Origin of the sequence: Achromobacter sp. ACM05 (assembly GCF_019218915.1) — a bacterium.
Classification (GTDB): Bacteria; Pseudomonadota; Gammaproteobacteria; order Burkholderiales; family Burkholderiaceae_B; genus Achromobacter; species Achromobacter animicus.
This window is the reverse complement of record NZ_JAHUWQ010000001.1, coordinates 2,168,889-2,224,817: the sequence shown is the minus strand read 5'-3', so window position 1 is coordinate 2,224,817 and position 55,929 is coordinate 2,168,889. Positions and strand designations below refer to the sequence as shown.

The 55,929-nt window shown below is 67.0% G+C and carries 54 protein-coding genes and 1 pseudogene (2 of these 55 running past the window's edge); 25 read left to right on the top strand and 30 right to left on the bottom strand.

From position 1 onward, the window contains the following. Positions 1 to 664, bottom strand: the 5' portion of a protein-coding gene (gene fba, locus KW836_RS10135; protein WP_056326713.1) for a class II fructose-bisphosphate aldolase. It extends 401 nt beyond the left edge of the window; 664 of the gene's 1,065 nt are visible here — the first part of the coding sequence; it begins with the start codon at positions 662 to 664; its stop codon lies off the left edge, out of view. Between the two features lie 216 nt (positions 665 to 880). Continuing rightward, positions 881 to 1,780 carry an SMP-30/gluconolactonase/LRE family protein gene (locus KW836_RS10130; protein ID WP_175125871.1) on the bottom strand — a complete coding sequence of 300 codons (900 nt, stop codon included), beginning with the start codon at positions 1,778 to 1,780 and terminating at the stop codon, positions 881 to 883. Positions 1,781 to 2,051: 271 nt separating this feature from the next. On the opposite strand from KW836_RS10130, the gene KW836_RS10125 reads away from it, so the two are divergent. Both KW836_RS10125 and KW836_RS10120 read left to right on the top strand, forming a co-directional pair. Beyond that, positions 2,052 to 3,365 carry a dicarboxylate/amino acid:cation symporter gene (locus KW836_RS10125; protein ID WP_218343144.1) on the top strand — a complete coding sequence of 438 codons (1,314 nt, stop codon included), beginning with the start codon at positions 2,052 to 2,054 and terminating at the stop codon, positions 3,363 to 3,365. A 137-nt stretch (positions 3,366 to 3,502) separates the two neighbouring features. Next, positions 3,503 to 3,889, top strand: a complete 387-nt coding sequence (locus KW836_RS10120; protein ID WP_218343143.1) for a hypothetical protein — start codon at positions 3,503 to 3,505, stop codon at positions 3,887 to 3,889. Positions 3,890 to 3,931: 42 nt separating this feature from the next. Here the strand turns inward: KW836_RS10120 and KW836_RS10115 are convergent, their stop codons facing one another. Further along, positions 3,932 to 4,366: a hypothetical protein gene (locus tag KW836_RS10115; RefSeq protein ID WP_175125868.1), complete on the bottom strand. Its 435-nt coding sequence runs from the start codon at positions 4,364 to 4,366 to the stop codon at positions 3,932 to 3,934. Between the two features lie 186 nt (positions 4,367 to 4,552). Then, the gene (locus tag KW836_RS10110; RefSeq protein WP_218343142.1) at positions 4,553 to 5,521 is read right to left on the bottom strand and encodes a LysR family transcriptional regulator; all 969 of its coding nucleotides are present in this window, start codon (positions 5,519 to 5,521) and stop codon (positions 4,553 to 4,555) included. A gap of 111 nt (positions 5,522 to 5,632) precedes the next feature. On the opposite strand from KW836_RS10110, the gene KW836_RS10105 reads away from it, so the two are divergent. From KW836_RS10105 to KW836_RS10075, 7 genes are all read left to right on the top strand, one after another. After that, on the top strand, positions 5,633 to 7,468 hold the full coding sequence (locus KW836_RS10105; protein ID WP_218343141.1) for a gamma-glutamyltransferase family protein: 1,836 nt from the start codon (positions 5,633 to 5,635) through the stop codon (positions 7,466 to 7,468). Between the two features lie 57 nt (positions 7,469 to 7,525). Further along, entirely contained in the window at positions 7,526 to 8,500 is a 975-nt protein-coding gene (locus tag KW836_RS10100; protein ID WP_218343140.1) for a tripartite tricarboxylate transporter substrate binding protein, read from the top strand. Next, positions 8,497 to 9,003: a GAF domain-containing protein gene (locus tag KW836_RS10095; protein ID WP_218343139.1), complete on the top strand. Its 507-nt coding sequence runs from the start codon at positions 8,497 to 8,499 to the stop codon at positions 9,001 to 9,003. Before KW836_RS10100 ends, KW836_RS10095 begins: the two co-directional genes overlap by 4 nt. A 341-nt stretch (positions 9,004 to 9,344) precedes the next feature. Further along, complete coding sequence (locus tag KW836_RS10090) at positions 9,345 to 9,797, top strand: GFA family protein (protein WP_218343138.1); 453 nt, start codon at positions 9,345 to 9,347, stop codon at positions 9,795 to 9,797. Between the two features lie 36 nt (positions 9,798 to 9,833). Next, the gene (locus KW836_RS10085) at positions 9,834 to 10,373 is read left to right on the top strand and encodes an SRPBCC family protein (RefSeq protein WP_218343137.1); all 540 of its coding nucleotides are present in this window, start codon (positions 9,834 to 9,836) and stop codon (positions 10,371 to 10,373) included. Positions 10,374 to 10,907: 534 nt separating this feature from the next. Continuing rightward, entirely contained in the window at positions 10,908 to 11,171 is a 264-nt protein-coding gene (infA, locus tag KW836_RS10080; protein WP_056570934.1) for a translation initiation factor IF-1, read from the top strand. Positions 11,172 to 11,330: 159 nt separating this feature from the next. Next, on the top strand, positions 11,331 to 11,618 hold the full coding sequence (locus tag KW836_RS10075; protein WP_175125861.1) for a hypothetical protein: 288 nt from the start codon (positions 11,331 to 11,333) through the stop codon (positions 11,616 to 11,618). A 77-nt stretch (positions 11,619 to 11,695) separates the two neighbouring features. On the opposite strand, the gene KW836_RS10070 is transcribed toward KW836_RS10075, so the two are convergent. The 3 genes from KW836_RS10070 to mog all read right to left on the bottom strand — a co-directional run bounded on the left by KW836_RS10070 (position 11,696) and on the right by mog (position 13,676). Further along, entirely contained in the window at positions 11,696 to 12,562 is an 867-nt protein-coding gene (locus tag KW836_RS10070) for a peptidoglycan DD-metalloendopeptidase family protein (protein WP_218343136.1), read from the bottom strand. A gap of 5 nt (positions 12,563 to 12,567) precedes the next feature. Beyond that, entirely contained in the window at positions 12,568 to 12,906 is a 339-nt protein-coding gene (locus KW836_RS10065; RefSeq protein ID WP_175125859.1) for a hypothetical protein, read from the bottom strand. Between the two features lie 137 nt (positions 12,907 to 13,043). Then, positions 13,044 to 13,676 (bottom strand): molybdopterin adenylyltransferase, encoded by a 633-nt coding sequence (mog, locus tag KW836_RS10060; protein WP_218343135.1) that lies wholly within the window; start codon positions 13,674 to 13,676, stop codon positions 13,044 to 13,046. 390 nt (positions 13,677 to 14,066) lie between these two features. Here mog and KW836_RS10055 point away from each other — a divergent pair, with 390 nt between their 5' ends. The 4 genes from KW836_RS10055 (at position 14,067) to KW836_RS10045 (ending at position 17,637) form a co-directional block, all read left to right on the top strand. Then, complete coding sequence (locus KW836_RS10055) at positions 14,067 to 15,191, top strand: D-alanyl-lipoteichoic acid biosynthesis protein DltD (RefSeq protein ID WP_218343134.1); 1,125 nt, start codon at positions 14,067 to 14,069, stop codon at positions 15,189 to 15,191. Continuing rightward, on the top strand, positions 15,188 to 15,313 hold the full coding sequence (locus KW836_RS27840) for a hypothetical protein (protein ID WP_255595213.1): 126 nt from the start codon (positions 15,188 to 15,190) through the stop codon (positions 15,311 to 15,313). The genes KW836_RS10055 and KW836_RS27840 overlap by 4 nt, the downstream gene beginning before the upstream one ends. A gap of 83 nt (positions 15,314 to 15,396) precedes the next feature. Continuing rightward, complete coding sequence (locus KW836_RS10050) at positions 15,397 to 16,872, top strand: inorganic phosphate transporter (protein ID WP_175125856.1); 1,476 nt, start codon at positions 15,397 to 15,399, stop codon at positions 16,870 to 16,872. Between the two features lie 108 nt (positions 16,873 to 16,980). After that, the gene (locus tag KW836_RS10045) at positions 16,981 to 17,637 is read left to right on the top strand and encodes a DsbA family protein (protein WP_175186246.1); all 657 of its coding nucleotides are present in this window, start codon (positions 16,981 to 16,983) and stop codon (positions 17,635 to 17,637) included. 9 nt (positions 17,638 to 17,646) lie between these two features. Here the strand turns inward: KW836_RS10045 and KW836_RS10040 are convergent, their stop codons facing one another. From KW836_RS10040 to KW836_RS10020, 5 genes are all read right to left on the bottom strand, one after another. Further along, the gene (locus KW836_RS10040) at positions 17,647 to 18,258 is read right to left on the bottom strand and encodes a glutathione S-transferase family protein (protein ID WP_175138198.1); all 612 of its coding nucleotides are present in this window, start codon (positions 18,256 to 18,258) and stop codon (positions 17,647 to 17,649) included. A 44-nt stretch (positions 18,259 to 18,302) separates the two neighbouring features. Beyond that, positions 18,303 to 18,650 carry an AzlD domain-containing protein gene (locus KW836_RS10035; RefSeq protein WP_218343133.1) on the bottom strand — a complete coding sequence of 116 codons (348 nt, stop codon included), beginning with the start codon at positions 18,648 to 18,650 and terminating at the stop codon, positions 18,303 to 18,305. Continuing rightward, positions 18,647 to 19,369 (bottom strand): AzlC family ABC transporter permease, encoded by a 723-nt coding sequence (locus KW836_RS10030; protein ID WP_370632998.1) that lies wholly within the window; start codon positions 19,367 to 19,369, stop codon positions 18,647 to 18,649. Before KW836_RS10030 ends, KW836_RS10035 begins: the two co-directional genes overlap by 4 nt. 173 nt (positions 19,370 to 19,542) lie before the next feature. After that, entirely contained in the window at positions 19,543 to 19,857 is a 315-nt protein-coding gene (locus KW836_RS10025) for a chaperone modulator CbpM (RefSeq protein ID WP_175124564.1), read from the bottom strand. 2 nt (positions 19,858 to 19,859) lie between these two features. Next, entirely contained in the window at positions 19,860 to 20,801 is a 942-nt protein-coding gene (locus KW836_RS10020) for a DnaJ C-terminal domain-containing protein (protein WP_218343317.1), read from the bottom strand. 204 nt (positions 20,802 to 21,005) lie between these two features. Between KW836_RS10020 and KW836_RS10015 the strand changes: the two genes are divergently transcribed. The 7 genes from KW836_RS10015 (at position 21,006) to fabI (ending at position 28,286) form a co-directional block, all read left to right on the top strand. Beyond that, positions 21,006 to 21,335 (top strand): DHCW motif cupin fold protein, encoded by a 330-nt coding sequence (locus tag KW836_RS10015; RefSeq protein ID WP_175124563.1) that lies wholly within the window; start codon positions 21,006 to 21,008, stop codon positions 21,333 to 21,335. 131 nt (positions 21,336 to 21,466) lie between these two features. Next, the gene (gene yfcF / locus KW836_RS10010; protein ID WP_218343132.1) at positions 21,467 to 22,099 is read left to right on the top strand and encodes a glutathione transferase; all 633 of its coding nucleotides are present in this window, start codon (positions 21,467 to 21,469) and stop codon (positions 22,097 to 22,099) included. 25 nt (positions 22,100 to 22,124) lie between these two features. After that, on the top strand, positions 22,125 to 22,532 hold the full coding sequence (locus KW836_RS10005) for a VOC family protein (protein ID WP_218343131.1): 408 nt from the start codon (positions 22,125 to 22,127) through the stop codon (positions 22,530 to 22,532). 153 nt (positions 22,533 to 22,685) lie between these two features. Beyond that, entirely contained in the window at positions 22,686 to 25,313 is a 2,628-nt protein-coding gene (locus KW836_RS10000) for a DUF3141 domain-containing protein (RefSeq protein WP_218343130.1), read from the top strand. 5 nt (positions 25,314 to 25,318) lie between these two features. Next, the gene (locus KW836_RS09995) at positions 25,319 to 26,263 is read left to right on the top strand and encodes a phosphate acetyltransferase (RefSeq protein ID WP_218343129.1); all 945 of its coding nucleotides are present in this window, start codon (positions 25,319 to 25,321) and stop codon (positions 26,261 to 26,263) included. A gap of 68 nt (positions 26,264 to 26,331) precedes the next feature. Beyond that, positions 26,332 to 27,516, top strand: coding sequence for an acetate/propionate family kinase (locus KW836_RS09990; RefSeq protein ID WP_175124559.1), 1,185 nt, complete (start codon positions 26,332 to 26,334; stop codon positions 27,514 to 27,516). After that, a complete protein-coding gene (gene fabI, locus KW836_RS09985; protein WP_175138193.1) occupies positions 27,513 to 28,286 on the top strand; it encodes an enoyl-ACP reductase FabI in 774 nt (257 codons plus the stop codon). Before KW836_RS09990 ends, fabI begins: the two co-directional genes overlap by 4 nt. 51 nt (positions 28,287 to 28,337) lie before the next feature. Here fabI and KW836_RS09980 read toward each other — a convergent pair whose 3' ends face one another. The 4 genes from KW836_RS09980 to tkt form a co-directional block, all read right to left on the bottom strand. Next, entirely contained in the window at positions 28,338 to 30,026 is a 1,689-nt protein-coding gene (locus KW836_RS09980; protein ID WP_218343128.1) for a SulP family inorganic anion transporter, read from the bottom strand. 189 nt (positions 30,027 to 30,215) lie between these two features. Next, a complete protein-coding gene (locus KW836_RS09975; protein WP_175138191.1) occupies positions 30,216 to 31,412 on the bottom strand; it encodes a phosphoglycerate kinase in 1,197 nt (398 codons plus the stop codon). A gap of 93 nt (positions 31,413 to 31,505) precedes the next feature. Next, positions 31,506 to 32,516 carry a type I glyceraldehyde-3-phosphate dehydrogenase gene (gene gap, locus KW836_RS09970; RefSeq protein ID WP_056570971.1) on the bottom strand — a complete coding sequence of 337 codons (1,011 nt, stop codon included), beginning with the start codon at positions 32,514 to 32,516 and terminating at the stop codon, positions 31,506 to 31,508. A 15-nt stretch (positions 32,517 to 32,531) separates the two neighbouring features. Continuing rightward, positions 32,532 to 34,568 (bottom strand): transketolase, encoded by a 2,037-nt coding sequence (gene tkt, locus KW836_RS09965; protein ID WP_218343127.1) that lies wholly within the window; start codon positions 34,566 to 34,568, stop codon positions 32,532 to 32,534. Positions 34,569 to 34,775: 207 nt separating this feature from the next. Here tkt and KW836_RS09960 point away from each other — a divergent pair, with 207 nt between their 5' ends. Then, positions 34,776 to 35,507, top strand: coding sequence for a 16S rRNA (uracil(1498)-N(3))-methyltransferase (locus KW836_RS09960; protein WP_218343126.1), 732 nt, complete (start codon positions 34,776 to 34,778; stop codon positions 35,505 to 35,507). Position 35,508: 1 nt separating this feature from the next. On the opposite strand, the gene KW836_RS09955 is transcribed toward KW836_RS09960, so the two are convergent. The 4 genes from KW836_RS09955 to KW836_RS09940 form a co-directional block, all read right to left on the bottom strand. Continuing rightward, positions 35,509 to 35,976, bottom strand: a complete 468-nt coding sequence (locus KW836_RS09955) for a barstar family protein (RefSeq protein ID WP_056570977.1) — start codon at positions 35,974 to 35,976, stop codon at positions 35,509 to 35,511. Continuing rightward, positions 35,973 to 37,202 carry a patatin-like phospholipase family protein gene (locus KW836_RS09950; RefSeq protein ID WP_255595211.1) on the bottom strand — a complete coding sequence of 410 codons (1,230 nt, stop codon included), beginning with the start codon at positions 37,200 to 37,202 and terminating at the stop codon, positions 35,973 to 35,975. The genes KW836_RS09955 and KW836_RS09950 overlap by 4 nt, the downstream gene beginning before the upstream one ends. Continuing rightward, complete coding sequence (locus KW836_RS09945; protein ID WP_218343125.1) at positions 37,183 to 39,471, bottom strand: NADP-dependent malic enzyme; 2,289 nt, start codon at positions 39,469 to 39,471, stop codon at positions 37,183 to 37,185. Before KW836_RS09945 ends, KW836_RS09950 begins: the two co-directional genes overlap by 20 nt. 132 nt (positions 39,472 to 39,603) lie before the next feature. Further along, positions 39,604 to 40,515: an FAD-binding protein gene (locus KW836_RS09940; RefSeq protein WP_218343124.1), complete on the bottom strand. Its 912-nt coding sequence runs from the start codon at positions 40,513 to 40,515 to the stop codon at positions 39,604 to 39,606. Positions 40,516 to 40,558: 43 nt separating this feature from the next. On the opposite strand from KW836_RS09940, the gene KW836_RS09935 reads away from it, so the two are divergent. Further along, positions 40,559 to 41,719, top strand: coding sequence for a pyridoxal phosphate-dependent aminotransferase (locus KW836_RS09935; protein WP_218343123.1), 1,161 nt, complete (start codon positions 40,559 to 40,561; stop codon positions 41,717 to 41,719). A 74-nt stretch (positions 41,720 to 41,793) separates the two neighbouring features. Here KW836_RS09935 and KW836_RS09930 read toward each other — a convergent pair whose 3' ends face one another. After that, positions 41,794 to 42,612 carry a lytic transglycosylase domain-containing protein gene (locus KW836_RS09930; protein ID WP_175124550.1) on the bottom strand — a complete coding sequence of 273 codons (819 nt, stop codon included), beginning with the start codon at positions 42,610 to 42,612 and terminating at the stop codon, positions 41,794 to 41,796. 81 nt (positions 42,613 to 42,693) lie between these two features. Here KW836_RS09930 and ubiD point away from each other — a divergent pair, with 81 nt between their 5' ends. Beyond that, complete coding sequence (ubiD, locus tag KW836_RS09925; RefSeq protein WP_175124549.1) at positions 42,694 to 44,238, top strand: 4-hydroxy-3-polyprenylbenzoate decarboxylase; 1,545 nt, start codon at positions 42,694 to 42,696, stop codon at positions 44,236 to 44,238. A 116-nt stretch (positions 44,239 to 44,354) separates the two neighbouring features. On the opposite strand, the gene KW836_RS09920 is transcribed toward ubiD, so the two are convergent. The 9 genes and pseudogenes from KW836_RS09920 to KW836_RS09880 all read right to left on the bottom strand — a co-directional run bounded on the left by KW836_RS09920 (position 44,355) and on the right by KW836_RS09880 (position 53,429). Then, positions 44,355 to 44,717 carry a hypothetical protein gene (locus tag KW836_RS09920; RefSeq protein ID WP_175124548.1) on the bottom strand — a complete coding sequence of 121 codons (363 nt, stop codon included), beginning with the start codon at positions 44,715 to 44,717 and terminating at the stop codon, positions 44,355 to 44,357. A gap of 3 nt (positions 44,718 to 44,720) precedes the next feature. Next, positions 44,721 to 45,137 (bottom strand): phage holin family protein, encoded by a 417-nt coding sequence (locus KW836_RS09915; protein ID WP_175124547.1) that lies wholly within the window; start codon positions 45,135 to 45,137, stop codon positions 44,721 to 44,723. A gap of 68 nt (positions 45,138 to 45,205) precedes the next feature. Next, complete coding sequence (locus KW836_RS09910; RefSeq protein ID WP_105240220.1) at positions 45,206 to 45,523, bottom strand: YqjD family protein; 318 nt, start codon at positions 45,521 to 45,523, stop codon at positions 45,206 to 45,208. Positions 45,524 to 45,607: 84 nt separating this feature from the next. Beyond that, complete coding sequence (locus KW836_RS09905; protein ID WP_370633016.1) at positions 45,608 to 46,333, bottom strand: hypothetical protein; 726 nt, start codon at positions 46,331 to 46,333, stop codon at positions 45,608 to 45,610. Between the two features lie 106 nt (positions 46,334 to 46,439). Beyond that, the gene (locus tag KW836_RS09900; protein WP_218343122.1) at positions 46,440 to 49,160 is read right to left on the bottom strand and encodes a nitrate reductase; all 2,721 of its coding nucleotides are present in this window, start codon (positions 49,158 to 49,160) and stop codon (positions 46,440 to 46,442) included. 18 nt (positions 49,161 to 49,178) lie between these two features. Beyond that, positions 49,179 to 50,381, bottom strand: a pseudogene (locus tag KW836_RS09895) (NAD(P)/FAD-dependent oxidoreductase); the annotation flags it as partial. A 10-nt stretch (positions 50,382 to 50,391) separates the two neighbouring features. Beyond that, positions 50,392 to 51,270, bottom strand: a complete 879-nt coding sequence (locus KW836_RS09890; protein ID WP_218343120.1) for an ABC transporter ATP-binding protein — start codon at positions 51,268 to 51,270, stop codon at positions 50,392 to 50,394. A 4-nt stretch (positions 51,271 to 51,274) separates the two neighbouring features. Continuing rightward, positions 51,275 to 52,105 (bottom strand): nitrate ABC transporter permease, encoded by an 831-nt coding sequence (gene ntrB, locus KW836_RS09885; protein WP_218343119.1) that lies wholly within the window; start codon positions 52,103 to 52,105, stop codon positions 51,275 to 51,277. 25 nt (positions 52,106 to 52,130) lie between these two features. After that, a complete protein-coding gene (locus KW836_RS09880; protein ID WP_218343118.1) occupies positions 52,131 to 53,429 on the bottom strand; it encodes a CmpA/NrtA family ABC transporter substrate-binding protein in 1,299 nt (432 codons plus the stop codon). Between the two features lie 418 nt (positions 53,430 to 53,847). On the opposite strand from KW836_RS09880, the gene KW836_RS09875 reads away from it, so the two are divergent. Then, positions 53,848 to 54,429: an ANTAR domain-containing response regulator gene (locus KW836_RS09875; protein WP_175124541.1), complete on the top strand. Its 582-nt coding sequence runs from the start codon at positions 53,848 to 53,850 to the stop codon at positions 54,427 to 54,429. A gap of 115 nt (positions 54,430 to 54,544) precedes the next feature. Then, a protein-coding gene (gene cysG, locus KW836_RS09870) for a siroheme synthase CysG (RefSeq protein WP_218343117.1) crosses the window boundary here: on the top strand, positions 54,545 to 55,929 show its 5' portion. 25 nt of this gene lie beyond the right edge of the window; 1,385 of the gene's 1,410 nt are visible here — the first part of the coding sequence; it begins with the start codon at positions 54,545 to 54,547; its stop codon lies beyond the right edge, outside the window.

The following is a 55,929-nucleotide window of genomic DNA, read 5'->3' as shown; positions in this document are numbered from 1 at the left end:
CGTGGATTTCCTTGATGCGGGAGATCGACAGGATGTCGCCGGTGGGCTTGCGCGTGAACTTGTAGGCGCCGTGGCTGGTGCCGATGGCGATTGCCAGGGCGTCCAGTTGCGTGCGGCGCACGAAGTCTGCGGCTTGTTCCGGGTCGGTCAGCAGCTGATCCATGGTCAGCTTGCCGTCGGCGCCGTGGCCGTCTTCCTTGTCGCCTTCCATGGTTTCCAGGGAACCCAGGCAGCCGAGTTCGCCTTCGACGGTCACGCCCAGCTTGTGCGCGATGTCCACGACCTTCTTGGTGACTTCGACGTTGTAGTCGTAGTCGGCGATGGTCTTGCCGTCTTCTTTCAGCGAGCCGTCCATCATGACGCTGGAGAAGCCCAGGTCGATGGCGCCCTGGCAGATCTTGGGCGATTGGCCGTGATCCTGGTGCATGACCACGGGGATGTGCGGGTAGGACTCAACGGCGGCCTGGATCAGATACTTCAGGAAGCCTTCGCCCGCGTATTTGCGCGCGCCGGCCGAGGCCTGCATGATCACCGGGCTGTCGGTCTCCGCCGCGGCTTCCATGATGGCCTGGACCTGTTCCAGGTTGTTGACGTTGAAAGCCGGAATGCCGTAGCCGTGCTCGGCGGCGTGGTCGAGCAACTGGCGCATGGAGACTAGGGCCATGAGTGGTCCTCCTTAGGTACTGTCTATTGAGAGATGGTTGAAGCCTTGCTGAATGGCGTGATTTTACGGGGGAATCGAAGAAAGGTCTTGCAACGGCCGGTATCCTATCCATTCAGGTGAAACCGGACGCCCTAGCCCGGCTGATATCCGCCTTGCGGCCCAGCCCATGCGGCCCACGGCCGCGGCGCCCTTGCCCTGCTTTCCCCCGCTTGTGGCCTAGGGCCTGCCCGCGTGCGGCACATCCACCCGGGTCATCAGGATGCGGGCCTGCGGCTTGGCGCGCCGGTTGGCTTCCACGAAATCCGGCGCGGCCGCCATGAAAAGCGTTTTGCCGTCCGGTCCGCCCAGCGCGGCCGCGAAGATGCCGAATTCGCCGGTGTCGATCTGCTCGAGAATCCGTCCACCACGTTCCACGCGCACGATGCGCTTGCCGATGGCGTCGCCCACCCACAACGCGCCCTCTTCGTCCAGCGCGCCCCCGTCCGGCGCAATCTTGGACGCCGCGATCACGGCGGTCAGGTCGTCGGTTTCAGGCAGCTCGCCGAAATTGGCCCAGTCGCGGCGCGGCCCCAGCACGCCGTTGGGCTCGATGTCGAACTCGGAAATGCGGTTGGCGAAGGTCTCGTTGACGATCAGGGTCTTGCCGTCGGGCGTGATGAACGAGCCGTTGGGAAAGCACAGGCCGTCCGCCACCACCTGCGCCACACCGTCCGGATCCACGCGCACCAGCGTCGTCGTGCGCACGGGTTCGCCCGCCATGATGTCGAATCCGAAATTGCCCACGTAGGCGCGGCCCTGCGCGTCCACCACCATGTCATTGATATGGCCGCCGGTCAGCGCGGACAGGTCGGCATGCACCGACAGCGTGCCGTCCGCCTCGCGCCGCAGCACCTTGCGGTCTTTCATGGACGAGATCAGCAGGCGGCCGTCGGGCAGCCAACCCAGCCCCGACGGTTGCTGCGGGACCAGACAGACGCGGTCCACCGCCCCCTGGAGCGTCACGGTAATGACCTGCCCCGTATAGAAGTCCGAGGCCCACAGGCGGTTTTCGTGCCAGCGCAGCCCTTCCAGATAGGTGTAGCCGGAAGCCAGTACGGACAATTCGCGATTCGGCATTGCTTTGTCTCCTTTGTCGCCCCGCGCGGGGCTGGTTCCCAGGTGGCGCCCGGCCTTCCTGACGAGGCCGGAAGGGGCATTCTGGCACGGCTGATCTGTCCCCGAACCGACAACTCGCTGTCAGGTTCACGGCGTTAACATCGCGCCCCAAGGGTTAACCCGAGCAGCACCTGGACCCTGGCATGTCCGTCACCGGACCGTCTGCCCCGCCTCATGCCGGCGGGCCTGGCCCTCTGGGCCAAGCGGCGGCTCCCCGTTATCCCGTTTTCAAATGAACACTAAGAAGCTGACGCGTTATATCGGCATCGCCATGGTGCTGGGCATCGTGGTGGGCTATGTCTGCAACAAGTTCGCGCAGACCCCGGAAGAGGCGAAGCAGATCGCCTCGTACTTCAGCCTGATCACCGACATCTTCCTGCGCATGATCAAGATGATCATCGCGCCGCTCGTGTTCGCCACCCTGGTGACCGGCCTGGCCAGCATGAGCGACGCCAGCGCGGTGGGCCGCATCGGCATGCGCGCCATGATCTGGTTTATCGCCGCCTCGGCGATTTCCCTGCTGCTGGGCCTGGCGCTGGTCAACATCTTCCAGCCCGGCGCGCACATGAACCTGGCGATCCCGGACGCGGGCGTGACTTCGGGCCTGAAGACGGGCGATTTCACGCTGAAGGCGTTCATCGCGCACGTGTTCCCCAAGAGCATTGCCGAAGCGATGGCCAACAACGAGATCCTGCAGATCCTGGTGTTCTCGCTGTTCTTCGGCGCGGCGCTGTCGTTCATCCGCGGCAAGGGCCACAACACGATCTACAACATGATCGATGAACTGGCCAAGATCATGTTCCGAGTGACCGACTATGTGATGCGCTTTGCGCCGCTGGGCGTGTTCGCCGCCATGGCCGCCGCCATCACGACCGAAGGCCTGGGCGTGCTGGTCAGTTACGGCAAGCTCATCGGCGAGTTCTACCTGGGTCTGGCGCTGCTGTGGGCCATTCTGTTCGGCGTCGGCTACCTGTTCCTGGGCAAGTCCACGTTCCGCCTGGGCGGGCTCATCAAGGAACCGACCTTGCTGGCGTTCTCGACCGCGAGCAGCGAATCGGCCTATCCGAAGACGATCGAGGCGCTGTCGCGGTTTGGCGTGTCCAAGCGCATCTCGGGCTTCGTGCTGCCGCTGGGCTATTCGTTCAACCTGGACGGCTCGATGATGTATCAGTCGTTCGCGGTGCTGTTCATCGCGCAGGCCTACAACATCGACATGAGCTTCACGCAGCAACTGACCCTGCTGCTGGTGCTGATGGTGACCAGCAAGGGCATGGCTGGCGTGGCGCGCGCCTCGCTGGTCGTGGTGGCCGCGACGCTGCCGATGTTCCATCTGCCGGAAGCCGGCCTGCTGCTCATCATGGGCATCGACCAGTTCTTCGACATGGGCCGCACCGCCACGAACGTGGTCGGCAATAGCCTGGCCACGGCCGTGATCGCCAAGCTGGAAGGCAAGGAAGAAGGCAGCGAAGAAGGCACCGATGATGCCGCGTCCGCGCAGGCTTCGAACGAGGCGCCGCCCAGCCGGCCCGCCAGCCAGAACGCATAAGTGAAACGGGCCGCTAAGGCCCGTTTTACATGGGAGGCGCCCGCTTGACCGGCGCGGGCGGCCGGGCGCAACATAAAGGCCCATTTCGACCACGTACCGGCGCGGCGCGCATGGGCGCCGCGTCTGGCCCGCACACCATGAATCTTCTGTCTACCCGGGCGGCCGCGGCCGCCGCGCTTGCCGCCGGCCTTTTTGCGGCAGTACCCGCCGCGCATGGCTGGACCCGCATTTCGTGCGACCTTGCCGGCACCGTTGCCACGTTTCCCACCACCTTCCGCCAATTCCGCACCGACGGCACGGAACTGACACAGGTGCTGTTCAAGCTGAAGGTGAAGGCTGCCGACATACCGGACGGCGAACGAGCCGACACCGACTGCGCCGAATTCGTGAACAAGGACGTCGACGTGGTGCTGGAGAACGTGGCCGCGCGCAACATTATGCGCGGCAAGCCCTTGAAGGTGCGCTACAAGTACGACGAATCGCTGGGGCAGACGCTGGCGACCAAATATGAACTGGCGCGCTGAGCCTGCCCCCGGTGTCCTGACCGCGGTATCAGTCGCGCGGTATCAGTCATTGACCGAGCAGGACACGGGCGCGCCGTCTTCGAATTCCACGTCGTAGGTGTGCACAGGATCCCAGGGCAGCGTGAACCACAGTTCGTAGCCATCGCCGTCTTCGTCGAACAGCCACAGCGCGCGCAGCACGGCTTTTTCGGCCATGGCTTCGGCGGTTTCTTCGGCCAGGAGCTGGTCGTCTTCGATGCCCAGCTTTTTGTAGTGCTCGTACGAATAGTTGTCGAGGAGGAACTCGGCAGCGGCAAGAATCTGTTCGTCCAGGTTGTCAATGATGGCCTTGACCACCTTGGAGGCGCCGGCAAGGGGCTCTTCGCCGTCCGTCTGGATCATGACGTGAATGGGGGGCCGACCCTCTCCGGCGGGGACGTTTTCCGCCGCCCACAGATCGGGTTCTTCGAGGTCCTGGGTGAAATTGAATCGTGCCATCGGGGGCTCCGTAAATTGAAACGGCAAGCCGGAAAAGGCAGCGGCTTGCCCTAGGCCGTGAGACCTTTCAGCCATTTAACCAGATGCCGGCTCCTGCGTCTGTGGCGGGAAGCGACGTTTTTGCGCCTAGGACATGCGCACGTCTTGCCAGACCGGCGCGGGGCAAGGCGCGGACCGCCCCTGGCGTTATCTGCCCTCGACTCCCGCCTGCGCAGGCGCCGCCGCATTCGCGCACAAGTCCAGCAGAATGTCGGAAAACTGCGATTCCGCCGTCAGCGCCTGTTCCCGCTTCCGCCGGATCAGGTTGATCGGCGGCAGCTCCCAGCCGAAATCCCATGGCACCATGCCCAGCCTGCCGCGCTGGCACAGTTCGCGTGCGATGTCCTCGGGCACCACCGAGATCGACGACTCGTTCAGCGACAGGATGCCCTCGATCACGTCCGTGGAGTAGGCCTCCAGCACCGGCGACGGCGGCTGCAGCCCGGCGCGGATGAAATGCTCCACGATCAATTGCCGCGTCGGCGTGTTGGCCGCCGGCAGCACCCAGTCCAAGGCCGCGACGGCAGCCCAGTCCGGCTTGCGCCGCGCCAGCCGCTGGGCCAGCCTGCCATGCGCTATAAGACGGGGCCGCTGGCGATACAGCACGCGATGCATCAGGTCTTCGTGCATCACCGTGGACGTGGCGCGGCTGATGATGCAATCCAGTTCGTGCTGGCGCAGCATCGGCACCAGGTGATCCGTCGTGGCGCGGTGCAGGCTCAGCGTCACGCCGTGGCGCTGATGCAGGCGGCTGATGGCGGCGGTCAGCAAGGCGCTGGACACGTACGGCACCACCCCCACGTGCAGATGCGCCGACCGTCCGGCATGCAGCGCCTCGACCTCCCGCTCCCACAGATCCAGGTCACTGAGCATGTGCCGCGCGCGCACCAGCGCCAGATTGCCCAGGGCGGTCGGCTGCAACCCGCTGCCCGTACGCAGGAACAGCGGCGCGCCAAAAATGTCCTCCATTTCGGCCAGCGCCTTGGTCACCGCAGGTTGGCTGATGCCGGTCTGCGCGGCGACGCGCGTCAGCGATTTATGGCGGTCGATGTTGACCAGCAGCGTCAGATGACGGTGCTTGAGTCGGTTGGCAAGACGGACGGCATCCGGGCTCATGGCAGTTTTCTCTATAACCACTTGGTTATGCAATTATGCCCACAAAGATAAAACCAGTTATTTCAGGACCCTATACTGCTTGCATCCTTTTCTGCCTTGCGGACCCGCCCGATGAATCCGTCCTTCACCACCCGACCTGAAATACGCGGCACATTCGGCGTGGTGTCGTCCACGCACTGGCTGGCGTCGCAAGTGGCCATGAGCGTGCTGGAACGGGGCGGCAATGCCTACGACGCCGCCGTGGCCGGCGGTTTTGTGCTGCAGATTGTCGAACCGCACCTGAACGGGCCGGGCGGCGAAGTCCCCATCCTGTTCTGGAGCGAGCGCGAGCAACGCATGCGCGCACTGTGCGGACAGGGTCCGGCGCCCGCGCTGGCGACGCCGGCGTACTTTCGCAAGATGGGGCTGGACCTGGTGCCGGGAATCGGCCTGCTGCCCGCGACGGTGCCCGGCGCGTTCGGCGCCTGGCTGACGCTGCTGCGCGACTACGGCACGTGGGAGCTGGCCGACGTGCTGCAGCCGGCCATCGGCTATGCGCGCGACGGATTTCCGCTGGTGCCGCGGATCTCGCAGGCGATTCTGGCGGTGCAGGCGCTGTTCCGGGACGAATGGAAGAGTTCGGGCGACGTCTGGCTGCCGGGCGGCCGCGTGCCCGCCCCCGACGCGCTGTTCCGCACGCCCGCCATCGCAACCACCTACACCCGCATCCTGGATGAAGCGCACGCCGCCAGCACCGACCGGCGCGGCCGCATCGACGCCGCGCTGGACCTCTGGTATCGCGGTTTCGTGGCCGACGCCATCGACAGCTTCTATACGAACGAGGCCGTGCTCGACACCACGGGGCAGCGCAACCCCGGGCTGCTGCGCAAATCGGACCTGGCCGACTGGCGCGCCACGTACGACGAACCGCTGACCACGCAATATGGCCGCTACACGGTGGCCAAATGCGGTGTGTGGTCGCAAGGGCCGGTGCACCTGCAACAGCTCGCGCTGCTGCGCCATCTGGACGTCGACAAACTGGACCCGCTGTCGCCGCAGTTCGTGCACCGCATCGCCGAGGCCGCCAAGCTGGCATTCGCCGACCGCACCGCCTGGTATGGCGATCCCGATCACGTCCAGGTGCCGCTCGCGGCCCTGCTCAGCGACGACTATGCGCGAGCGCGCGCCGCCGGCATCGGCGAACGCGCCTCGGCCACGCTGCAGCCCGGCAGTCCCGGCGGACTTGCGCCGCGCCTGCCCGACCTGGATGCCGCGATCCGCACGCTGGCCGCGTCGGACACGCGCTACGGCGTGGGCGAACCGACCTTTGCCGCGTTGCCGCCCGTCTCGGAGTGGGCGACGCGCGAGCTGTTCGTGGGCGACACCTGCCAGATCGACGTCATCGACCGCGACGGCAACATGGTGGCCGCCACACCATCGGGCGGCTGGCTGTCGTCCAGCCCCGTCGTGCCCGAGCTGGGCTTTTCGCTGACGACCCGTCTGCAGATGACCTGGCTGGACGACGGCGTGCCGGGCCAGTTGCAGCCGGGCAAGCGTCCCTGCACCACACTGTCGCCCGGCCTGGCGCTGCGCGACGGGCTGCCGTACATGGCATTCGGCACGCCCGGCGGCGACCAGCAGGACCAATGGACCGTCGCATTCTTTCTGCGGCATGCCATGGGCATGAACCTGCAGGCGGCCATCGACGCGCCGTCCTGGCACATTGATCACTTTCCCGGCTCGTTCTGGCCGCGTTCGCAGACGCTGAACCGGCTGACGGTGGAATCGCGCATGCCCGCCGCCACGCTGGACGCGCTGCGCGCCGCCGGCCACGACGTCAAGGTCGGGCCGGACTGGTCCGAAGGCCGCATCAGCGCCTGCACGCGCGAGCCGGCCGCGGGCGGACAGATGCTGCTGCGCGCGGCGGCCAATCCCCGCGGAATGCAGGGCTACGCCGTCGGCCGCTGAATCGATTTTCATACGACCGGCTCTCAGAAGCCGGACACAACGCAAGGGGTAAACACCATGACACTGCACTTCAAACGACTGCTGCGCACGTTCGCGCTGGGCCTGGCGATGGCCGCGCCCGCCCTATCGCACGCCGCCTGGCCCGAAAAGCCCATCACGCTGGTCGTGCCGTGGGCCGCCGGCGGATCCACCGACATCCTGGCGCGCGTGCTGTCCGAAGGCCTGACGCAATCGCTGGGCCAGCCGGTCATTGTCGAGAACCGCTCGGGCGCATCGGGCAACATCGGCACGGCCTTCGTCGCACGCGCCAAGCCGGACGGCTACACGCTGCTGGTGGGCTCGATGAGCACGCACACGATGAACCAGGCGCTCTATTCCAACATGCCGTTCGACGGCGTGAAGGACTTCACGCCCATCGCCGAGCTGGCCCTTGTGACCAACACGATGGTGGTGCATCCGTCGGTGCCGGCATCCAACCTGAAGGAATTCATCGCGTACGCGAAGGCCAACCCCGACACCGTGGCGTATGCCTCGGCGGGCCAGGGCTCGACCAACCACCTGAGCGCGGTGCTCTTCGAAAAGGCCGCCGGCGTGAAAATGATGCACATCCCCTATCGCGGCGGTGCGCCTGCGGTTCTGGATACGGTGGCAGGCCGCACGCAGGTGCTGTTCAGCGCCGGCACGCAGACGCTGCCGCACGTGCAGTCGGGCAAGCTCAAGCTGCTGGCCGTCACCGAGGAACAACGCTCGCCGCTGCTGACCGACGTGCCCACCGTGGCCGAAACGCTGCCGGGGTATGAGCTGGCGGTCTGGTACGGGGCGTTCGGTCCGGCCGGCATGCCGCCAGAACTGGCTGCCAGGCTGAACCGCGAGATCAACGTGATCCTCAAGCGGCCCGACGTCATCAAGAAAATGGGCGACATGGGCGTGCTGCTGACCGAAACCACGCCCGAGCAGTTCGGCCAGATCCTGGCGCGCGATGCCGACAAGTACGGCAAGCTGATCAAAGAACTGGGAATCACGGCGGAATGACGGACGCATCTCCCAGCCCGGCGCTGGCCGGCGTGCAGGCCATCGCCCGCGCCTACGCGGACGGCCAGCCGGCCGCCGCCTTCCAGGCAATCGACGACTATGCGCGCCTGCACCTGGCGCACGCGTTGTGCACCGTGAATCGCTACGATGCCGACGCCATGCGCGTGGTGCGCCTGTACAGTTCGAACCCGCAGGCGTACCCGCCGGGCGGCAGCAAGGACAAGACCGGCACGGCATGGGGCCGGCACGTGTTGCTGGAACAGCGGGTGTTCGTGGGCGAGGGAGAGGCGGCCATCCGCGAATTCTTCAACGACCACGATGCGATCCGCAGTCTGGGACTGCAATCGGTCATCAACGTGCCGGTCGCGTATGACGGCGTGTGCCTGGGCACGGTCAACTTCCTGATGCCGCGCCCGGCGGTGTCGGACGACGACATTCACGCGGCGCGCGTGGCGGGTCTGCTGGCGCTGCCGGCGTTCCAGGCGCTGCTGCGGGCGGCGTGAAGGGGGTGGCGCGGATGCCGTGAGGGTTACGGTATCTGCCGCCGACGCCCGCCGTCGGGAACTTCCGCCGTCGGCAACTCCCGCCGCGGGAACGCCCGCCGCGGGAACGCCCGCCACGGCAATCGCCCGCCGCGGGAAAGGCCCGCCCCGGGAAAGGCCCGCCCCGGGAAAGGCCCGCCCCGGGAAAGGCCCGCCCCGGGAAACGCCCGCCCCGGGAAACGCCCGCCCCGGGAAAGGCCCGCCCCGGCAACGATCTGAAAGACATCTGTCACAAATGCCGAAGTCGCGGGACGGCGCCGCAGTTATATTGGACCTATTTCCCCCATTGCCTGGCGCTCATCATGATCAAAGGTTCCTGCCTCTGCGGCCGCGTTGCCTACGAGATCAACGGTCCGCTCACCGATGCCCTCAACTGCCATTGCGTGATGTGCCGCAAGACGCACGGCGCGGCCTTCCGCAGCCGAGCGACGGTCCAGTCGAAGGATTTCGCCTGGACGCAGGGCGAGGACCACGTGACTTGGTACGCGTCGTCGCCCGGCAATTACCGGGGATTCTGCGAGGCTTGCGGCACACCGCTGCTCAGCCGCTTTGACCAGACGCCCGACGTCTACGGCCTGCCGCTCGGCGCGCTGGACGACGATCCGGGCGTCAAGCCCCAGGCGCATTACCACGTCGCCAGCAAGGCGCCGTGGTACGACATCACGGACGCGCTGCCCCAGCACCCCGGCGCCATGGACGAAGCCCCGGAGCACGAGCCGCAGGTATCGCCGCTGACCTTTTCGCACGGAAGATGAACCCACGTCCGGCTCCGGACTTCACAGGAGACTGATATGAGCGACTACGGCGTCGTACTGGACCCGACCACCTTGCAATTCACGCGCAGGCTGCCTGCGAGCGTGCAGGAGGTGTGGGCCTGGCTGACGGAATCCGACAAGCGCGGCCAGTGGCTGGCATTCGGCGACATGGACCTGATGGAGGGCGGCGGCGTCACCCTGCGGTTCCTGCATGCCGACCTGTCCTCCGTGCGCGAACCGACGCCCGAGGCCTACAAGCCCTACGAGGAAGGCCTGACCACGCAGGGCCTGATCACCCGGTGTGAACCGCCGCACGTCCTCAGTTACACCTGGGGCGGCTCGGCGGGCGCCCCGTCCGAAGTGACCTTCGAGGTGTCCCCTGAAGACGACGGCGCGCGGCTGGTGCTTACGCATCGCAAGCTCGCCACGCGGAATGACATGGTGGACGTGGCGGGCGGTTGGCACACGCACTTGAACGTGCTGGCAGCCCGTCTGGCCGGACGCGATCCGGGCCCCTTCTGGTCGGCCAACGCCGCCTGGGAAGCCGAATACCAGCGCCGCATCCCGCGCCGATAGAGTCGTTCAAGCGCAACTATCGCGGCCGAATCCGGGATAAAAGCTGGCTAAACCGCCGGCTTTGCAGTAACATAAACCCGTGATTTTTCCACAAAAACCGGACTTCGGTCATCCTGCGTGCCAACCTGTAGCGCCCGAGAAAGGGCGCTACTGAATGAACGTCAGCGACGCGAACGAGATCCGGTTTTTTATTGGGGCCGCCCCTGTTGGGTGCACCCCGTCACTGCCCAGAACGCCGCTGCAGTCCCCGTGGCACCCGGCGTTGCCGCAGACTCGGCAACCCCGCTTCATCCGGCAAGGTGCCCGCAGCACCCCCGCCGCGACCACAGCGCGCATCGCGCGCACTTACCTCAGGGCGCGAGTATCCGCCATTTCAGACATCCGCCCGGATGCCGTGGCCCATACCCACGCTTGCCCGAACGTTTTTTTGCGTTCAAACCGCTGGACCGGTTTATCCGAGTCCGACGCGCTTGCCGCCTTGCGCGGCGCGACATGCCGCAGGCATGCCTGCGCGTTTTGATCAAGGAGTAGAAGATGGCTAAAGAAGAACTCATCGAATTGGATGGCATTGTTGACGAAGTGCTGCCCGATAGCCGCTACCGCGTCAAACTGGACAACGGCATCGAAGTCGGCGCCTACGCGTCGGGCCGTATCCGCAAGCACCGCATCCGCATCCTCGCGGGCGATCGCGTCACCCTGGAAATGTCACCGTACGACCTGACCAAGGGCCGTATCAATTTCCGCCACAAGGACGAGCGCGCCCCCACGATGCAGCGTCCCCAGCACCACCGCCGCTAAGCCGGCCGCCCGGGCCGGCTTCTTGCCGGCGCCCGGCTCCCTCTTTTCGCGGATCCTTAAGCAGGATTCGCGCACTGCCGTAATGCGTGGATCGCCTGTTCATGAAAGAATGGCGCTCCTCGCCTGGCGCAACGCCAGGCCGGATACGCACGAAGCACGATGGACCTGAAAGAAGAATTGCAAGCCGCCGCAGACCAGCTTGCCCTCTCGCGAAGACGTTTCGCAAAGGGCGAGGAAGGCCTGCGCCTGCTGCGCCAGTCGCGCGAGGCGTTCATCAACAGCCTGCGCAATACCGGCCTGACCTACGCCGAAGCCAAGACCAAGTACGACAACTGCCTGGACGACCAGGAAGCCGGTCAGCGCAACGTGCAACAGCAGATGGAATACGCCGAGCGCATGCACCAGTATGTGCTCAAGCGCATCGCGCTCGAGGCCGAGAAGGCCTGAGCGCCGCCGCCCCGTCAGAGCGGCACTCGTCAGAGCTTGAGCCCGTCAACCCTTGAGCGCGTCAAAGCCCATACGCGTCAGGGCTTGAACGCCCCGATGAAGATCGCCGGATCGATGCGCGCATCGTTCAGGCTGACGTTCCAGTGCAGGTGCGGGCCCGTCGCCCGCCCGGTCGCCCCCACCTTGCCCACCACGCCGCCGCGCGGCACCTCGTCGCCGACCTTCACCGAGATCGCCGACATGTGGCAGAACATGCTGACGAAACCCTGGCCATGGTCCAGGAACACCGTCTTGCCATTGAAGAAATAATCCCCCACCAGCACCACCACCCCGGCCGCCGGCGCCTTGATGGGCGTACCGGCCGGTACGGCGAAATCCAGGCCCGAATGCGGATTGCGTTCCTGGCCGTTGAAGAAGCGGCGCAGGCCAAAGGGGCTGGACAGGCGACCGCCGTCGACCGGACGATCCAGGATCAGGTTGCTGGGCGTGATGCCCGCGCGAAAGCCGCGGTAGGCCTCGACCTGTTCGGCCAGTTCCCGCTCAATGCGCTTGAGGTCGTCCGGATTCGGATCCACCTGACGCCGGTTCTTGAGCGAGATGTGCTGCGCCACGTAATCCTTGGCGCCGACCGTGAACGCCACCTGACGCGTGCCGCCGCCGTCCTTGACCTGCACCTGTTCCTGGCCAGGCTTGACGGTAAGCGGAATGCCGACCACGGCGATCCACTGCTTGCCCGCTTCCCGCACCACCAGCACGGGCCGGTCCAGGTAGGTGACCTGGGGCGCGGCCGCGCCGTCGCCCAGGCTCAGCACGGCCACGCCGCCCGGCACGCGGGCGTCGAGCTTGCGGGTGATGTAACTGGCCTGCTGCGCCCGCGCGGGCCAGGCCAGGCACACGGCAGCGGCGGCCAGCCCGGCGCGCAGGACGTCGCGGCGGTCAACCATGACGTTTACAGGCACAGGTTGGCCGGTTCAATGATGGTCTGGTCGCGGCGGGCAATGCGCGTCGACAGCCGCGCCTCGGTCTTGCCCTTCCAGTGGGTGGTCGTCAGGACGGCCTCGACGCCCAGGCTGCCGTGCAGGACGAGCTCGTACCCGTTGCGCACCGGCTTCTGTTCGAAGTTGACGTCCAGTCCCTTCCAGGCTTCCGCTACGCATTGCGTGTAGTCCTGGGCGGTGCGCTGCGTGGATCCGTAGAACACGGGATCGCGGTCGCGGACGTCTTTGACATTGGCGCAGGCCGTCAGGGCAGCCAGGGCGGTAAGGGACAGGATGGTACGAACCTTCATGACGATGAAAACTCTCGGTCAGCAGGGGTTGATCGGGGCGGCCAACTATACCGCACGGTCTTGGCGGGGCGAGGCCCCGCCATGGTGTGCCGCGACGGCCAGCCACCGCGCAAGGCGATGCGGCGTTGTCGCCCGCGCTACGCTTGCGCGGGCCGCCGGGCGGACTTAGGGCGGAAGGCCGCGATGACCTCGGGGCGCGTTTCGGCGTACGGGCCGCCGATGAGGTCGATGCAATACGGAATGGCAGCGAAGATGCCGGGCACCAGCACGGCCCCGTCGTCGCCCTTGAGTCCTTCCAGCGTCTCGCGGATGGACTTGGGCTGGCCCGGCAGGTTCACGATCAGGGCGGCATGGCCGTCCGTTTCGCGGATGACTGCCACCTGCCGCGACAGGATGGCCGTGGGCACGAAACGCAGGCTGATCTGGCGCATCTGCTCGCCAAAGCCCGGCATTTCCTTGGTGCCGACCGCCAGCGTGGCCTCGGGCGTGACGTCGCGCCGCGCGGGGCCGGTGCCGCCGGTCGTCAGGACGAGGTCGCAGCCGCAGCCGTCGACCAGTTCGATCAGGGTCTCGGAGATGCGGGCGGGCTCGTCGGGAATCAGCCGCTCAACCGCCTGCCACGGCGACACCAGCGCGCCGCCCAGCCATTCGCGCAGCGCGGGCAGCCCCTGATCCTGATAGGCGCCGGTGGAGGCGCGGTCGGAAACGGACACCAGCCCCACGATGAGTTCGTCGGGGTGGCTGCGGGCGATACGGGCAAGGTCGGTCATGGCGAAAGGGGAAATCCGGCGGTGAAGCGCCGCGGCGGCGGCGGCAGGCGGTGCGGCGGGCCAGGGGTCCCGGACGGCGGCGCGACATCGATGCTATCGCATTCTGCTGGCCGGCATGCGGCGGGCGCGGGCGGCGTCTGAGCGGAGTGCGACCGGGGCGGTCCGGAGGGGCCGGAGTGGCCGGGGTGGCTGGGGAGGCTGGGGCGGGCCGGAGTGGACGGAGTGGCTAGGGTGGCTGGGTGGGCCGGGGTGGCCGGGACCAAGTGTCGCAAAAAGGGGAATCGGCGCGCCGCCCAGGGTTTCCCGCGCTTGTTTGCGTCATGGCCGCTGGATAACATCCGCTAACAATACCGCCCCTTTGTCCCGGCGCGACGCATTTTCGGGTTTCCCATGTTCAAACGCACCCTTCGGCAGCACGCGCTTGCCGCGGCGCTGGCCCTGTCCGCCGCGGCCGTGGCCGGCTGGGCGGCCCTGCACACGCTGGCCCTGAAGACCGAACCGGTGCCCGCGGCCGCACCCGGCATCTACATCCCCAACCTGGGCAATACGCTGGACGAACAGACACGCAATCTGTCGCGGCTCAGCCAGGCGCTGCGCACGGGCGACCGCCTGGTGATCCTGGGGTCGTCGGAGCTCACCAGCAACGACCTGCGCTTCGTGCCCTACCGCTTCCTGGCCGACGAACTGCAGATGCCCGTCCTGGCGTACGGCCATTCCGGGTTCCAGTCGCTGGGCATGCAGTTCGTGCTGGCGGCGCTGGCCGATGATCTGTCGCCGGCCTCGCGCGTGGTCGTGATGCTGTCGCCGGGTTGGTTCGACGGAGAGGGCGGATTGGGGCCCGACGAGTTCAAGGAGCACGCCAACCCGCTGCTGCCCCGGCTGCTGCGCCAACCCGATGGCAGGTCCGAAGTCTTGAGGTGGCTGGACGCCAAGGGCGACGCGGGCGTGTACTGGTCGATGGCGGCCGAGCAGGCATACGTGTTCCGTCAACGGCTGGCCAGCCTGTGGGCGCCGGCTTACGCCGCCCCCATTCCCGAACGGGAACGCGAAGGCCCCGCGGCGGCGGCGCGCGTGGTGGACTGGGACGCTTTGGCCGGTCAGGCGCAGGCCGCCGAGCAGGCGCTCATGACGGACAACCGCTACGCCGTGCGTGACGACTTCTTCAACAAGTATCTGCGCAGCATCCCGGAGGGCGGCAAGACCGCCTACCAGCCCCAGCCCCTGACCGGCCGCGACGAATTGCGCGAACTCGACGCCCTGATGGCGCTGCTGCACCAGCATCACGTCAACGCGCTGTTCGTCATGCAGCCGCTGCACCCGATGGTCTTCAACGACCTGGCCCGGTTCGACCCGATACAGCAGCAGGTCGCCGGCCTGTGCCAGCGTTATGCGATGACCTGCATGGACATGTACGACGCGCCCTTCGAGGTCGGCACGCTGCGCGACGTGCAGCATCTGGGCGAGCTGGGCTGGCTGCGCGTCAACCAGAAGATCGCCGAGGTATTCCGCCCATGAAAAGAACGCTGTGGCTCTGCATGCTGTACCTGGGAATCCTGGCCGTGATGGTCATCCAGGCGGATACGTCCGCCAATCTGGGCAAGCCCATGGAGATCGAATTCCAGTATTCGAAGTTCTAAGATTTGGGGGCCGCTTCATTCAGGGACAGGTCATAAATCTGCAATAATCGGGGCATTCTCGCCGGAACCTCGCCCCCTCCCCCATGTTCGACCTCTTCCACGGCCTAGACCTTTGGGTTGGCCTCAGTCTTGTGCTGGCCCTGACATTCGTCCTGGCCTTCGAATTCATCAACGGCTTTCACGACACGGCAAACGCCGTGGCAACGGTCATCTACACCAAGGCCATGCCGCCGCATCTGGCGGTCGTCCTGTCCGGCATCTTCAACTTCCTGGGCGTCCTGCTGGGCGGCGTGGGCGTCGCCTATGCCATCGTCCATCTGCTGCCCGTCGAACTGCTGATCAACGTGGACACCGGCCGCGGGCTGGCAATGGTCTTTGCCATGCTGGCGGCGGCCATCGCCTGGAACCTGGGCACCTGGTACTTCGGCATTCCGGCGTCCAGCTCGCACACGCTGATCGGCTCGATCCTGGGCGTGGGCCTGGCCAATGCGCTGATCACCGACCTGCCGCTGGGCGAAGGCGTGAACTGGGGCAAGGCCATCGACATCGGCCTGTCGCTGGTGGCCTCGCCCATCGCCGGGTTCGCGGTGGCAGGCCTGCTGCTGCTGGCGCTCAAGCGCTGGCTGCCGCTGTCCAAGATGCACAAGACCCCCGAACAGCGCCGCGCCATCGACAACAAGAAGCACCCGCCGTTCTGGAACCGCCTGGTGCTGGTGCTGTCGGCCATGGGCGTGAGCTTCGTGCACGGCTCGAACGACGGCCAGAAGGGCATCGGCCTCATCATGCTGGTGCTGATCGGCATCGTGCCGGCCAACTTCGTGCTGGACACCCACAGCACCACCTACCAGATCGAACGCACCCGCGACGCCGCCAACCACCTGATGGTGTTCTACCAGCGCAACGAAGCGCTGCTGGGCGATTTCCTGGCGCTGCGCCGCGTCGACATCCAGGAAGACCTGCCCGCCAATTTCCGCTGCGACCCCGCCCTGACCGTACCGACCATCATGGCGCTGCAAAAGGACCTGCACGGGGTTTCCAACTACGCCGACCTGTCCGCGCAAAAGCGCATCGACGTGCGCCGCTACCTGCTGTGCCTGGACGACACCGCCAAGAAGGTGGCGCGCCTGGAAGGGCTGCCCGCCCGCGAGGCCGCCGACCTGCAACGCTTGCGCGCGGACCTGACCGCCACCACCGAATACGCGCCCTTCTGGGTGATCGTGGCCGTGGCGCTGGCGCTGGGCGCCGGCACCATGGTCGGCTGGCGCCGCGTGGTTCTGACCGTCGGCGAAAAAATCGGCAAGCAGGGCATGACCTACGCGCAGGGCATGTCGGCGCAGCTGACCGCCGTGGGCGCCATCGGTCTTGCCAACGTCTTCAGCCTGCCGGTGTCCACCACCCACGTGCTGTCCTCGGGCGTGGCGGGCACCATGATCGCCAACAAGACGGGGCTGCAGGGCAACACGGTGCGCAACATCCTGCTGGCCTGGGTGCTGACGCTGCCCGCCTCGATGCTGCTGGCCGCCGGCCTGTTCTGGATCGGCGTACAGATCGCGGGCTGATCGCAGCCTGACCGATTCGGCCGTGCAGGCAATCTGCACGGCCGCTGCAACACTCTGGGTAGCGCGCCGGCCTATGCGCCCGCGCCCGGCGCCGTCTACGATGGCGCCATGACACCCGCATCCCCTACCCTGCATTACATCTTCGATCCGCTTTGCGGCTGGTGCTACGGCGCCGCGCCGCTGGTGGAGGCCGCCCGCGCCGTTCCGGGCCTGAACATCGAGCCGCATGGCGGCGGCATGATGACCGGCAGCAACCGCCAGCCGGTCACCGACGCCCTGCGCCGCTACGTCATGCCGCACGACGAGCGCATTGCGGGCCTCACCGGCCAGCCGTTCGGCGCCGATTACTTCGACGGCCTGCTGCGCGACAGCGGCGCCGTGTTCGATTCCGAACCGCCCACCACCGCCATCCTGGCCGCGCAAACGCTGGCGGGCCGCGGCCTGGACCTGCTGCATCGGCTGCAGCGTGCGCATTACGTGGAAGGCCGGCGCATCGCCGATCCCGCCGTGCTGCGCGCGCTGGCCGTTGAAATCGGCCTGGACGCCGAGGCCTTCGACGCTGCCTACGAACAGGCACAGGGCGCCGAGACTGCCGCCCACATTGCCGCCAGCCGCCGGCTGCTGGCGCAAGTCGGGGGCACGGGCTTTCCGACGCTGGCGCTGGAGCGCAACGGCGCTTTCACGCTGCTGGAACCCAGCCGGTACCTCGGCCGTCCCGAGCAATGGCGCGACCACCTGACGGCGCGCATCCAGGGCGGCGTCTGACGTCGCGGCTCAGGACTCTTCGATATCGCCGTCGCGCTGCAGAGCGCGGTGCATCGCCGGACGCTCACCCAGGCGTTCGGCGTACGCATTGAACACGGGCGTTTCGGGCACGATCTTCATCCGCATCATGTACTGCAGCGAGCCGCCCAGCACGATGTCCACAGCGGAGAACCTGTCGCCCAGGAAAAACGGCCGCGCCTGCAGCACCCGCGTCAGCACCTCTTCGACCTCGTCGGCCGACCCCCATCCCAGCGCGGCCTGATGCGGCGTCTTGAACGCCCGCTCGACCATCGCAGGCTCGAACACGCCCGTGGAATACGCCAGCCACGTCAGATAGGGACCGCGTTGCGGGTCGCCCACGACCGGTCCCAACCCCGCCTGCGGAAACAGGTCGGTCAGGTACACCGCGATGGCGGGCGTTTCAAACACGGGCACGCCGTCATGCACCAGCGCCGGCACCTTGCGGTGCGGATGGATGTCGATGTAATCGGCAGGCATGTGCCCCGTGCTGTCGTGGCCGCGGATCGACACCATCTCGGTGTCGTAGGGCACGCCCAGTTCCTCGAGCAGCCACAGTATCCGGAACGACCGCGAACGCGGTGCGTGGTAGAGCGTAAGCATGGTCGGTCTCCTTGGGGGATCGGACCATTTTGCCCTGCGGGCCGCTACGCCGCCAAGGCCAGCAATATCCCGTATCCGCCCATGCCGAGCAGCACGGCCACGCCCGTGTTGCTGACCAGGCGCGCCGCCACGCCCGTGACGACAAGCCCGCCCACGTACGGCGCCATGTGAGCGGCCTCGTCGGCCGCGCCCAGCAGATCCGGCACGATGACGGCGGCGGCGATGCCCGCCAGCAGCGACGGACCCAGCGCCGACAGCGCCGAGCCCTCGCGGGACAGGTGCCGCAACAGCCGGCTGCGCTCGGACAGCATGAACGGCAGGGCGCGCGTGAGGTAGGTAATGACCGCCATCGCAATGACGGCGCCCCAGAATTCCAATCCGCTGGCGTTCATGCGGGCCTCCTGAATCGATAGGCGGCGCAGCCGATGACGGCGCCTGCCAGGATGGCGAGGCTGGTGTATCCCAGCGCAGCCACCAGTCCGGCGCCGATGACGGCGGCCAGGATGGGCAGTCCCATGCCGCGCCGGGCGCTCTGGCACACCAGCGCCATGAACAGCGCGGGCAGCGCAAAGCGCATGACTTGCGACAGCATCGGATAGTGCCGCTCGAGGCCGTCGCCGGCGTACACGCCCACGGCGGTGCCGGCGATCCACGTCAGCCAGGCGCCCAAGCCCAGCGCGACCATCCAGCCCTGGCGCCGGGCGGGTTCCACGCCCTGCAACCGGTTGAAGGCGGTGGCGAAGACTTCATCGGTCAAAAGAAAAGCAACCTTCAGGCGATCGCGCAGCGCCGCCGGCAAAAAGCGCGACAGCAGCGGGCCATAGAGCAGGTGCCGCGCATTTAGCAGCGAACACAGCGCCACCACCCACAGCCACGGCGTGCCGGCCTTGATGGAGGCCAGCAGCAGGAACTGGCTGGCGCCCGCGTACACCAGCACGGAAATCAGGATGACCTGCAACGGCGTCAGGCCAGCCGCGATACCGGCGATGCCGAACGTCACGGCAACCGGAAAGTAGCCGATCATGACCGGCAGGCAGGATTTCAGGCCATCGATATGCGCGCCGCCGGACGGGGCGCGCGCGGCGGCGGGGGGAGTCTCCAAGGCGCTCATCGCTTTGACTTGTTGCGGCGGGCGCCCATTTTACTCAGCGGTGTGGGCGGCTTGGATTGGGGAGGCTTGGATTGGGGAGGCTTGGATTGGGTCGAACCGGCTTGGCGCGGTTCAGCGCGAATCGCCGCCAACTCAGCCCAGCGGAACGCGGCTCGATCAGACGCCCCGCGCCGTCAAGGCGTCGCGCCCAGCGCCCGCAACTGCGACTTCAGACGGCGCACCTCCTGGCTCAGGTCCAGGATGAGCGCGACGGCGTCCAGGCCGGCGCCAAAGTCATGCTCGAGCCGCCGCGCGTGCAAGGCGCGTTGCAGGTCCACGCTGTAGAAACGCCATTCCGCCGGGCCGCTGCCGCTGGCATTGACGATGCCGACTTCGACCAGCCGGGCCACCCATTCCACTTCCGCGCCGCAGGCGCGCGCCAGGTCGTCTGCGTTGAGCGGCTGCGACTTGCCGACGACGGTGGCGCTGGTGATCACTATCTTCTTCATGCTCAGACCCCGAGATTGCGGCGCGGGTTGAAGGGCAGATCCTGCTGCAGCTTGCGGTAAGCGGCCTTGGCGGCTTCGCTGTCCGCCGGCGGCAGCACCAGATCCAGGACCAGGTACAGATCACCCGGCGGATCGCCGGGGATGCCGCGCCCGCGCAGCCGCAGCTTGCGGCCGTTGCTGGACCCGGGCGGCACGGACACTTCGACCGTGCCGCCGGGCGTGGGCGCCTTGACGCTGGCGCCCAGCGCGGCTTCCCACGGGGCAACCGGCAAGGTCATGTAGAGATCTCGCCCTTCGGCGCGGTAGCGCGGATGCGGCTTGAAGCGCACTTCCAGATACAGATCGCCGCTTTCGCCGCCGCCATAGCCGGGCATGCCCTGTCCGGCCAGCCGGATGTACTGGCCTTCGCGCACGCCGGCCGGGATCTTGACGCTGAGCGTGCGGCTCTGCATGTGCGGCCGGCCCTGGTCGTCCATCTGCATGGACCGCAGGCTGATGTCGCGCGTCGCGCCCTTGATGGCGTCTTCCAGGTCGACTTCGATGGCGGCGTGATGGTCTTCGCCGCGCGTGCGGAATTCCTGCTGGCGTCCGCCGTGCCTGGCGCCCCGGCCACCAAAGAGTGACGAAAAGAACTCGCTGAATTGGGCTTCGTCGCCGGCCGCGGCGCCGCGGTGGAATTCGAAGCCTTCGTCCCATCCGGGCGGCGGTTGGAAGCCGCCCTCGGGCGAGACGCCCGCGGCCAGATTGTCGTAGGCCTGGCGCTTTTCGGCGTCACGCAGCACGTCGTAGGCTTCGTTGACGTCGCGCATGCGGGTTTCGGCGTCGCTTTCCTTGCTGACGTCTGGGTGATATTTGCGGGCGAGCTTGCGGTATGCCTTGCGGATATCGTCGTCGGATGCGCCCTGCTCCACCCCGAGAATGCTGTAGTAGTCCTTGAACTCCATGTTCCAGCTCACGTAGAGGGTTGAGGCCGCGTCCGGCACAGCCGGATCCGGCCTTGAATAGCCAGAAGATAGGGGTTATGGACCGATTTTTCAATGTGCGGCCGCGCGCCAGGGGCCGGCCGCGGAAAGCCGGTAGCCCGATTGGCGTAGTATGTGTTTTTTCGCCCGGCATTCTGGGGGCGGACCCACATTGCAGGATCCACGATGAAGATGAGCAACATCCCCTTCGGCACCACCGACTGGTCCGAAGTGGAACGCACCGAACACGCCGGCGAAACCGGCACGGCGTACTGGCGTACCCGCCAATTCGGCGACCTGCGCGTGCGCATGGTGGAATACACGGCCGGTTACCTGGCTGACCACTGGTGCACCAAGGGCCACATCCTGTTCTGTCTGGAAGGCGAACTGCACACCGAACTGGAAGACGGCCGCCAGTTCGTGCTGACCCCCGGCATGAGCTATCAGGTGGCCGATCAGGCCGAACCGCACCGCTCGTCCACGCAGACCGGCGCCAAGCTATTTATTGTGGACTGACCTTTGCAGGCTGACCTTTGCGGACTGACGCGCCCGCGCGACACGTCCGCATTGCACTTGCGTTACGCTTTGCAAACCAGCCGCCCCGCGCGGCCTGACCATACGTTACTTCGCCTGACCGGAGACAAGCTTTGGGCGCCCCGATTACGCTATACGTCGATTCCCTGTTTCTCAGCCCGTACGCCATGTCGGTCTATGTGGCGCTGACCGAAAAGCAACTGCCTTTCGAAGTGCGTCCCATCGACCTGAGTGCCGGCGAACAGCGCATGCAGCCGTTCCAATGCCGCGCGCTCACCTCGCGGGTGCCGGCGCTGACCCACGCGGACTTCAACCTGACCGAATCCAGCGTCATCGCCGAATATTTGGAAGAAGCCTTTCCCCCGCCCGAACACACCGCCCTGTTTCCGTCCGCCCTGCAGGAACGCGCCCGCGCGCGCCAGTTGCAAGCCTGGCTGCGCAGCGACCTGGGCGCCCTGCGCCAGGAACGTCCCACGGAAACCGTGTTCTACGGCGAAGCCGGCTCGCCGCTGTCCGACGACGCCCATGCAGCCGCCGCCAAACTGATCCGCGTGGCCAGCTATCTGGTCGGCGTCGGCCAGACGACCCTGTTCGACAAATGGTGCATCGCCGACACCGATCTGGCGGTCATGCTCAAGCGCCTGTCGAACGACGACCTGCCCGACACGCTGCGCGCCTACGCCGACGCCCAATGGCAACGGCCCGCCGTCCAGAAATGGCTGGAACACAACGCCGCCGCGCGGTGACCTGACCCTCATCCAAGGCGCCGCGATGCAGCTGCTGGATCACGTCTCCATCACCGTCGCCCGCCTGGACGCCGCCCGGCCGTTCTACGACGCCATCATGCGGGCGCTGGGCGCGGACAAGGTCTACGACCGTCCAGACGCGCTGGGATACGGCGAGCGCTGCGGTCCCGGCGACAGCGGCCATACCTATCTGTCGGTGTTCGCCACCCCCGACGCTTCTCCCGATCCCGCATCCGCCGCCCGGCGCCACTGGTGCTTCAAGGCGCCCACCCGGGCGGCCGTCGACGCTTTCCATGCCGCCGGCCTGGCGCACGGCGGCCGAGACGACGGCGCACCCGGCGTGCGCGCGCATTACCATCCCCTGTATTACGCTGCCTTTCTGCTGGACCCGGACGGCAACCGCGTCGAAGCGGTCTGCCATCAGTCCGATTGAGCTGGGCTGATCGGCCATTTGACGCCCCGCAAATCGTTCTGATGTTGCACCGCACCATCCGTTGCGGTGTAATGGGGAGGTCAATTTCGCCGGTTCCACTGGGGACCGGCTCGGCGGCCATCTGTCGCCGGCAGCTCATTACAGGAGATCGCCATGGCCGCATCCGGCACCGATCACACGCTCGCCCCGTCCCTCAACCCCTGGACGGCCGCCTACGAATACGCCGTGGACGCCTGGCAGCGCGGCGTGCTTTACGCAGACGTGATGCGCCAGCGCGGCAACCAGTATCACGAACACATGGCCAAGCGCGCGCCGAACGTGCTGAGCATGGAATTCGAGCTGGTGCTGGATGGCCGCGAGCTGCCCCGTCCCGTCAACTACGGTCTCTTGCGGATCAAGCCGCCGGCCGGCGTGGAAACGGACCCGATCAAGCGCCCCTTCCTGGTGGTCGATCCGCGCGCGGGCCACGGGCCGGGCATTGGCGGCTTCAAGCCGGAAAGCGAAATCGGCGTGGCCGTGCGCGCGGGGCATCCCTGCTACTTTGCGACGTTCCTGCCGCAGCCCATGCCCACCCAGACCGTCGAAGACGTGATGATGGCCGAGGCGCGGTTCCTGGAAGAAATCATTGCGCTGCACCCGGATGCCGAGGGCAAGCCCGTCGTCGTGGCCAATTGCCAGGCGGGCTGGCAGATCATGATGACCGCGGCGGTGCGTCCTGAACTGTTCGGGCCGATCATCGTCGCGGGCGCACCGCTCTCGTACTGGGCGGGCTGGCGCGGCATGAATCCCATGCGCTACGCGGGCGGCCTGCTGGGCGGAAGCTGGCTCACGGCCATGACCAGCGACCTGGGCAACGGCAAGTTCGACGGCGCCTGGCTGGTGCAGAACTTCGAGAACCTCAATCCGGCCAACACCCTGTGGTCCAAGCAGTACAACCTGTATTCCAAGGTCGACACCGAAGCCGACCGTTACCTCAGCTTTGAAAAATGGTGGGGCGGCCACGTCTTCCTGAATGGCCCCGAAATCCAGTACATCGTCGACAACCTGTTCGTCGGCAACCGCCTGGCGACCGCCGGCCTGGTGACCTCCGACGGCATCCGCATCGACCTGCGCAACATCCGCTCGCCCATCGTGGTGTTCTGCTCCAAGGGCGACAACATCACCCCGCCGCCGCAGGCGCTGGGCTGGATTCCCGAGCTTTACCAGAACGAAGCCGAAGTCCTGGCCCACGGCCAGACCATCGTCTACGCCATTCACGAAAGCATCGGCCACCTGGGCATCTTCGTGTCCGGCAGCGTGGCGCGCAAGGAACACCAGGAATTCACCTCCAACATCGACATGATCGATGTGCTGCCGCCGGGCATCTACCAGGCCGAAATCGCCGACAAGACGCCCGACACGCCCAACGCCGATCTGGCTTTTGGCAACTACGTGCTGTCCTTCGAACAGCGCAAGCTGGACGACGTGCGCGCCATCGTCGACCGCAAGGAAGAAGACGACCAGCGCTTTGCCGCGGTGGCCCGCATCTCGGACATCAACCTGGGCATGTACCGCAGCTTCGTGCAGCCCTGGCTGCGCGCCATGGTGACGCCGCAATCGGCCGAGTGGATGCAGCGCATGCACCCGCTGCGCCTGCCCTACGAACTGATTTCCGACCGCAACCCGGTCATCGCGCCCATCGCCAAGGTGGCCGAACAGGTGCGCGAGAACCGGCAGCAGGCCGCGCCCACCAATCCGTTCGTGGTGGCGCAGGAAATGTTCTCGAACTGGATCGAGACCAGCCTGAACATCTGGCAGGAACTGCGCGATTCCGCCGACGAGCGCACCTTCATGAGCGTGTATGGATCGCCGGTCGTGCAGGATCTGGCCGGCCTGGGCGCCAAGTCCGGCCCGCCGCGCCGGCACCCGGGCGTCTCGCCGGAGCATCGCCGCTTCATGGAAGACCGCGCCGCGGAACTGCGCTCGATGCTGCAGGAAGGCGGTCTGCGCGTGGCCGCGATCCGGATGCTGTTGTATGTGTCCGGCGCCGAAGGCGGCCTGGACGAGCGCAGCTTCGCGCTCATCCGCAAGATGCGCGCCGAAGCCGACAACGCGCTGACGCTGGAGGCGTTCAAGGACGTGATCCGGGAACAGGCCTTGATGATGACGCTGGATTCGGACGCCGCCATTCAAGCGATGCCCCGTCTTCTGGAGGACTCATCGGCCGCGGAAATCCGCGCCAGCCTGATCGCGATGAAGGGCGTCCTGGAAGCCGCCGAGCCGCTGAGCGACGCCGCGCGCGAAAGCCTGAACGAAATGGAGCGCATCTTCGAAGCGGCCGAACGCCGCGCGCAGCGGCGCGGACAGGGTCAGGCGCCTGCCGCGTCGCGCGGCGCCGCCGCCACGAAGTCCCCCTATCCGGTCCAGGACCTGGTCGACCTGGCAGCCGAGGTGCCCGCCAAGACCGCCCGGCCGCACCCTGATGCGGCGGGTAAGGCCGTGAATGAGGCGGAGCCGGCCAGGAAGGCCGCGCCGTCCGCATCGAAGAAGGTTGCATCGAAGGGTGCGTCCAACGGTACGTCCAACGGCGCGTCCAAAACGGCATCGAAGTCCCCGGCAAAGCCGGCAGCTAAAGCATCCAAGACTGCAGCCAAGACTGCGGCCAATGGCGCCGCCAAGACAGCGTCCAAGTCCGCACCGAAGTCCGCAGCCAAGTCCGCATCCAAGTCTGGCGCGGACGCGACCCCGGCCAAGGCGCCCGCCAAGCGCGCGACCGCCGCCCGTCAACCTGCCAAGGCCTGAGACCCATGAGCCTCCCGACCTCCACGCACTACGACAAACTCATCGCGCGCGCGCAAACGCTGGAGGCGGCGCCCTGCGCGATCGCCCATCCCTGCGATGAACCGTCGCTGTCGGCCGCCCTGGAAGCGCGCGATCTGGGCCTGCTGCGGCCCATCCTGGTCGGTCCCGAAGGCAAGATCCGCGACACGGCCGCGCAGTTCAAGCTGAACCTGGGCGACGCCCGCATCGTCGATGCGCCGCACAGCCATGCCGCCGCGGAGTCCGCCGTGGCGCTGGTGCGCAGCGGCGAGGCCTCCCTGTTGATGAAAGGCAGCCTGCACACCGACGAGCTGATGCACGAGGTCGTAGCGCGCACGACGGGCCTGCGCAGCGGCCGGCGCATCAGCCATGTGTTCATCATGGAAGTGCCGACCTACGCCGAGCCGCTCTTCATCACCGACGCGGCCATCAACATCTTTCCGGATCTGGAAACCAAGGCCGACATCATCCGCAACGTGATCGACCTGCATCTGGGATTGGGTCTGGGCGAACCGCGCGTGGCGATCCTGTCGGCGGTCGAACAGGTCACCCCCAGCATCCCCAGCACCATCGAGGCGGCCGCCCTGTGCAAGATGGCCGACCGCGGCCAGATCGCGGGCGGCGTGCTGGACGGCCCGCTGGCGCTGGACAACGCGATCAGCCCCGACGCCGCGCGCATCAAGGGCATCCGCTCGCCGGTGGCCGGCGTGGCCCAGGTGCTGGTGGTGCCCGATCTGGAAGCCGGCAACATGCTGGCCAAGAATCTGACCTTCCTCGCCAACGCCGAGGCGGCCGGCATCGTGCTGGGCGCACGCGTGCCGATCATCCTGACCAGCCGCGCAGACAGCCCGCGTTCGCGCCTGGCGTCGTGCGCGGTGGCGGCGATCTACGCCAATCACCTTGCCCAGCAGCAGGCCAGACCGCTGGCCTGAACATTCCCAGCCCCGGCCTGCCCCCGCGGGCCGCCGAGCGACTTGTCTCAACGTGGAAGCACACCGCCATGAGCGACACCATCCTCGTCATCAACGCCGGCAGTTCCAGCATCAAGTTCTACCTGTACGACATCGACGACAAGCATGAACTGGCGCCCCGGCTGGGCGGCCAGCTTGAAGGCATCGGCACCACGCATCCGCGCCTGCGCGTGCGCGACGCGGTGGGCGAGACGCTGGTCGAACGCGACATCGCGCCCAGCCACGCTCCCGACGTGCCCAACGCGCAGGAAGTCGTCGGCACGTGGCTGAGCGGCCACCTGGGCGGCGCGCCGCTCGCAGTGGGGCATCGCGTGGTCCACGGCGGGCCGGATCTGTCCGAGCCGGTGCTGATCGACGACGACATCCTGGCCCGGCTTGAAACCTTCACGCCGCTCGCGCCGCTGCATCAGCCCAACAACCTGGCGCCGATCCGCGTCATTCGCGAGCGACGGCCGTGGATTCCGCAGGTCGCCTGCTTCGACACGGCGTTCCATCGCAGTCATTCCGACGTGGCCGACCGCTATGCGCTGCCCGAGCGCCTGTACCTGGAAGGCGTGCGCCGCTACGGCTTTCATGGGCTGTCCTACGAATACATCGCACAGCGCCTGAAGCAGACGCTGCCCGACATCGCGATGGGCAAGATCGTCGTCGCCCACCTGGGCTCTGGCGTATCGGCTTGCGTCATGCACCAGGGCAAGAGCGTGGACAGCACCATGGGCTTCACCGCGCTGGAAGGTCTGCCGATGGGCACGCGCCCTGGCCGCCTGGATCCCGGCGTGGTGCTGTGGATGATGGAACAGGGCATGAGCCACGACGAGATCGAGCACATGCTGTATCACGATTGCGGCATGAAGGGCCTGTCGGGCATCAGCAACGACATGCGCGAACTGCTGGCGAGCAATGCGCCGTCGGCCAAGCTGGCCCTGAAGTATTTCGCGTGGCGCGTGGCCGAAGGCATGATCGGCCTGGGCTGCGCGACGAACGGCATCGACGGCATCGTCTTCACGGCGGGCGTCGGCGAAAACTCGGCCGAGATCCGTCAGGCGATCAGCGAGCATTGGGGCTGGCTGGGCATCAAGCTGGACCCCGAGCGCAACGCCCGCCACGGGCCGCGCATCTCGGCCGACGACAGCCGCATAGGCGTCTACGTGGTGCGCACGAACGAAGAGCTGGTCATCGCGCAGCACACGCTCGCGCTCGTGAGGCAGCGATGAGCGCGCAGCTGCCGCTGGCCGGCAAGCGCGGGCTGGTGACAGGCATCGCCAACGCCGACTCCATCGCGTGGGGATGCGCCAAGGCGTTTCGTGCCATGGGGGCCGAACTGGCGGTCACCTATCTGAACGACAAGGCCCTGCCGCACGTGGCGCCGTTGGCGCAGCAGGTTCAAGCACCCTTGCTGATGCCCATGAACCTGCTGAACGACGGCGAGCTGGAAGCCGTCTTCAGCCGCATCACGGACGAATGGGGCGAGCTGGATTTCGTGCTGCATTCGGTCGCGTTCGCGCCGCGCGACGATCTGCACGGGCGAGTCACGGACTGCTCGCGCGCGGGATTTCTTCAGGCGATGGACGTGTCGTGCTGGTCCTTCATCCGTATGGCCAAGCTGGCCGAGCCCCTGATGCGCAATGGCGGCGCCCTCTTCTGCATGAGTTACTACGGCTCGCAGATGGTCGTCGAGCACTACAACATGATGGGACCGGTGAAAGCCGCCCTGGAATCCGCCACGCGTTACCTGGCGGCCGAGCTGGGTCCGCAAGGCATCCGCGTGCATGCGATCTCGCCGGGTCCGCTGAAGACGCGCGCCGCGTCCGGCATCGCGGAGTTCGACACGATGCTGGACCGCGCGCAGGCGAAGGCGCCGGCGCGCAGCCTTGTGTCGATTGACGACGTGGGCGAAGCGACTGCCTGGCTGGCCACGGATGCGGCGCGGCTGATGACGGGGCAGACGCTGTATATCGACGGTGGGTATCACATCATCGATTGACGCGGCGTGTCAGACACTCGCGGGGTGTCTGACACCCCGGTCATGTGAAGGTCAGGCCAGCGTCGCCGGCCCGCCCTGGCGCCAGCGCTCGATGGCGTCGACCGCCTGTTCCGGGCTGCCGAAGATCCTGTCCGGCCCGATCTTCTTGACCAGCCCCGAACGCTGTAGCGCCTCGCGGAACTTGCCGTGGCCGCCGGCCACCAGCAGCGTGATGCCGCGCTCGTCCAGATTGCGCTTCAGTTCATACAGCGCCTCGACCGCGTCCGCGTCGGCCTGCGTCATGGCCTCGGCATCCAACACGAACCAGTGCACGTCGCCCGCCTGCTCGATGATTTCGCGGGCGCGGCGGCGGAAGGCGTCCGCGTTGAAGAACCAGACCGAGGATTCGAACAGCCAGATCACGGCGCCGGGGACGGGCTTGGCTTGCGGATTCAGGTGCAGCTTGCCCAGCACGGTTTCACCGGGCAGCCGGCCCAGCAATGCATCCCGCGGATTGCCTGACACGTACATGGCGTAGAGCAGCGTCGCGCCCACCGAGACGGCCACGCCTTGCAACACGCCGAATCCCACGACGCCCACGGCGGCCAACACGCCGAATGCAAGCTCGATCCGCGAAATGCGCGCCAGCCGCTTGAAGGCCTGCCAATCGAAGAGGCTGGCCGCAGCCAGCAGCAGGATGGCCGACAGCGCAAACTGCGGCAGCCAGTACAGCGGCGCACTCAACAGACCCACCACGACGGCCAGCGCGGCCGCGGCGCTGATGCTGACCAGCGGCGACGAGCCACCGGCCACCAGGCCGACCGCCGTGCGCGAGTCCGCGCCCGTCACGACATAGCCCTGGAACAGCCCGGCCGCCACGTTGGCCGCGCCGAAGCCCACGAGTTCGCGATTGGGATCCACGTGTTCGCCCGTGCGCGCCGCAAAGCTGCGCGCGGTCACGATGCCGCTGGAAAAACTGACGACCAGAACGCCCGCCGCGCCCAGCAGGATGCCGTCCACGCCTTCCAGGCTGACCGGCAGATTGAAGGACGGCAGCCCGGCCGGCACGTCGCCGACCACCGCGATGCCCAGCGCCGGAAAATTGAACAGCCAGGACAGCACGCAGGTCGCCACCACCAGCAGGATGGGACCGGGCCACGACGGCCGCACGCGCTTGACGACGATCAGGAAGATGCAAGAGGCCAGGCCGAGGAACAGTGTCGGCAGCCGGATCTCGGACAGGCGGTGCGACAGTTCCATGAACGGATGAATGAGGCCGCTGTTGCGCAGTCCCACGCCGGTCAGGCCGCTGAGCTGCGACATCGCCAGCGTGATCGCGACGCCTGCCATATACCCGATGAGCACGGGCCGCGACAGCAGATTGGCCAGCACGCCCAACCGCAGGACGCGCGCGATGAGGCAGCCCACGCCCACGGTCAGCGCAATGCTGGTGGCGCCGAGCAGACGCGCTTCCGGCGTGGTCAGCGCCATGCCGGTCAGCGTGGCGGCAATCAGGGTGCAGGTGGCGGTGTCGGGACCCACGATGAGGGTGCGCGACGAACCGAAGAACGCATACGCCAGCATGCCGGCAATGGCCGCCCACAGGCCAGCGACGGGCGGCACGCCCATCATGGCGGAATAAGCCAGACCGACCGGCAGGGCCACGGCGGCGACGCTCAGCCCTGCGGTCACGTCACGCCGCGCCGATTCGCGGGTAATGCCCTGGAAGTTGGCCAGGCCAGGAATAAAGCGGAGATTCATGGTGCAGCGAGACGGATCACAAGTGAATTCCCGCCAGCAGCGGGATGACCGCCCAAGCCTACACCAACCCCAAGCCGCGCGGCGCGCGGCGAATCAAGGCGGCGGCTTTGGGTGCCGCACGCCTGGTGCGGGCGGGCGTCTGACGCCCGCCGCACGCCGCCCCTTCGCAAGGGGCGTACACAGCCGGACTTAACCCGCCGCGCGGGCTTCCAGCACGGCCACGGCCGGCAGGGTCTTGCCTTCCAGGAATTCCAGGAATGCGCCGCCGCCCGTCGAGATGTAGCCGACCTGCTCGCCGATCTTGTACTTGGCGATGGCGGCCAGGGTATCGCCGCCGCCGGCGATCGAGAAGCCGTCGGAGTCGGCAATCGCGCGGGCCACCACTTCGGTGCCGTTGGCGAATTGATCGAATTCGAACACGCCCACCGGGCCATTCCAGACGATCGTGCCCGCCTGCTTCAGGATACCGGCCAGTTGCTCGGCGGTCTTGGGGCCGATGTCCAGGATCATGTCGTCGTCGGCCACGTCGGTGGCCGCCTTGACGGTAGCTTCGGCGTCGGCGCCGAACGACTTGGCGCACACCACGTCAACGGGAATCGGCACGGCCGCGCCGCGCTTTTTCATGATGTCGATCACGGCGCGTGCCTGATCGACCTGATCGGGTTCCGCCAGCGACTTGCCGATGGACAGGCCGGCGGCCAGCATGAACGTGTTGGCGATGCCGCCGCCCACCACCAGCTGATCGACCTTGTCGGCCAGCGATTGCAGGATGGACAGCTTGGTCGACACCTTGGAGCCGCCCACGATGGCGACCAGCGGGCGCTTGGGTTCGTGCAGCGCACGGCCCAGGGCGTCGAGTTCGGCTTCCAGCAGCGGGCCGGCGCAGGCCACAGACGCGAAGCGGGCGATGCCGTGGGTGGTGGCTTCGGCGCGGTGGGCGGTGCCGAAGGCGTCGTTGACGTAGACGTCGCAAAGTGCAGCCATCTTCTTGGCCAGCGCCTCGTCGTCCTTCTTTTCGCCGACATTGACGCGGCAGTTTTCCAGCAGCACGACCTGGCCGTGATCGACCTTCACGCCGTCAACCCAGTCGCGCACCAGCTGCACGGGCATGCCCAGCAGCTCGGACAGGCGCTGGCCGACCTTGGCGAGCGAATCGGCGTCGGTCAGGACGCCCTCTTTCGGACGGCCTAGGTGCGACGTGACCATCACGGCGGCGCCGGCGTCCAGCGCCAGACGGATGCCAGGCACCGAGGCGCGGATACGGGTGTCTTCGCTGATGCGGCCGGCGTCATCGAACGGAACATTGAGGTCGGCGCGGATGAACACACGCTTGCCGGACAGGGCGCCGGCCTTGGCCAGCGCGGACAAAGTTTTGACCTTGGACATATTTGGATTCCTTCGGTAGGCGAACAAAGGGGACGAACCCATTTTCCGCAATGGCGGAAAATAAATCCGTCCCCTTATGGACTGGCGGTGTGCTTACTTGGCCGACATCAGCGCGACGGTGGTGTCGAGCATGCGGTTCGAGAAGCCCCACTCGTTGTCGTACCAGGACGAGACCTTGACCAGACGGCCCGAGACCTTGGTCAGCGACGCGTCAACGGTGCTGGAGGCCGGGTTGTGGTTGTAGTCGACCGAGACCAGGGGTTCGGTGTTGTAGTCCAGGATGCCCTTCAGTTCGCCTTCCGAGGCGGCCTTCAGGATGCTGTTCACTTCTTCGGCGGTCGTGTCGCGGCTGGCCACGAACGACAGGTCGACCAGCGACACGTTGATGGTCGGGACGCGGATGGCGTAGCCGTCCAGCTTGCCGTTCAGTTCCGGCAGGACCAGGCCCACGGCGGCGGCAGCGCCGGTCTTCGTGGGGATCATGCTCATCGTGGCCGAACGGGCGCGGCGCAGGTCTTCGTGATAGACGTCGGTCAGGACCTGGTCGTTGGTGTAGGCGTGAACGGTGGTCATCAGGCCGTTTTCCAGACCCAGCTTGTCGTTCAGCGGCTTGACCAGCGGGGCCAGGCAGTTGGTGGTGCACGAGGCGTTGGAGATGACGGTGTCCGTCGACTTCAGCACGCCATGGTTGACGCCGTAGACGATGGTGGCGTCGACATCCTTGCCGCCGGGAGCCGAGATGATGACTTTCTTGGCGCCGCCCTTGATGTGCGCGCCGGCCTTTTCCTTGGTGGTGAAAAAGCCCGTGCATTCCAGCACGACGTCGACCTTCAGGTCGCCCCACGGCAGTTCAGCCGGGTTGCGGTTGGCCAGCACGCGGATCTTGTCGCCGTTGACGACCATGAACTCGCCGTCGACTTCGACGGTGCCCGGGAACTTGCCGTGGGCGGTGTCGTAGCGCGTCAGGTGCGCGTTCGTCTTGGGATCGCCCAGATCGTTGATGGCGACGATTTCGATATCGTGCTTCTTGCCACCTTCGTAGTGGGCACGCAGGATGTTGCGGCCGATGCGACCGTAACCGTTGATGGCGACGCGAATGGTCATGACTAAGCTCCTTTTTTACAAAACTTGCTTGACGGTCTCGGCCACCTTGTCGGCGGTCAGCCCGAAGAACTTGAACAGTGCGCCGGCCGGTGCGGACTCGCCGTAGCGGTCGATGCCGACCACGGCGCCTTCCAGGCCCACGTACTTGTGCCAGAAAGCGGTGACGCCGGCTTCGACAGCGACGCGCGGCAGACCCTTGGGCAGCACGGACTGCTTCCAGGCGGCGTCCTGCTTGTCGAAGACGTCGGTGCTGGGCATGGACACCACGCGCACGGCGATGCCTTCCTTGGCCAGCTGCGCCTGGGCGTCCAGGGCGATGGCGACTTCGGAGCCGGTGGCGATGATGACGGCGCGGGCGCCCTCGGCATCGCGCAGCACATAGCCGCCGCGGGCGATGGCGTCCACCGTGGCCGCGTCGCGCGGCACGAACGGCAGGTTCTGGCGCGACAGCAACAGGGCCGTCGGGCCGCCGTCATGCACGTCCATGCCGATGCTGGCCGGGCGCGTCACAGCGGCGTTCCAGGCCACGGCGGTTTCGGCCGTATCGCAAGGACGCCACAGCGACAGGTTGGGGATGAGGCGCAGGCTGGCCGCGTGTTCGATCGACTGGTGGGTCGGGCCGTCTTCGCCCAGGCCGATGGAGTCGTGCGTGAACACGTGGACGACGCGCTGCTTCATCAGCGCGGCCATGCGGATGGCGTTGCGCGAGTAGTCGGAGAACGTCAGGAACGTGCCGCCGAACGGCAGGTAGCCGCCGTGCAGCGCGATGCCGTTCATGATGGCGGCCATGCCGAATTCGCGCACGCCGTAGTTGATGTGGCGGCCGAGCTGGATGCCCTTGTCGCCGGCGCGGACGGCGGCAACGCCCTTCCAGTCGGTGAAGTTGGAGCCGGTCAGGTCGGCCGAGCCGCCCAGCATTTCCGGCAGCAGCGGCGCCAGCGCGGCGATCGCGAATTGCGAGGCCTTGCGGGTGGCGACGGTTTCGCCCTTTTCGAGCGTGGCGGACAGGAAGGCCTTGAACTGCTCGGCGTAGCCGGCCGGCATCTCGCCCTTCATGCGGCGCGTGAATTCAGCGGCCTCGGCGGGGAATTCGGCGGCGTAGGCGTCAAAGCGCTTCTGCCATTCGGCCTGGGCTTCGGCGCCCTGCTTGCGGCCGTCCCAGCCGTCGTACACGTCTTGCGGAATCTGGAAGGGTTCCGACGACCAGCCCAGCGCGGTGCGCGTGGCGGCGATTTCGTCCTTGCCCAGCGGCGCGCCGTGCACGTTGTGCGTGCCGGCCATGTTGGGCGAACCCTTGCCGATCACGGTGCGGCAGACGATCAGCGTGGGCTTGTCCGACTGCGAACGCGCTGCCTTGATGGCGGCGTCGACAGCGGCGACGTCATGGCCGTCCACGCCGCGGACGACGTTCCAGCCGTAGCCTTCGAAGCGCTTGGCGGTGTCGTCGGCGAACCAGTGTTCCACATGGCCGTCGATGGAAATGCCGTTGTCGTCGTACAGCACGACCAGCTTGCTGAGCTTGAGCGTGCCGGCCAGCGAGCACACTTCATGCGAGATGCCTTCCATCAGGCAGCCGTCGCCGGTGAACGCATAGGTGTGGTGATCGACGAGCGTGTGGCCCGGCTTGTTGAATTCGGCGGCGAGCAGCGCTTCGGCCAGCGCCATGCCCACGGCATTGCCCAGGCCCTGGCCCAGCGGGCCGGTGGTCGTTTCCACGCCCGGGGTGATGCCCACTTCGGGGTGGCCCGGCGTCTTGGAATGCAGCTGGCGGAAATTCTTGATCTCTTCGATCGGCAGGTCGTAGCCCGTCAGGTGCAGCAGGGCGTAGATCAGCATCGAACCGTGGCCGTTGGACAGCACGAAGCGGTCGCGGTTGGCCCAGGCGGGATCTTTGGGATTGTGGCGCAGGTTGCCGGCCCACAAGGCTTGGGCGATTTCCGCCATGCCCATGGGAGCACCCGGATGCCCGGAGTTCGCTTGTTGCACGGCATCCATCGCGAGGGCGCGGATGGCATCCGCCAAGGCAAGTTTAGGGGCGGTCGGATTGCTCATTCGGAAGGCTCTTTGAAACCGGCGCGCCTACAGAGGAAATAGGGCCGGTTGAGTAGGTTGCGAAGCAGGAGATTTTAGCATCAGGGGATTTCCCGGAGGCCATCGGCCGGATGCCCTATGTAATCGCGGGTTTCGGGCGAATTGCGCGGGCAATGTAAGCTACGCGAACTTGTCACCTCCCCCACTCTCCGAATTCCGCAATACGTCATGCCCGCCCCCCGTTTCTACTGCGACGCCCCGCTGACCGCCGGCGCCCGCATCGCCCTGCCGGAAGCCCTTGCCCATCACGCCCTGCGCGTGCTGCGCCTGCGGGCCGGCGAAGCCGTCACGCTGTTCAACGGTCAGGGCGGCGAGTACCCGGCGGTGCTGGAAGTCGAGGGCAAGGCCGGCTTCGCCCAGCTGGGCGACTTCAATCCGCGCGAAGCTGAACTCGGTGGGCGCATCATCCTGGCCCAGGGCCTGCCGTCGGGCGACAAGATGGATTGGGTGGTCGAGAAAGCCGTGGAACTGGGCGCGGCCCGGGTCAGCCCCATCGCCGCGCAGCGCAGCGTATTGCAGTTGTCGGGCGCCCGGCTGGAAAAGCGCGTTGCCCACTGGCAGCGCATCGCGCAATCGGCCGCGGAGCAATGCGGCCGCAACCGGTTGATGACCGTCGACGCGCCGCTGACGCTGGAAGACTGGCTGGCCCAGCCTGCCGACGGCCTGCGCGTGCTCTGCCACCCCGAGGCCGAGCAAGACCTGGCCGGCATGTTGCAAGGCGCATCGGATCAGACGGGCATCGCCCTGCTGGTCGGGCCGGAAGGCGGCTGGTCGGACAAGGAACTGGAAGCGTCCCGCAAGGCGGGTGTGCAGGCCGTGCGCTTCGGCCCCCGGGTGCTTCGCACCGAGACGGCCGGGCTGGCGCTGCTGTCGGCGATCAGCGCCCTGCGCGGGTGGTAGGTCAGTCGTTCTCGCCGTAAGGGGCAGCGGCCACGCCGGGCTCGGGTTCGGGATGCGCGCCGGCGTGTTCGATCACATAGGCAAACACGCGGCCGTTCTCGTGCGCGAAATCCGCGGCATCGGAGCACACGGTTTCGATGCGGCCGGCGTCCTCTTCAAGTGCCGGATCACCGGAATGCAGGCGGTACAGCCACAGCACCACACCGGATTTGTGATCCAGCACCGTGTCGCACAGGCAGTCGTACAGGGCGTCGAGATTGCCGCCGAAGTATTCAGGAAAATCCACTGCCTTGACGATAGCGCGCAATACGGCCGAGCGGCTGCGGCACGGGTCGCAATTGGCAACAAACAAGGACAGGCCAAGTTCGTGCGCGGCGTCCACCACGGCCTTCTTGTCGAGCCCGTCGTGAGCCAGCGCACCGCCGCGCATCAGCTGCCGCTGCAAAGTAGATTGGCCATTGCGCGTCATGCCTGTGCCTCCCTGAAAAAGGCGATCACTTCATCGTTACGTCGCATCGTATCGGCATAACCCAGTTCTATCAATCGCTTGGTGTAGCCGGCTTCGAACAGGAGGTAGGACATCAGCGCCCCGCCCCCCGGACGGTTTGGATCGGACGATACACCGAGTACGCGGAAAAGCGCACGCGCTTGTGCGGGCATATCGTGCAAATGTTCAAGCGCCATCAAATCCAGCGACTGGCTGGGCGTGATGGTAAGCACCTCGATGCGGCGCACGGTGGGCGGCGCGCCGTTCGGACCGGCGTGGTCCATCAGGAAATTGATGCGCTCCAGACGCTCGACATCCGCCGACAACCCATCCAGGAAGATGCTGGACAGCGCATGACCACCGACCTGCGCCAGCGACGGATACGGCGGTGAATCCTCGCGATTCTCAGGGTGGGTGTCGTCGCGGTAGCCCGTGCCGATCACCATGACGCGGTGCGCGCCAAGGTGGATCGCCGGGCTGATGGGCGCAAGCTGGCGCATCGAACCGTCGCCGCACCATTCGCCCTTGCCGTGCACCTGCACCTGGCGCGCCGGAAAGACAAAAGGAATGGCCGACGAGGCCATCAGGTGTTCGATGCCGATGGGCGTGGGGATGGCCAGCCGCAGGTAGCGGTGCCAGGGTTCGATCGGGGTGTGCGCCTGGTAGAACGTCAGGTGCTCGCCACTGGTGTAGCCCGACGCGGTGATGGCCAGCGCGGACAGCGAACCGCTCTCCAGGTTGGAACGCAGATTGCTGAAGTCCAGCACGCGTTCCAGCAGCCCCTGCATCGGCGTGTTGTCCAACAGCGAGTGCGGACGCTTGCGCGTCAAACCGGAATACATCCACCCCAGCGACAGAAGGCCCAGCCACCGCACGCCGGTGCGGATCAGCCCGGGCGCGTCGGCCCGGTAGATCATGTCGGTGTTCAGCGACGACCACAGGCGGCGGATGCGACGCACGCCCAGATGGGGCCGGTCGGCGCGGCAGGCCAGCGCGGCGGCGTTGATGGCGCCGGCGGACGTGCCGCAGATGATGTCGAAGGGGTTCTGGAATCGGGAATGCCAGTCCGGGTCCAGCAGCTCCATGATGGCGCTGAGCACCCCGACCTGATAGGCGGCGCGCGCGCCGCCGCCCGTCAGGACCAGGCCGGTGGGCGTGCGCGGGCACGCCCTGCCGGCCGGTTTGACTTCAACGTGGCGTATTGACATCGACCACCGTCATCGCGGTCATGTTGACGATGCGGCGCACGGTGGAGCTGGAGGTCAGGATGTGCACGGGGGCATTGGCGCCCAGCAGGAACGGACCCACCGCGACGTTGCCGCCCGCCGCCGTCTTGAGGAGGTTGTAGGCGATGTTGCCCGAGTCGACGTTCGGGCACACCAGCAGATTGGCTTCGCCCTTGAGCGTGGACGACGGCAGGATGCGCATGCGCAGGGCCTCGTCCAGCGCGCAGTCGCCATGCATCTCGCCGTCGATCTCCAGTTCCGGATCCATCTGCCGCACCAGTTCCAGCGCGCGGCGCATCTTGGCGCCCGACGCCGAGCTGCCCGAACCGAAATTGCTGCGCGACAGCAGCGCGGCCTTGGGCGCCAGATACATGCGGCGCATCTCGCGCGCGGCGGCCACGGTGAATTCCGCGATCTGCTCGGCCGTGGGTTCGTCGTTCACGTGCGTGTCCACCAGGACCACCGTGCGCTCGTTGAGCAGCAGGATGTTCATGGCGGCATACACGTTGTGGCCCGGGCGGCGGCCGATCACTTCATCCACGAAACGCAGGTGATCGTGATACGCGCCGACGGAGCCGCAGACCATGCCGTCGGCATCGCCCAGGTGCACCATCATCGCGCCGATCAGCGTCATACGGCGGCGCATTTCCACGCGCGCCATTTCCTTGGTGATGCCGCGGCGGCACATGCGTTCCCAGTAGGTCGTCCAGTACTGATGGAAACGCTCGTCGTATTCGGGGTTGGTGACTTCGACGTCCTCGCCCAGGCGCAGACGCAGGCCCAGCTTTTCGATACGGGTCAGCAGCACCGACGGACGGCCGACCAGGATCGGCCGGGCCAGGCCTTCGTCCACCACCACTTGCACGGCACGCAGCACGCGCTCGTCTTCGCCTTCCGCGAACACGATGCGCGCCGGGCCGCCTTCGCGCACGATGCGCTTGGCCGCCGAGAACAGCGGCTTCATGAACGCGCCGGAGTGGTACACGAATTGCTGCAGTTGCTCTTCGTAGGCTTCCAGATCCGCCAGCGGACGCGTGGCCACGCCCCCTTCCATCGCGGCCTTGGCCACCGCCGGCGCGATGCGCACGATGAGGCGCGGATCGAAGGGCTTGGGGATCAGGTATTCGGGGCCGAACGAAATGTCGAACGTGCCATAGGCCGCGGCCACGACTTCGTTCTGTTCTTCCTCGGCCAATTCGGCGATGGCGTACACCGCCGCTTTTTCCATTTCACGCGTGATGGTCGTGGCGCCCACGTCCAGCGCACCACGGAAGATGTACGGGAAGCACAGCACGTTGTTGACCTGGTTCGGGTAGTCCGAACGGCCCGTGGCCATCACCACGTCGTCGCGCACGCCGTGCGCCACTTCCGGCAGGATTTCCGGCGTGGGGTTGGCCAGCGCCAGGATCAGCGGACGCGAACCCATGGCGGCGACCATTTCGGGCTTCAGCACGCCGCCCGCCGACAGGCCCAGGAACACGTCGGCGTCCTGGATCACCTCGGCCAGCTTGCGGGCGTCGGTCTTCTGCGCAAAGCGCGCCTTGTCCGGATCCATCAGCGTGGTGCGGCCCTCAAAAACCACGCCTTCAATGTCGGTCACCCAGATATTTTCCAGCGGCAGGCCCAGGTCCACCATCAGGTCCAGGCACGCCAGCGCCGCAGCGCCCGCGCCGGACGTAACCACCTTGACCTGCTTGATGTCCTTGCCCACGACCTTCAGGCCATTGATGAAGGCCGCCGACACACAGATCGCCGTGCCGTGCTGGTCGTCATGGAAGACCGGGATCTTCATGCGTTCGCGCAGCTTGCGCTCGACGGTGAAGCACTCCGGCGCCTTGATGTCTTCAAGGTTGATGCCGCCGAAGGTGGCTTCCAGGCCGGCGATGATCTCGACCAGCTTGTCGGGGTCGGTTTCATTGATTTCGATGTCGAAGACATCCAGGCCGGCGAACTTCTTGAACAGCACGGCCTTGCCTTCCATGACCGGCTTGGAGGCCAGCGCGCCGATATTGCCCAGGCCCAGCACCGCGGTGCCGTTGGTGATGACGCCCACCAGATTGCCGCGGGCCGTGTAGCGGAACACGTTGGCCGGATCCGCCACGATTTCCTCACAGGCCGCCGCCACGCCGGGCGAGTACGCCAGCGCCAGATCGCGCTGGTTCGTCAGCTGCTTGGTCGGCGTGACCGAGATTTTGCCGGGGCGCCCGTGCTCGTGATATTCAAGGGCGGCTTTGCGAAGGTTGGCATCCATAGGGCGGCTACTGGCTAGAGTGTGTGACACGAAAGAGGGAGGAATTCTATTCCCATGACGGGCCGTGCGATACGCGGGCCCTGCTCTTTCTTGAGGTCGAGCGCCGGAATCTTACAGCAAGCTGAACGTTTGTCAGACTTCCGGCCACAGGAGTTCCGGGAAGCAGCCGTCGGGGTCGAACTGGGTTTTGACGCGGCCGTCCAGGCGGACGGTTGCCAATCCCGGGGCAGCCGGTTCAGGCCGGGACGCGGTCGCGGCGCCGGTCCGGGCATCGTCGCCGGGCGGCACGTCAACCAGCACCGCGCCCTGCAGCCAGGCCAGCGTGCCGCCGTGTCCCAGCAGCAATTGCGCCAGGTTGACGGTGGCCGGCGTGACGGGCTTGAGCGCGTCCAGCCGGTAGCGGCCCAGCCAGTGATACCCATCGTTGGTCGCGAACGCATCGCCGCCGGACGCAAGCTGGAACAGCGCGGGCACCAGGCGCTGCACGGTCGCCGACCGCAGCGGCTGCACGTCGGTTTCGCCGAACGCGCCCAGCGTTTCCTCGATGCCATCGGCCAGCAGGACGTCCGCCGCCACGAGGCCCGAGGCCGCGCAATGGCCCGCCGGCCAGGACGCCGGCGCCGCCACCCACTGGGCCAGCGTCATGTCGCCCGGCAGCCCTGCGAACTGCCGCAGCCCCGCGCTGGCCAACGCCGCCACGGTCACGCCGGGCTGCGCGTGCCACCGTGGTGCATCCCCGTCCAACCGGGTCAATGCGGTCAGCAAGACGGGATCTACCCGCAGGCGCGGTCGGGCCGAGGGCGCGAAGGGTCCCGCCGCCCCTTCCAATTCCAGCGTCACGTGGTACTCGGCGCAGAGCTTGCGCGCCTGGACGACGTCGGCCCCGGACGCCGGCGTGAGCATGGCGCAGGTGCCGTCCGCCCCACCCTCGCCCAGGTCGCGGACCTTGCCGCGGCACACCAGCGCGAGGCGTTGCACGAAGGCCGCCCACGGCGTCTGGACGGGTCGCCGGCCCATGAGAAAGGCGCGCCGGGATGGCTGCATGACTACAATTCCTTTTTTGCTAGATGACGCTTTCGAGATTCCGATGCCCCGCCTTGCTACCCGCACTCACGATTTCCTGACGTTCCAGGTGATGGAACTGTTCAAGCAGGCGCAGGCGCTGCAGGCGGCCGGAAGGGACATTATCAGCCTGGGCATCGGCGAACCGGACTTTACCGCGCCACCCCAGGTGGTGGAAGCGCTGGACCGTGCCGCGCGCGCCGGCCTCAGCGGCTACAGCCCGGGCGCGGGCATCGCGCCGCTGCGCGAGGCCATCGCGCAGTTCTACCGCGACCAGTTCGGCGCCGCCATCGACCCGCGGCGCGTGATTGTGACCGCGGGCGCCTCGGGCGCCCTGACGCTGGCCTGCGCGGCGCTGGTGAATACCGGCGGCGAGGTGCTGATGCCCGATCCGTCGTATCCGGCGAACAGCAATTTCGTGTTGGCCGCGGGCGGCGTGCCGCGCCTGATTCCCAGCACGGCGGCAAAACGCTTCCAGCTGTCCGCCGACGACGTCGCGCGTCACTGGACGCCTGCCACGCAGGGCGTGATGGTGGCCTCGCCCAGCAATCCCACCGGCACGTCGATCGCCCACGGCGAGCTGGCCGAGCTGCTGGCGCAGGTGCGCGCCCGCGACGGCTTTGCCATCGTCGACGAAATCTATCTGGGGCTGTCCTATGACGGCCAGCCGCGCTCGGCGCTGACGCTGGACGACGACGTCATCGTCATCAACAGCTTCTCCAAGTACTTCCACATGACGGGCTGGCGCCTGGGCTGGATGATCGTGCCCGACGACATGGTCGCGCCGGTGGAAAAGATTGCCTCCAGCCTGGCGATCTGCGCGCCCACGCTGGCCCAGCATGCCGCGCTGGCCTGCTTCACGCCCGCCGCGCTGAAGACCTTCGAACACCGCCGCGAAGCCTTCAAGCAACGCCGCGATTACCTGCTGCCGGAATTCGAGCGCCTGGGCATCGACGTGCCGGTCAAGCCGGACGGCGCCTTCTATATTTATGCCGATATCAGCAGCCTGGGCATGGACAGCGCCGCGTTCTCGCAGCGCCTGTTGCTGGAAGCCGGCGTGGCCGCCGTGCCGGGCCTGGACTTCGGACCGGCGCACGCGGCGCACACCATGCGGTTTTCGTACGCCACCGGCCTGGACCGCCTGGAAGAAGCGGTCGCGCGGATGGGCGTGCTGTTGCGGCGCTGACCCTGCTGTGCCGTCCCCATGAAAAAGGCGCGTCCTTGCGGGACGCGCCTTTTTTTCAGAACGGACAGCGCGGATCAGTCGCGCGCCAGCGCAATGCCCGACGCCAGCGCCAGGCGCCGGCGTTCCGCCTGCACCTTGGCGCCGTAGCCGTTGTCGTCCGGGCCGGTGGCCCCCACGTAACACGCCAGCCCGCCGTCGATCGAACCGCGGCGGTTGATGCAGTCGCGCAGGATCGTGGCGCCGACGCCGATGTTGGCGGCCGGGTCCAGCGGATTCTTGCCGACCGCGTCAAACTTGTCCTGATGCACGCTGGTCATGACCTGCATCAGGCCCTGTGCGCCCACATGGCTTTCGGCCAGCGGGTTGTAACGCGATTCGATGGCGATCACGGCCAGGACCAGCAAGGGGTCCAACTGCTTTTCGCGGCTGACCTTGTATACGGTGTTCAGCAGCGGACCGGTCGCGTCATACGCAACCTTGTACTTGCGCGAGATATAGTTGCGCAGTGCTTCGGCCTGCGGTCCCGTAGCCGCCGACGCGGTCTTTTTGGGTGCGGGCGGCGCGACACGAGCCGGCCCCAGCATGCCGGTGGCGTTGCTGGCGGGTGCGGTGGGTACGGCCATGGCAATTGCCGACGAGGTGTCGGCACCCAGTTCGGAGCCGGCTTCGGACTCGGAGCTGGCCTGCATGGATGAAGGCGCGAGGGCGGTCAACAAGGCTTTGTGCACTTGCAATGCCTGGTCGCGCAAACCAGGCAGGGCGAATCCCATGCTTACCGTCACAATGACCGCGATGCCCAGGTAGACAGAGCAAATGCGCAGGGATTCGGCAAGATATTGGTGCACTCCTTGGGCCATGTTCCTGAACAGGCTGGCCACTGACGCATCGGGCATAAAACCTCCTGCGTAAAAAAGAGGGAGTCAATGTTAACCTCTCTTTGAATCCGAAATGTAACCAAATCGCTGGGATCTGTAGTGAAATACCGCGACCTTAGAGACTTCATCGCCCAACTTGAACGAATGGGCGAACTCAAACGCATTGCTGCGCCGGTGTCGACGCAGCTTGAAATGACGGAGATTTCCGACCGCGTGCTGCGGGCCGAAGGCCCCGCCCTGCTGTTCGAAAACGCCCGCCACAACGGCCAGCCCGCGCAGATGCCGGTGCTGGCCAATCTGTTCGGCACGCCTGCCCGCGTGGCGCGCGGCATGGGCGCCGACAACGTCAGCGCGCTGCGCGACATCGGCGAACTGCTGGCCTCGCTGCGCGAACCCGAGGCGCCCAAGGGCCTGCGCGATGCGCTGGCCAAGGTGTCGATGCTGAAATCGGCGCTCTGGGACATGAGCCCCAAGAACGTCAAAAGCCCCGCCTGCCAGGAAATCGTCTGGGAAGGCAAGGACGTGGACCTGAACCGGCTGCCCATCCAGACCTGCTGGCCGGGCGACGTGGCGCCGCTGCTGACGTGGGGCCTGGTCATTACCCGCGGTCCCAACGCCAAGCGCCAGAACCTGGGCATCTACCGCCAGCAGTTGCTGGGCCCGAACAAGCTCATCATGCGGTGGCTGTCGCACCGCGGCGGCGCGCTGGATTTCCGGGACCATGCGATCGCCAACCCCGGCACGCCCTTCCCGATCGCGGTGGCGCTGGGCGCCGACCCGGCCACCACGCTGGGCGCCGTCACGCCGGTGCCGGACAGCCTGTCCGAATACCAGTTTGCGGGGCTGCTGCGCGGTTCGCGCACCGAAGTCGCGCAGGCGCTGGGCAGCAACCTGTCCGTGCCCGCGTGGGCCGAAATCGTGCTGGAAGGCCATCTGCTGCCGTCCTCGGACCCGCGTGCCATCAAGCCCGTGGTGCCCGAAGGCGTCAATCCCCCGCCCGACACCGGCTACGAAATGGCGCTGGAAGGTCCGTACGGCGACCACACAGGCTATTACAACGAGCAGGACTGGTTCCCGGTCTTCACCGTCGAGCGCATCACGATGCGCCGCAACCCCATCTATCACTCCACCTACACCGGCAAGCCGCCCGACGAGCCCGCCGTGCTGGGCGTGGCGCTAAACGAAGTCTTCGTGCCGCTGCTGCGCCGCCAGCTTCCGGAAATCGTGGATTTCTACCTGCCGCCCGAAGGCTGCAGCTACCGGCTGGCCGTGGTGTCGATCCGCAAGCAGTACGCGGGCCACGCCAAGCGCGTCATGTTCGGGCTGTGGAGCATCCTGCGCCAGTTCATGTACACCAAGTTCATCGTGGTCGTGGACGAGGACATCAATCCGCGCGACTGGAAGGAAGTGGTCTGGGCGATGACCACCCGCATGGATCCGGTGCGCGACACGTTGCTGGTGGAGAACACGCCGATCGACTACCTGGACTTCGCGTCGCCCGTGTCCGGCCTGGGCGGCAAGATGGGCCTGGACGCCACCAACAAGTGGCCGGGCGAGACGAATCGTGAATGGGGCACCCCCATCACGATGGACGCGGATGTCAAGAAGCGCGTGGACGATATGTGGGGGCAGTTGGGACTGTAGACGCGCCACTGTCTGCGCATAAAAAACCCCGCCGCCTGGCCGGGCCCGCATTGCTGGACGAAAGTCTGGCGGTGCGGGGCCGGTTGAGCGGCGGGGTTTTTATCTGGCAGCCGGCGTCAGTCGCGTTCCCGGTCGTCGTCCTGGCGCGCGCCGCGCCAGGCCTTCAAGAGCTGCCAGCCCACGAAGGCGCCGCCAGCCAGCTTCAACAGCTTGCCGCGCTTGCCGCCACGCATGAACATGGCGGACAGCGACGAACTGATGATGGGATAACGCCGCGCCATCGTGATGGCCTGCAACGCCCAGCGGGACGCGCCGCCAGACGCCAGGCCCGGCAGCATGCCGCGGATGAGCGCGCTGGGCTCGAGCCTGCGCCCGGCCGACACGATGTTCTGTGCCAGCGACTCGCGCTCGATGGCGGCGCGGGCGCGCAGCAATTCGATGCGCACGGCGCGGTCGACGGTCGGAGATCTTTTCGACATGGCTTAGAACTCCTCGCGCCGGCGCACCGGCGTCTCGTCGTCGGCATGCATGTCGCGCACCCGGTCCAGCAGTTCCGCATCCCGGCCCAGCTCTTCGAGCGTGGCCGAAAACGGCGTCTGTCCGTACACGAGTCCGTGGCGCACCACCAGCAACAGCACCACGCCGGCCACCCCATAGAACGCCGCCAGCAGCCCGAGGGCCAGATAGCGGTCTTCCGTGGGCCAGAACGCCACGGCGATGGTGATGGTGGCCACCAGCACCGCCAGCGTCAGAAATAGCAGGGCCGCAAACGCCAGGCCCAGCAGCTTGAGCAGGCGCGCCTTTTCGTCCGCGGCTTCCAGAGCCAGCAGCTCCAGCCGCGTGCGCATCAGCCCGACCAGGCTGGAGGCAACACCGAAAACAGTTTTTCTTAGACCCATGGTTGAATGAACGCCGGGCGGCAGGCAACGGCATGAAGCCGTGCCTGCCGCCCGGACGTCCTGCCCTGTCAGCGGCGGCTGATCAGCAAGCCGAGCAGCAGGCCGGTCACGCCTGCGACCCCGATGGCTTGCCAGGGATTGTCGTGCACGTAGTCATCCGTCGCACGGGCAGCCTTGCGGCCACGTTCGAGGACGGCGTCTTGCGCTTCGTACAGGGCCTCGCGCGTGCGCCGCAGCGAGGTCATGGCGCGGTCGCGCAGTTCGTTGGCCTTGTCGCCGGTGCTGCTGGCGGCTTCGCGCAGCAGGCTTTCGGCGTCGTTCAGGCTGGTCTTGACACTGTCCATGAGTTTTTCTTTTGCGACGTCTTCGGATTTTCTCGTTGCCATTTTCTGAGCTCCTGTTGTGTGTCCATGACGGAAACGATGATACCAGCGGCCATGCGGGCGGAAACGCCCGCTTGCTACCGGGTGCTACTTGATCTGCGTAATCTCAACGGCCGATTTCACGCCGCCCTGATCGATGTCCTGCTTCATCACCAGATTCACGGCCGGGCAATACCAATCGGTGACCGTCGTGTTCATGCCGGGGATGGGAATGGTCAGGCCCTGAAACGTGGCCATCGTGGGATCCGAATTGCGCGTGTAGGTGATCGGGTGGCACGACTGCTTGCCCAGTGCGGTGTCCATCGAGGTCTTCTGACCAACCGATTTTTCACCGATGCGCACCGTGGTGCTGGGCTGGCCGCCCACCGGCGCTTCCTTGCCGATCTTCAGGCGGAACGACGAACCGGGCAGCTTCTGGCCCGCCGCCAGCTTGCCGTCGTAGGCAAAGAGACCCAGCATGCGCAAGTCGAACTGGCCTTCGGAAGGCTTGGGCGCTTCGCCCGCGCTGGCGTAGCGCAGGAAGGTGGCTTGGCCACCCTTGACGGTCATCAGGTAGTCGAGTTTGGACTTGCCGGGCGGCAGGCCCGCGTAGCTGAATCGGGCAACGCCCTGCACGCGCGCGCGGCAGTTGTCGCCATTGCTTTTTGTAACTTCGGCAAAGGTCAGATCCGCGCCCAGCGCCAGATTGCCCGAGCCGGTCAGTTGGACGGCGCCGCCGTCGTGCATGAACTTCGCGTCACACACGCCGGCCTGCGCCGTAGCGGCCGCGCCCAACGCGCCGGCCGCAAAAACCAGGGATGCCATTTTTCGCATCGTCGTCACAAGCCACTCCAGAAATCCGAAAGCGCCGTCCCGCCTTGGGGACAACTGGCTTGATACTACACCGGTTGCCGTGCCCGGCGTATGTCCGAACGTGTCGTCACGCCAGCACCGGCGCCGCGGGCGCGCGCGCCATCAGCGCCTGGATCTCCGGCACGCACGAACCGCAGCCGGTGCCGCAACCCAGCGTGTCCTTCAGCCCCGTCAGATCGCAGCCGCCTTCGATGCCTTTCAGGATGGCCGCTTCGCTGACGCCATTGCAGACGCAGAGGGTGCGCGAACGCACCGCGCCCGCAACGCGTCCCATCAGCAGCGCCGCGATGCTGGTGGGCGCCTCGCCCCCTGCAGCCCACGCCAGCAGCGGCTCCTGCGCGCGCAGGTCGCCCGTCAGCAGGAAGGCATGCAGCGTGCCTTGGCCGGCGCTGACCCGGCGCAAATAGCCGCGCGCCGGATCGTCATACGCCACATCGGGACGCCGCAGGTCCAGCGTGTCTGCCAACTCGTGCAGCACGTCGGCTTCCGGCGCGACGCGGCTGGCGAGCCGCAACCGGACGCCGCCCGCGCCCACCGGCAGGACGACGGCATAGTCGAAGCGGTGCAGCCAGGGCGCCAGCCGGGTGCGCAGCGCCGCCACATCGCCCTGCCGCCACGCCGCCGCCTGCCACGCAAGGCCCGCCGGCTCGGCGCGCACGGCGCTGAATTTGAGCTCGGGCTGGCGCGATATCGGATCGGCTGCCGGATTGGTCAGCGCGTTCACGCCCAAGCCGGCCATGAACGCGCTACCCCAGTGCATCGGCACGAAGGCCTGGCCGGGAAGCAGCGACGCGTCCGCCTGCACCGGCAGCACCAGCGCGCCGCGCCGCGACTGCAGCCGGGCCAGTGACCCGGGCGCCAGATCCAAGCGGCGCATGTCGTCCGGATGCAGCGATACCCATGGCTCCTCGACATGCTGCGTCAGCACGCGAGCCAACGAGGTGCGCGCCATCGTGTGCCAGTGATCGCGCAACCGGCCCGTCGTCAGTTGCAGCGGAAAGTCGCCGGAAACGGTTTCGGCGGTCGGCCGCCATGCGACGTCGCAGAACCGGGCGCGGCCGCTGGTGGTGGGAAACACGCCGTCGGCGTACAGGCGCGCGGTGCCCTGACCCGCCCGGTACGGCCATTGCTGCGGTCCGTGCTGCGCCAGCACGGCGTAATCCACCGTGCTGTAGTCCAGGTCTCGGCCGGCGGTCATGCGGGCGTGCTCGGCAAAGACCTCGCTTTCGTCGCGATAGGCAAACAGCGCCGCCTTGGCCGGCGCGATGCGCGCCGCGAGCCGCTGCGCAACTGCCTGGGCCAATCGCCAGTCGGGCTGCGCGTCGCCGGGCGGCGCGATGGCGGCGCGGACCCGGCTGATGCGCCGCTCGGAGTTGGTCACCGTGCCGGATTTCTCGGGCCAGGTCGCCGCGGGCAGCACCAGGTCGGCATGGGCCAGCGTCTCGGTGCCGGCAAATGCCTCCTGCACGATGACGAACTCCGCGCGGGCCAACGCGGCCCGCACGCGCGCCTGATCCGGCAGCGACTGCGCGGGATTGGTGGCCGCGATCCACAACACCTTGATGCGCCCGTCCAGCACCGAGTCGAACATGTCGAGCGCCGTGGCGCCTGGCGCGTCGGACAGGCGCTTCACCCCCCACAGCCGCGCGACCTCGGCGCGGTCCGTGGCCGACGCGGGATCGCGATGGCCCGGCAGCAGGGTCGCCATGCCGCCCGCTTCGCGCCCGCCCATGGCGTTGGGCTGGCCCGTCAGCGAAAACGGCCCCGCGCCGGGACGCCCGATCTGGCCGGTGGCCAGATGCAGGTGAATCAGCGCCGCATTCTTGTCAGTGCCCGCCACCGACTGGTTCAAGCCCATCGTGTACAGCGACAGCGCCGCCGGCGCCTGGCCGAACCAGCGCGCCGCCTGGACGATGTCCTGCGCCGGCACGCCGCAGAGGCGCTGCGCCGCCTCGGGCGTCACCGTCTGCACGCGCGCCCGTAGCGTCTCGAAGCCCTCGGTATGGCGCGCGATGTAGTCCTCGTCGACCAGCCCCTCGCGCAGCATCACATGCAGCATGGCGTTGAACAACGCCACGTCGGACCCTGGCGCGATCGGCAGATGCAGGTCGGCAAACGCGGCCGTGTCGGTGCGGCGCGGGTCGATCACGATCACCTTCATGTGCGGCCGGCTGGTCCGCGCGGCTTCCAGCCGGCGAAACAGCACGGGGTGCGCGTAGGCCATGTTGGATCCGGCGATCAGCACGGTGTCGGCCAGTTCCAGGTCTTCGTAGCAGGCGGGCGGCGCGTCCGCGCCCAGCGTGCGCTTGTAGCCCGACACCGCGCTTGACATGCACAGGCGCGAATTGGTGTCGATGTTGTTCGTGCCTGCCAGCGCCCGCGCCAGCTTGTTGAAGACGGCATAGTCTTCGGTCAGCAACTGGCCGGACAGATAAAAGCCCACGACATCCGGGCCGTGCCGGGTAATCGCGTCGGCCAGCCGGTCCGCGGCGATGTCCAGCGCCTGCGCCAGCGCGACATCCTCAAGGGGCTGATCGCGCGCCGAACGCCATTGCGCCGACAACACGCGCGCGTCATCGCGCCGCACGGTGTCGGCCAGCGCCAGACCTTTGCTGCACAAGCGGCCGCGATTGGCCGGATGCGACTCGTCGCCGCGCACCCCAACGACCGCACCATCGCGCACCTGCACGCGCACCCCGCAGCCGGTGCCGCAATAACAGCAGACCGACGCCACGTCTCGCGCCGCTTCGTTGACGATTTCAATCCGTCGCGCCATCGGCATGTCCATGTCCTACTCCGCCCCCGCTTCGCCCAGCATGAGCCGGTCGCGCAGCGCGCCGATGCCGACGCCTTCGCGGATCAGCCGCACGTACCAGGCGCTGTCCGCCGTGTCGCCGTAGAGGCAGGCGCCGACCAGGCGGTCGTCGCGAATAACCAGTTTCTTGTAGACGCCGCCCGGCATGTCGGCCAGCGTGATCGTCTCGGTCTGCGCGCCGCCCGCGAAGTTGCCCGCGGAGAAAAGGTCGATGCCGGTCACCTTGAGTTTCGTCGACGTGACGCTGCCCTCGTAACGGCCGATGCCGTGCAGCGCAAGATGATTGGCCGCGACCTTGGCCTGCTCGAACAGCGGCGCGACCAGTCCGTAGGCCGTGCCACGGTGGCTGACGCATTCCCCCACCGCATAGATGCGCGGGTCGAACGTCTGCAAGGTGTCGCTCACCACCACCCCCCGATCCACATGCAGTCCACAGCGTTGGGCCAGTTCGGTGTTGGGCCGCACCCCGGCGGCCATCACCACCAGATCCGCCGGGACTTCCGTGCCGTCGGCAAAGCGCACCGCGCGCACGCGCCCGTCCGTGCCGCCCAGGATCGACTCGGTCTGGTGCTGGAGCAAAAACGTCAGCCCCCGCGCTTCCAGGTTTTCGCGCAGCAGCGCGGCCGCCTCGCCGTCCAGTTGGCGGTCCAGCAGCGCCGAGCCCAGGTGCACCACCGACACGGTCATGCCGCGCGCCGCCAGGCCGTTGGCGGCCTCCAGGCCCAGCAATCCGCCGCCGATCACCACCGCGTACCGGTAGCGCGTGGCGGCGTCGATCATGTGATTGACGTCGCCGATGTCGCGAAACGCCACCACGCCGTCCAGATCATGACCCGGCACCGGCAGGATGAAAGGCGTGGACCCGGTTGCCAGCAGCACCCTGTCGTAAGGCGTACGAGAACCGTCGTCGGCCTGCACCACGCGCCGCGCGCGATCGATATCCGTCACCGTGCGGCCGCGCAGCAGCCGGATGCCGTGGCGTGCATACCAGTCCTCGTCGTTCAGCACGATGTCCTGCAGCGTGCGTTCGCCGGTCAGCACGGGCGACAGCAGGATCCGGTTGTAGTTGGTGTGAGGCTCGGCGCCGAACACCGTGATGTCGTAGAGATCCGGCGCGAGCTTGAGCAGCTCCTCCACGGTGCGAATGCCGGCCATCCCGTTGCCGATCACGACCAGCTTCTGCCTGGCTTGCATGACAGACCTCCTACGCGGCGGCGCGTGCCGCCGCCGCTGCTTCTTCCAACGGCGCGGGCACAACCGACAGGACCGCATTCGCCGGCGCCGCGGCCTGCGAACGTTCGGGATTACCGTGCCGGCGATGCAGAAAGTCCACCACGCCCGCGCGGCACGCGAGATACGTCGGATCGTTGGCCAGCCGCACGCGGTCGCGCGGGCGGGACAGCGGCACCGGCAGGATCTCCCCGATGGTCGCGGCCGGCCCGTTGGTCAGCATCACGATGCGGTCCGACAGCAGCACCGCTTCGTCCACGTCGTGGGTGACCATGATCGTGGTCGTGCGCGTCTTGGCCACGATCTTGAGCAACTCGTCCTGCAGATGCGCGCGGGTCAGCGCGTCCAGTGCGCCAAACGGTTCGTCCATCAGCAGCACGCCCGGCTCGATCGCCAGCGCGCGCGCGATGCCCACACGCTGCTTCATGCCCCCGGAGATCTCGCGCGGCAGCTTGTTCTGCGCGGGCAGCAAGCCCACCAGATCCAGCGCGGCGCGCGTGCGCTCGGCCAGCTGGGCGCGCTTTTCCGTGGCGCCGAACACCCGCTCGACCGCCAGGTGCACGTTCTGGAAACACGTCAGCCACGGCAGCAACGAATGGTTCTGGAACACCACCGCGCGGTCGGGCCCCGGGCCGGTGATCTCGCGTTCGGCACACAGCAGCACGCCGCTGGTCGGCCGGGTCAGCCCGGCGATCAGGTTGAGCAAGGTCGACTTGCCGCAGCCGGAGTGGCCGATCAGCGTGATGAACTCGCCCTGCTCGACCGTCAGGTCGATATCGCGCAGCGCCACGAAGGCGCCCTTGCGGGTGTCGAAGGTCTGACCCACGCGTTCGATGCGTACGAATTTCTTCATGGTGCTATTCCTCGGTATAGGTGAAACGGCGGGCCAGCGCGACCAGCAGGGTTTCCAGCAGCAGCCCCACGATGCCGATCACGAAAATGGCGATGACGATGTGCTCGACCTTCAGGTTGTTCCATTCGTCCCACAGCCAGAATCCGATGCCCGTGCCGCCCGTCAGCATCTCGGCGGCCACGATCACCAGCCAGGCGGTGCCGATCGACAGCCGCACGCCGGTCAGCATGTAGGGCAGCACCGCAGGCAGCAGCACCTTGGTCGTCACCTTCCATTCGGACAGGTTCAACACGCGCGCCACGTTCAGGTAGTCCTGCGGCACGCGCGAGACGCCCACGGCGGTATTGATGATCATCGGCCAGATAGAACAGATGAAAATCGCCCAGATCGCGGCGGGATTGGCCGCCTTGAACAGCAGCAGCCCCAGCGGCAGCCACGCCAGCGGCGACACCGGCCGCAACAGGCTGACGATCGGCGAGAACATGGCGCGCACGGCGGCGTAACGGCCGATCGCAAAGCCCACGGGAATGCCGACCAGCGCCGCCAGCCCGAAGCCGATCGCCACGCGTTCCAGCGAAGCCAGCAGGTTCCAGCCGATGCCCTTGTCGTTGGGGCCGTTGTCGTAGAACGGGTCCGAGAAAAGCTCGACGGCCGCATGCCACGTGACGCCCGGCGTCGGGATCTCCGGTATGCGCATCGCCACCACCTGCCAGACCAGCACGAAGAGCGCAAAGCCGGCGACCGGCCCCACGACCGCCTTCAGCGCGGATTCCAGGCGTTCCCGCCCCAACGCGGCGAATGCGTCGCCGCGGGTTGTCATCGTTACGGTAGACATTGCGAGTCCCCTTTGGTGGTGGCCATCAGACCTTGACCTTGAAACCGTCGGCATACGCCGCCGGATTGCTGCCGTCCCAGACCACACCGTCGATCAGCTTGGACGTACGCGTTTCGCTGGCGGGCAGCGCAACGCCCGCGGCCTGTGCGGCCTGCTTGTAGACGTCGACGCGATTGATCTGGGTGGCGATCGCCTGGTAATCGGGATGCTCTTTCAGCAAGCCCCAGCGCTTGTGCTGCGTCAGGAACCACATGCCGTCGCTCAGGTACGGAAAATTGGCGGCGCCGTCCGCATAGAAGCGCATGGCGTGCGCGTCCGACCACTTCTTGCCCAAGCCATCGTCGTACTGCCCCAGCATGCGGTCCACGATGACGCCCGCATCCGTGTTGACGTAGGACTTGGCGGCGATGGTCTCGGCCGTCTTGCGGCGGTTCTCGGGCGACGCGTCGATCCACCTGCCCGCTTCCAGGATCGCGGCGGTGACCGCACGCGCGGTATTGGGATTGCGGTTCACGAAGTCGGCGCTGGCGCCCAGGACCTTTTCGGGGTGGTCGGTCCAGATGCCCTGCGACGTCACCGTGGTGAAGCCGATCTTGTCCATGATGGCGCGCGCCCCCCAGGGCTCGCCCACGCAGTAGCCGTCCATGTTGCCCACGCGCATGTTCGCCACCATCTGGGGCGGCGGCACGGTGATCACCTTGGCGTCCTTCATGGGGTTGATGCCATGCGCGGCCAGCCAGTAATACAGCCACATCGCGTGCGTGCCCGTCGGAAAGGTCTGCGCGAAGGTGTATTCGCGCTTGTCGGCCGCCATCAGCTTGGCCAGCGATTCGCCGTCGCGTGCGCCCGCTTCCAGCAGCTTGTTCGATAGCGTGATCGCCTGACCGTTCTGGTTCAGGCTCATCAGCACGGCCATGTCCTTCTTCGGACCGCCGATGCCCATGTGCACGCCGTAGACCAGGCCGTACAGCACGTGCGCCATGTCCAGTTCGCCGTTCATGAGCTTGTCGCGCACGGCGGCCCAAGATGCTTCCTTCGACGGCGTGATCTTGACCCCGTACTTCTTGTCGATGCCCAGCACCGACGCCATCACCACCGAGGCGCAGTCGGTCAGCGGAATGAAGCCGATCTTGACCTCGGTCTTTTCCGGCGCATCTGTCCCGGCGGCCCATGCGCCGGCGCGCACCAGCGGATCGACCAGCGAAAGCAGGCCGGCGCCAGCTACCGCGCGCGCCGTTCCGCCCAGCCATTTGCGGCGGCTGGCGTTGGCGGTCGCGTCGGCGGGCGCGGTGACGGTCGAGGGACTGCGGGTCATGGGCGTCATGGAGGGTTCCTTGCGGGGTGACGGAAAAAATGGCGGCAAAAAAAAACGTCCCGCGCGCCACGGATCTGGATCCGATGGCGCAGCGGAACGTCGTTGTCCCTGGCCGCGTGTCGCGGCGTGTTGCGTCGGGCGACCGCCGTTGGCCGCCCCGTTTTCACTTAAGCAATCGCTGTGCCAGTTTTGCGCTGGACGATGAAAACCACGCTACAAGCCGCGCCAGCGCTGGCGCTGCGGGGACCGCGCGTCTGCGTTGTCATGACCGCGCGAATCAGGGGCGGAGCCATGTTGGTGCGCAGATCGATACCGCAACGCACCATCGCTGTGCGGCGTGCGCCCCGCCGCCGTGCGCATTGGTGGCGCGCCGCGCGCGGAACAGATGGCATGGAACTTGCATCAGCAATTGGACAGGGGGTATTTCATGCTGAAGGTCATGCTGCTCAACGATGGCGAAGGACGCGCGGCGTCGCTGCGGCAAACGCTTGCCGCAGCGGGCGTGCACGTCGTGGCCGAGGTGGCGCCGGGCGCCGACCTGGCCGCCAGCATCGCCCAGTCCGCCGCCGACGTCGTGTTGATCGACAGCGATGCCCCCGGCCGCGACACGCTGGAGAACATCTGCGTCGCCAGTTCGTACAGCGACCGGCCAGTCGTGATGTTCACCGACAACGACAACCGCGAGACCATCCGCACGGCGCTACGCGCCGGCGTGGCCGCCTATGTGGTGGGCGATGTGCCGGCCGCGCGCATCGAACCGCTGCTGACCGTGGCGATCGAGCGCTTTGCCGTGGAGAAGACCCGCCGCGAGGAACTGCGCGAGGCCCAGCTCCGCCTGGCGGACCGGCAGTGGGTGGAGAAGGCCAAGGGTATCCTGATGAAGACGCGCGCCGTTTCCGAGGAGGACGCGCATCGGCTGCTGCGCGAACGCGCCATGCAAAGCCAGAAACGGCTGGGCGAAGTCGCCCGCGAAGTCGTCGAAATGAGCCAATGGCTGGGCAGTGCCTGACACGCTGCCAAATAAGTTATGGCTATATGAAATAAAGAAATCAAAAGTTGTGGGGATGAGAACCCGTCCCTATCATCGACCCACATTGAGCCGGGTACGCCCGAGGCTGGCATTCATGAAGCTTTTCCCGATTTTTGCCGATCTGACAGACCGGCTGGTACTCGTTGTTGGCGGCGGCGCCGTCGCCGAACGCAAGACGCTCGCGCTGCTGGAGGCCTGTGCCAATGTGGTCGTGGGCGCGCCCGCACTGACGCCGGCCCTGGCGGCCCTTGCGGCCGAGGGCCGTATCCGCCATCTGCCGGGGCCGTTCGACCCCGCCTGGCTGCAGGACGTGTGGCTGGTCGTGGCCGCCACCGACGATCGCGCGGTCAACGCCGCGGTCTCAGAGGCTGCGAAAGCGCGCCGCATATTCACCAACGTCGTGGACGACCCCGAACTGTCGTCTTTCCAGGTGCCGTCCATCGTCGACCGGTCGCCGGTCATCGTCGCCATTTCGTCGTCGGGCGTGGCCCCCGTGCTGGCCCGCCGCATCCGCGAGCGCATCGAATCGCTGTTCGATCACACGCTGGGCCAGCTTGCCGGCCTGGCGGCCACCTACCGCAAACGCATCCGCGCCAGCCATCCTGACCTGGGCGCGCGCCGCCGCTTCTACGACTGGTTGCTGGATGGCCCGGTCGCGGGATTCCTGCGCCAGCAACAACCGGCGCAGGCCGAGGCCGCGCTGGCCGATGCGCTGGCCTCGCCCATCGCGCCCGCCGAGGGCAGCGTGGTGCTGGTGGGCGCTGGCCCCGGCGACCCCGGTCTTCTGACGCTCAAGGCCCTGCGCGCCCTGAACGAGGCCGACGTCATCCTCTACGACCGCCTGGTCAGCGACGAGGTCATGTCGCTTGCCCGGCGCGACGCCGAACGCGTGTCGGTGGGCAAGCTGCCCGGCGAAAACCATCACGCGACGCAGGCGCGCATCCATGCGCTGCTGGTCGAACACGCGCACGCCGGCCGCCGCGTGGTGCGGCTAAAGGGTGGCGATGCATTCATTTTTGGCCGCGGCGGCGAGGAACTGGAATTTCTGCGCGCGCATGGCGTGCGCTACGAAGTCGTGCCGGGCATCACGGCGGCGCTGGCCTGTGCCGCCTATGCCGGCATTCCGCTGACGCACCGTGAGCACGCGCAATCGGTCCGCCTGATCACCGCGCATTGCCGCGAAGATGAAGACAACCTGGATTGGCCCGCGCTGGCACGCGAAAAACAGACGTTGGCGTTCTATATGGGTGTGGGCCAGCTTGAATTGCTGACCCAGCGCCTCTTGCGTCATGGCCGTTCGCCCGAGACGCCGTTTGCGCTCATCGAAAACGGCAGCCGGCCCGAACAGCGTGTGGTGTCGGGTCCGCTGGCGCAACTGCCAGAACTGGCACGGGAACATGCCGTCCGGTCCCCCGCCCTGCTGATCGTGGGCGAGGTCGCCGGCTTGGCGCCGCAGTTGCATTGGTTCGGCCAGCACCT

Coding starts and splice junctions, on each gene's coding strand:
- KW836_RS10130 (WP_175125871.1), bottom strand. CDS start 1,780: ATGCCGAATCGCGAATTGTCCGTACTGGCTTCCGGCTACACCTATCTG.
- KW836_RS10125 (WP_218343144.1), top strand. CDS start 2,052: ATGAACACTAAGAAGCTGACGCGTTATATCGGCATCGCCATGGTGCTG.
- KW836_RS10120 (WP_218343143.1), top strand. CDS start 3,503: ATGAATCTTCTGTCTACCCGGGCGGCCGCGGCCGCCGCGCTTGCCGCC.
- KW836_RS10115 (WP_175125868.1), bottom strand. CDS start 4,366: ATGGCACGATTCAATTTCACCCAGGACCTCGAAGAACCCGATCTGTGG.
- KW836_RS10110 (WP_218343142.1), bottom strand. CDS start 5,521: ATGAGCCCGGATGCCGTCCGTCTTGCCAACCGACTCAAGCACCGTCAT.
- KW836_RS10105 (WP_218343141.1), top strand. CDS start 5,633: ATGAATCCGTCCTTCACCACCCGACCTGAAATACGCGGCACATTCGGC.
- KW836_RS10100 (WP_218343140.1), top strand. CDS start 7,526: ATGACACTGCACTTCAAACGACTGCTGCGCACGTTCGCGCTGGGCCTG.
- KW836_RS10095 (WP_218343139.1), top strand. CDS start 8,497: ATGACGGACGCATCTCCCAGCCCGGCGCTGGCCGGCGTGCAGGCCATC.
- KW836_RS10090 (WP_218343138.1), top strand. CDS start 9,345: ATGATCAAAGGTTCCTGCCTCTGCGGCCGCGTTGCCTACGAGATCAAC.
- KW836_RS10085 (WP_218343137.1), top strand. CDS start 9,834: ATGAGCGACTACGGCGTCGTACTGGACCCGACCACCTTGCAATTCACG.
- infA (WP_056570934.1), top strand. CDS start 10,908: ATGGCTAAAGAAGAACTCATCGAATTGGATGGCATTGTTGACGAAGTG.
- KW836_RS10075 (WP_175125861.1), top strand. CDS start 11,331: ATGGACCTGAAAGAAGAATTGCAAGCCGCCGCAGACCAGCTTGCCCTC.
- KW836_RS10070 (WP_218343136.1), bottom strand. CDS start 12,562: ATGGTTGACCGCCGCGACGTCCTGCGCGCCGGGCTGGCCGCCGCTGCC.
- KW836_RS10065 (WP_175125859.1), bottom strand. CDS start 12,906: ATGAAGGTTCGTACCATCCTGTCCCTTACCGCCCTGGCTGCCCTGACG.
- mog (WP_218343135.1), bottom strand. CDS start 13,676: ATGACCGACCTTGCCCGTATCGCCCGCAGCCACCCCGACGAACTCATC.
- KW836_RS10055 (WP_218343134.1), top strand. CDS start 14,067: ATGTTCAAACGCACCCTTCGGCAGCACGCGCTTGCCGCGGCGCTGGCC.
- KW836_RS27840 (WP_255595213.1), top strand. CDS start 15,188: ATGAAAAGAACGCTGTGGCTCTGCATGCTGTACCTGGGAATCCTGGCC.
- KW836_RS10050 (WP_175125856.1), top strand. CDS start 15,397: ATGTTCGACCTCTTCCACGGCCTAGACCTTTGGGTTGGCCTCAGTCTT.
- KW836_RS10045 (WP_175186246.1), top strand. CDS start 16,981: ATGACACCCGCATCCCCTACCCTGCATTACATCTTCGATCCGCTTTGC.
- KW836_RS10040 (WP_175138198.1), bottom strand. CDS start 18,258: ATGCTTACGCTCTACCACGCACCGCGTTCGCGGTCGTTCCGGATACTG.
- KW836_RS10035 (WP_218343133.1), bottom strand. CDS start 18,650: ATGAACGCCAGCGGATTGGAATTCTGGGGCGCCGTCATTGCGATGGCG.
- KW836_RS10030 (WP_370632998.1), bottom strand. CDS start 19,369: ATGAGCGCCTTGGAGACTCCCCCCGCCGCCGCGCGCGCCCCGTCCGGC.
- KW836_RS10025 (WP_175124564.1), bottom strand. CDS start 19,857: ATGAAGAAGATAGTGATCACCAGCGCCACCGTCGTCGGCAAGTCGCAG.
- KW836_RS10020 (WP_218343317.1), bottom strand. CDS start 20,801: ATGGAGTTCAAGGACTACTACAGCATTCTCGGGGTGGAGCAGGGCGCA.
- KW836_RS10015 (WP_175124563.1), top strand. CDS start 21,006: ATGAAGATGAGCAACATCCCCTTCGGCACCACCGACTGGTCCGAAGTG.
- KW836_RS10005 (WP_218343131.1), top strand. CDS start 22,125: ATGCAGCTGCTGGATCACGTCTCCATCACCGTCGCCCGCCTGGACGCC.
- KW836_RS10000 (WP_218343130.1), top strand. CDS start 22,686: ATGGCCGCATCCGGCACCGATCACACGCTCGCCCCGTCCCTCAACCCC.
- KW836_RS09995 (WP_218343129.1), top strand. CDS start 25,319: ATGAGCCTCCCGACCTCCACGCACTACGACAAACTCATCGCGCGCGCG.
- KW836_RS09990 (WP_175124559.1), top strand. CDS start 26,332: ATGAGCGACACCATCCTCGTCATCAACGCCGGCAGTTCCAGCATCAAG.
- fabI (WP_175138193.1), top strand. CDS start 27,513: ATGAGCGCGCAGCTGCCGCTGGCCGGCAAGCGCGGGCTGGTGACAGGC.
- KW836_RS09980 (WP_218343128.1), bottom strand. CDS start 30,026: ATGAATCTCCGCTTTATTCCTGGCCTGGCCAACTTCCAGGGCATTACC.
- KW836_RS09975 (WP_175138191.1), bottom strand. CDS start 31,412: ATGTCCAAGGTCAAAACTTTGTCCGCGCTGGCCAAGGCCGGCGCCCTG.
- gap (WP_056570971.1), bottom strand. CDS start 32,516: ATGACCATTCGCGTCGCCATCAACGGTTACGGTCGCATCGGCCGCAAC.
- tkt (WP_218343127.1), bottom strand. CDS start 34,568: ATGAGCAATCCGACCGCCCCTAAACTTGCCTTGGCGGATGCCATCCGC.
- KW836_RS09960 (WP_218343126.1), top strand. CDS start 34,776: ATGCCCGCCCCCCGTTTCTACTGCGACGCCCCGCTGACCGCCGGCGCC.
- KW836_RS09955 (WP_056570977.1), bottom strand. CDS start 35,976: ATGACGCGCAATGGCCAATCTACTTTGCAGCGGCAGCTGATGCGCGGC.
- KW836_RS09950 (WP_255595211.1), bottom strand. CDS start 37,202: ATGTCAATACGCCACGTTGAAGTCAAACCGGCCGGCAGGGCGTGCCCG.
- KW836_RS09945 (WP_218343125.1), bottom strand. CDS start 39,471: ATGGATGCCAACCTTCGCAAAGCCGCCCTTGAATATCACGAGCACGGG.
- KW836_RS09940 (WP_218343124.1), bottom strand. CDS start 40,515: ATGCAGCCATCCCGGCGCGCCTTTCTCATGGGCCGGCGACCCGTCCAG.
- KW836_RS09935 (WP_218343123.1), top strand. CDS start 40,559: ATGCCCCGCCTTGCTACCCGCACTCACGATTTCCTGACGTTCCAGGTG.
- KW836_RS09930 (WP_175124550.1), bottom strand. CDS start 42,612: ATGCCCGATGCGTCAGTGGCCAGCCTGTTCAGGAACATGGCCCAAGGA.
- KW836_RS09920 (WP_175124548.1), bottom strand. CDS start 44,717: ATGTCGAAAAGATCTCCGACCGTCGACCGCGCCGTGCGCATCGAATTG.
- KW836_RS09915 (WP_175124547.1), bottom strand. CDS start 45,137: ATGGGTCTAAGAAAAACTGTTTTCGGTGTTGCCTCCAGCCTGGTCGGG.
- KW836_RS09910 (WP_105240220.1), bottom strand. CDS start 45,523: ATGGCAACGAGAAAATCCGAAGACGTCGCAAAAGAAAAACTCATGGAC.
- KW836_RS09905 (WP_370633016.1), bottom strand. CDS start 46,333: ATGCGAAAAATGGCATCCCTGGTTTTTGCGGCCGGCGCGTTGGGCGCG.
- KW836_RS09900 (WP_218343122.1), bottom strand. CDS start 49,160: ATGGACATGCCGATGGCGCGACGGATTGAAATCGTCAACGAAGCGGCG.
- KW836_RS09890 (WP_218343120.1), bottom strand. CDS start 51,270: ATGAAGAAATTCGTACGCATCGAACGCGTGGGTCAGACCTTCGACACC.
- ntrB (WP_218343119.1), bottom strand. CDS start 52,105: ATGTCTACCGTAACGATGACAACCCGCGGCGACGCATTCGCCGCGTTG.
- KW836_RS09880 (WP_218343118.1), bottom strand. CDS start 53,429: ATGACGCCCATGACCCGCAGTCCCTCGACCGTCACCGCGCCCGCCGAC.
- KW836_RS09875 (WP_175124541.1), top strand. CDS start 53,848: ATGCTGAAGGTCATGCTGCTCAACGATGGCGAAGGACGCGCGGCGTCG.